We start from the raw sequence: 57,671 nt of genomic DNA on the forward strand, positions 1-57,671 counted from the left end.
CCCTGCCAGCTGGCAGGCGGATTGCCACGCAGCACCAGCACCGGACGCATACCGAACTTACGCGCGGCGGCAGCCACCATCCGCGCGTGGTTCGACTGATGACCGCCGGTGGTGATCACCACGTTGACGCCCGCCTGGCAGGCTTCCGCCATCAGAAACTCCAGCTTGCGGACCTTATTGCCGCCGCCGCCGAAGCCGCTGTAATCATCGCGTTTGATGGTCAGGGTAATCCCCAGCGCCTCCCCGAGCCGCGGTAGCGGCTCCAGCGGCGTCGGGAAAAACCCCAACGGAACGCGTTTGAACTCATCAACTGTTTTCATGTGATTTGCCTATATTGTTTTCTTTGGTACTGCTTTGGTGTTCCCCTGGTGAGGGCGCGACCCGGCCATTGACCGAGCCATTAAATGCGGTGAGCCACAGGCTCAGTGACTGCTGGAAACGCTCCAGGCCAGTCAGGGTGACGAATTCATTGCTGGCGTGGGCATTGCCGCCGTGGCCAAGGCCGCCAATCAAAAACGCAGGCGCGATAGCGGCAAACGCGTAGGCGGGGGCGCAACCTGGCGCCCAGGGCCAGATTTGCGGCTCTGCACCCAATGCCCGATAGCTGCTAATCAGCTGATCAACGCCGCTGGCGTGGCGGCTAAAGCGGATGCCAGGATAGCGATCCACCAGCTGCAAGGCGGTTCCTGCTAAATCAGGCGCGGCCAGACGCTGCTGCGCCGCGGCAATCATCGCATCCTGGTCGAAACCGGGTGGGATACGGAACGCTAACTCGGCGCTGGCGCGATAAGGAATGACGCCGCGTCCGCCGGGCGGATCGCTATGCAACTCTGCCAGCGTCAGTACCGCGCTGCCCAATAACGTCTGCAAACAGGTGACAGTGTCACCGCTGATCATCAGGCGCTGACTGCGGCGAAAACGTAATTCATCGTCGATGCTGAAGGATTCCGCCAGCGTTGTCAGCAACGCGTGGGCCTCGTCATCCGGGGTGATACGGCCCAGCACGCCGCTTTGTGCCGCCGGAGCGATGGCATCCAGCGCCTGAATCAGTCGCCAGGCCGGGTTGGCGATCCAGCCGGCATTGCTGGCGTGGATGGCGGAAGAAGGGCCGCCCCAGTCGCCGCCGTTGACGCTTAAGCTGCCGCTGGCAAGGCCGGTAAAGCCGAGGTAGACGCGGGGTGCGCCGCCGCCGTATTCACACAGCGACGGGAACAGCACCGCTTCGGCAGGCGCAACCGGACAAGGCTGCTGAGCGAGATAGCGACGCAGCGTACCGCTGCCCACTTCTTCTTCACCCTCCAGCAGAATTTCCAGGTTGAAATCCAGCTGACCGGCGTCGAGCAGCTCGCGCAGCAGGATCAGCATCGCCGCCACCGGCCCTTTGTTATTCTCGGCACCGCGTCCGACAAAGACCTCGCCTAAATCTTCCCAGTGACAGCAGCCACCGACGAAGGGCGGCACATCCCATCCGGCATCGTCGGCAGGCATCACGTCATACATGTTGTACAGCACCACGGTTTTGCTGCCGCCGGTCTCGATACGGACATGCACCAGCGGCGGCGATGTCTCTGGTTGCGCGGCGACGGGAAAAATCACCCTGGCGTTAAGATGCGCGATCATCCATTGCTCCAGCCACGCCGCCAGTCCGCGCTGCGCAGCAGGCTGGCTCGCCACGCTTGGCCAGCGCGTCAGCTCATGCAACAGTTGCAGGGTAGCGTCGAGTCGGTTCACAGGCGGATCCTCGGGTTCAGCACCATGTACAGCAGGTCGATAAGCAGATTAATTACAACAAACACTAACGCAGCCAGCAGCACCACCGCCTGCACCAGCGGGAAATCACGGTTCTGGATGGCCTGGATCGCCAGACGACCAATGCCGGGCCAGGCAAAGATGATTTCCGTCACCAGCGCGCCGCCGAGCAGCGAGGCAAAGTACATGCCCTGCACGGTAATCACCGGGATCAGTGCATTACGTAAGCCGTGGCGCACCACGATGCGCCAGGCGCTCAGCCCTTTAGCGCGCGCGGTGCGGATATAATCCTGTTGCAACACATCCAGCAGGCTGGCGCGCGTCAGGCGGGCCACCGCGCTCATATAAAAAGCGCCAAGGCTGAAGGCCGGCATAATCAGCGCGGCAAAGCTGCCGTAGCCGCTAGATGGCAGCCATTGCAGATGGAGACTAAACAGCAGGATCAGCAGCAGTCCCAGCCAGAATACCGGGACCGCCTGGCCGCTAAAGGCAACCAGGCGGCAGACCAGATCCCAGACGCTGTGCGGGCGCAGGGCGCTGATAATGCCCAGCAACAGGCCGAGCAGGGAACTCCACACCAGCGCGCTTACGGCCAGCAGCGCGGTGGCGGGCAGACGTTCGGCAATCAGGGAAATCACGGGCTGGCTGTAGCGCAGCGACTCGCCGAAATCCCCCTGCAACACGCCGATCAGGTAGTGACCGTATTGCCATAGCAGCGGGCGATCGAAACCCATGCTGTGACGAAAGTTAGCAATCTCCTGCTGGCTGGAGCCGGGCGGCATCATCAGCGCCGCCGGATCGCCGGTGAGGTGCAGGCTAAAGAAAATCAGCAGCGATACCCCGAATAACACCAGCACCGACTGGCCGAGGCGATTGATTAAAATGTTCAGCATTTTAGTCGAGCCTCGTATGGGTGCGACGCAGCAGCGCATCGCCCAGCAGGTTGCAGCCAATCACCAGCGCGGCAATCACCAGGCCGGGATACAACACCAGCCATTGCGCCAGCAGCATATAGGAGCGGCCTTCGCCAATCAGGTTGCCCAGCGTCGGCGTCGGCGGCTGAATGCCCATGCCGAGAAAGCCCACGGAGGCTTCCAGCACAATCAGACGCGGAATATCCAGCGTCAGCAGCACCACCAGGGGAGTCAGCAGATTGGGCAGGATATGGCGCAGCAGCACGCGCAGCGGGGAAAAGCCCATCGCTTTCACCGCCTGGATATACTCCAGTTCGCGGATCTCAAGGGTTTTGGCGCGCGCCACGCGGGCGTAAATCGCCCAGCTGGTCACGCCCATGATGACGATGATATTGGTGGTTGAGCTGCCCATCAGCGCAATCACCAGCAGGATCAGCAGAATAAAGGGTACCGCCAGCTGGATATCGATCAGACGCATGATCAACGCATCCACCCAGCCTCCGGCGTAACCGGCGATCATCCCCAGTGCCACGCCGAACACCGCGCCAATCGCGGCGGCCAGCAACACCACCAACAATGAAAGCCGCGTACCCGCCAGGATCCGCGCCAGCAGGTCGCGACCTAACTGGTCGGTACCCAGCCAGTGCATACCCTGTGCGCCGGGACTGCCCGGCGGCAGGAACATTTCTGTCAGGTTATTGGTTAAGGGATCGGGCAGCGGCAGCCACGGCGAGAGCAACGCAGCCCCAATCACCCCAATCAGCAGAATGCTGCCGATCAGGGCATCGCCGTAAAAGAAACGGCGTGGGCGACGTTGCAGGGCGGCCGCTGGATTGATCATTTCAGCCTCATATCGAACAGGGGGATACGGGCATCGACGCGGCCTTTAAAGGTCAGTGCATCGCTGTGCGCATACAGGGTGTCTTCACGATACAGCGGGATCAGCGGTTGTTGTTCCGCGACCCGTTGCTGAATCTGCGCCAGCAGTTTTTTGCGCTGATCGGCATTCACCGTCTGGCGGCTCTGGTCGAGCAGCTTATCCAGTTCGGCATCGTGCACCGTCGAATAGGGTTCGCCGCTGCGTAAAATCGGGAACAGCGCGGCATCGGCGTCCAGCGTCTGGGTGGAACCCCACGCCAGCATGTACATCGGCGCCTGTTTCTGCGCCGCAACCTGCTGGGTGTAAACCGACCACTCCGGCACTTCCAACTGGGCCTGCACGCCAATGGCGCTCAGATCCTGCACGATGGCCTGCGCCACATCGGCGCTGGCAATATAGCGCCGCGGCGCCTGGAAGCGCAGCGTAAAGCCATTCGGATAGCCCGCCGCCGTCAGCAGCGCCTTGGCTTTAGCCACATCCTGAACCGTGGCCGGGACGGCCAGATAACCGAAGTCATTGGCACCCGCCATGGTGCCGGTCGGCGTGCCGTAACCGTGCAGCAGTTGCTGGGTGTAGGCCTGACGGTTCAGCGCCAGCGACAGCGCCTGGCGGACGCGAACGTCGTTGAGCGGTTTTTCACTGTCTTTCAGGCCGAGATAGATAGTCAGCCCGCCGCCTTTAACCTGCTCCAGGGCAACGCCCTGACGATTTTTCAGCGCCGGTACCAGATCGGCGGGCACACTTTCCACCAGTTGCACTTCGCCGGTCAGCAACGAGGTAATGCGCGCGGTGGCTTCCGGGATAGGACGCCAGGTCACGCGTTCGATAGCGGGTTTGCCGCGCCAGTAATTATCGTTCGCCACCATCACCACTTTTTCATCCGGGATAAAGGTGTCGAGCTTATAGGCGCCGCTGCCAACTGGCTTGCGGGCAAACTCGCTGGCACCTACTTTTTTAACGTAGGCAGGCGGCACGATATAGGCCGGATAGCGGCTCATACGCGTCGGCAGCAGCGGGTCGGGGCCATTGGTATGGATCAGCAGCTGATAATCGTTAACCACCTCGACCGACTTAATGGTGCGGATATAGGAGATGGTTGGCGCGTGGCTGGCCGGGTCAAGAATACGATCGATGGAGAATTTCACCGCTGCGGCATTCACCGGTTCGCCATCGGTAAAATTCACCCCTTTGCGCAGGTTGAACTGCCAGGTGGTGTCATTGATGGCTTTCCAGTCGGTGGCGAGGCCAGGTTGCAGCGACATATCATCGGCGCGGCGGACGAGGGTATCGAAGATATTGTCGACCAGCGTGGCGGCTTCTTTGAGAAAGCCCGGATCCATCGCCGTGGCCGACGCGGGCTGGGCAATGGTGAGTTCGGCTGCCTGCAAAGCGGAAGGCAACAGAGCAAAAAGCAAGGCGGTGGTAGCAAACTTCACTGCAGGTCGTCTCATGAACTCCATCCCAAATGTTTTCGATAAAAGTGAAAAGAGGGGGACTGCTAAGAATCTGTGCTTCGTTTGTTTTGTAATACATGATATATCCTATAGCGAGCGCTTCTGGCAACAAAACATTTAAATATCTTACCATTTGCGAAATGCGGCAAAGGACGAAATCTATGATTGAAATGGGAAAAGCACAGCGAATGAGCCTTACCGCACAGGTCGAGTCCACGCTGCGCAGCGCCCTGATTGTCGGCAGGCTGAAACCTGGCGCTCGCCTTGTCACGCGGGATTTGGCCGAGCAACTGGGAACCAGCATTACCCCGGTGCGTGAAGCTTTGCTGCGTCTGGTTTCGTCCGGTGCGCTTCAGGCGACGCCCGCTGCGGCTTTTCTGGTGCCGGAGATGACGCTGGAACGTTATCAGGAGATCACCTTAATACGTAAGCAACTGGAAGGTTTAGCGGTCAGAATTGCAACGCCTCTGCTCACAAAAAAACACTTTTCGGTGCTGAAAAAACTGCGTGAACGCTTTAAAGAAGCCAAGCTGAGCGGCGATGCGGAAGCGGCGCTGGAAGCCAATCGCACCTTTCGTTTTACCCTGTACAGTTATGCGCAGATGCCAACGCTGGAATTGCTGATTGAGCAACTTTGGGTGCAAATCGGCCCGTGCTTTAACTACCTCTATCCGCAGTCAGCGGAGATGGCTAAGGGAACGCACAACTACGATTATCTGCTGGAGGCCTTGCAGGCAGGCGACATCGCCGCCAGCGAGCAGATGATTATGAAAGCGATTGATGATGGGACGGCGTTGCTGACTGAGCACTATTTCAAAAGATAAATCCCGCGGACCGGCTGTCCGCGGGCCTGTCACTTGTTACTTCAGGCGGTCCGCGGAACCGCATACCAGAATCTTATCGCGCACCACGGCTTTCATCGCATCCATCCCCACCCGCAGGTAGTAACGCGGGTCATTACCGTCCGGATTCTCGCCAAACCAGCTTTTCACCGCGCCCGCGAAGGCGATTTTCAGCTCGGTCGCGACATTGACTTTGCACACTCCCAGAGCGATGGCACGGCGGACATAGTCATCCGGCACGTCGCTGGCCCCGTGTAATACCAGCGGCAGGGTGACGCGCTGATGAATCTTTTCCAGGCGGGCAAAATCGATCTTTGGCCGCTGGGTATACAGCCCGTGGGCGGTGCCAATGGCAACGGCCAGGCTATCTACTCCGGTCTGGCTGGCAAATGCCAGCGCCTCATCGGGATCGGTGAGAAACGCGCTTTCATCGCTGACCGCCATATCATCTTCCACGCCGCCGAGACGACCGAGTTCGGCTTCGACGCTGCAATCGTGACGATGACAGAAGCTGACCACCTCACGCGTCAGGCGGACGTTGTCGGCAAAGGGGAAGTGGCTGCCATCAATCATCGCGCTGCGCACCCCGGCATGGACTTTGTTGCGGATGTCGTCGAGGGTTTCATGGTGGTCAAGATGCAGCGCCAGCGGCAGGCCGTAGCTGGCCGAATAGGCCTGGCACAGCGCGAAGATCTCGCTAAACGGAATATGTTTAAAGGTGCCGGGCGTGCCCGCCAGAATCACCGGCGATTGCATCTCTTTGCAGACGTCCAGAATCGCCTGGATGGTTTCGGCATTGTGGATATTAAACGCCGGTACGGCATAACCCTGCGCCTGGGCATCCAGCAGCAGGTATTTGGTGGAGATAATGCCCATTAGCGTACGTCCTTTTGTTCAGCCTGCCACGGATGGATCACCACGCCCTGAACCACACGGTTGACCGTGCCGCTGGCGGAAGGGGTATCCGGTGTAATGCCTGCTTTCAGCGAGGCCGTCAGCGCAAAGATCTGCGCATAAATCAGGAAGCAGAAGGCCAGCTCAATATCGCTAAAGGGACGCGACGGCGGCAGATAGAGGTGCGGACCGGCATCAACCACGGTGGACGGAATGTCGGTAATGGCGACGACGCGCAGGGCGATGTTTTCGCGATGCAGTTCCGCCAGCAGGTCGAGATCGTACTGACGGGTGTAAGGATGGCTGGAGGTAAACAGCACCACCAGGGTTTCATCATCGACCAGCGATTTCGGGCCGTGACGGAAGCCCACCGGCGATTCATAAAACGCCGCCAGCTGACCGGCGGTCAATTCCAGCACCTTCAGCGCCGATTCGCGCGCCACGCCCTGCAAGCCGCCGCTGCCAAGGTAGACCACGCGCTGCCAGTCGAGATCGCCAAAGGCAGACTGGCTGAAATCGCCGTGGCTGGCGATGATTTTCTCACAGCGTTCGGCGACGCTGGCGAAGCGCTGCGTGTTGAACTGCTGGGGCGCGAAGATCGCCAGACAGCTGAGCATCATGGTGCTGATGCTGCTGGTCATGGCGAAGCCACGATCGTGAGTTTCTGCGGGCATCAGGCGCGCTCGGGCATTGTCATGCTCGCTGGCAAAACGGTACAGATCGCCGGTGGCGTTGCAGGTGATGATCAGATGACGACAGTTGGCGACACACTGGTTTGCCAGTTCAACCGCCGCCACGCTCTCCGGGCTGTTGCCGGAGCGGGCGAAGGAGACCAGTAGCAATGGCTGATCGGCCGGGAAGTAATCCATCGGATTGGTGACCAGATCGGTGGTGGGGATAGCCACCACATTGGCCTTCAGCTGGCGCGCCAGGCAGGGGGCAATGATGTCACCGATAAAGGCAGACGAGCCTGCGCCGGTCAGGATGATTTTGCCATTGGGCTGCGCATAGAAGGTTGCCAGCCAGTCATCCAGCTCCGCCCGTTGTGTGTCGAGGTGTTGTAAGGCGGCCATCCAGCTTGCTGGCTGCTGGCGGATCTCTTCTTCTGTCCAGGTTTGGGTGCCCGACGCGCTGGCCGAAAGGGTTTCATTCATAACAATATCCTTAAGATTAAGCCGTTACAGAAAGCCAGTCCGATAGTTTCACTACCTTTCTTTTTGCAGCCATTTCGTTATTTCATCTGATAAGGCAATCTACAAGAAAGGAAATGAAAGTTCAACATGCGACCGACAGAAAAGCGAAAGATAGCAGAGGCCGTTGTTAGCGGTAGCTGAATCCTGTCAGGAAAAGGAAAGATAAAACGAAAGAAAAGGAAAGGGTGATTGGGGCGATGATGGGGCGGGTTAGGATGAAATATCCGCCCGGTCTTGCGCCGTATTGATTTTTCGACGTGGAATGGGCCAAATCGGCATCAATGCCAGCAGATTGTACCCGTAGGGTGCGCATTTATGCGCACCGTATTGATAGTCGCACGGTCGAGATGACGCCTTTATGCGCAGCGTATTGATAGCCGCGCGGCAGGGATGACGTCAGGTAGCTACGCCGTTAACCCACAGCCGTTGCGGATAGAGCTGCGTATCCAGCGCCAGCAGGTTGGCACGCTTACCCACCCGCAGCGAACCCAGCTGCGACGCGATCCCCAGCAGGCGCGCCGGATGCAGGCTGGCCATCTGAATCGCCTGCTCGCTGCTGATGCCGCCATAAGCCACCATATTACGCACCGCAGCATCCAGCGTCAGGGTGCTGCCCGCCAGACCGCCCTGCGGCGTACGCACCACGCCGGATCGCATCTCCATATCGTAACCACAAAGGGAATAGAGGCCATCCGGCATCCCGGCGGCGCGCATGGCGTCGGTGATCAAAATGATGCGATGCCCGGCGCACTGGCAGCTGAGACGCAGCACCGCCGGATGCACATGATGTCCATCGGCGATCAACTCCAGCCATGCGCGCGCATCGCTTAAACCTGCGCCCGCCATGCCCGGTTCTCGATGATGCAACCCGCGCATCCCATTGAAACAGTGCACCAGCCCGTCGGCACCGGCGTCCAGCGCGGCCTGAGTTTGCGCAAACCCGGCCGCGCTGTGGCCAAGCATCACGCGGATGCCGCGCGCTTTCAGATGGCGGATTGCCGCCAGCGCGTTGGGTTTCTCCGGTGCCAGCGCCACCATCCGCAGCGTGCCGTTCGCCACCTCGATCAGTTGATCGATCTCCGCCAGCGCCAGCTCGCGAAACCATTCCGGCAGATGGGCGCCGCGATTTTCGGCGGTGAACCACGGCCCCTCAAGGTAACTGCCGAGCAGCAGCGCGCCGCTGGGGTCATGGCGATAGTCAGCCACGCGGCGCAGCGCCTGAATAATCGCTGGCAGCGGGGCGGTCACCGTGGTTGCCAGCCAGGCGCCGACACCTTCACGCGCCTTATGCCGGGCCAGCGTCACCAGCGCGGCAGGATCGTCATCCATCACATCCACTCCCGCGCCGCCATGCACATGGGTATCGATATAGGCCGGACACAGCAGCTCGACATCGCGCCGGGTTTCACCGACGGGAATCGGCGCGATGGCCGTGATCAGCCCATCGGCGATATGCAGCTGCTGGTCGTCGCGCCAGCCGCTTTCGCTCAGCAGGCGCCGGGCGCGAATAATCTGCTCCATCAGCGGTTCTCCTTAAGCGGGCTGACAGGCTGCGTGATACTGCTGCAACACATCCTGAATATGGTCAATCAGCAGGGCATGGGGCGTGGCCGACAGCTGACCCTGACGCACTTTGGCATATTGCAGCGGCAGGTACTGGCTAATCAGCGGCAGCGGCAAGGTGGTGTCGCCGAGGTTACGGATCAGCTGGCTAAAGGCGTCGCTGATCTGCTTATCCGGCCAGTAGTACCGTACGCGGTCCGAATAGCTGTAACCGCGCGCCAGACGGCGGGTAAAACTATCGCCGTGGTAATGGCTTTGCCAGTAGTCGGGTTTGTCGAGCATCACCCCTTCCAGCACCGCGCGCAGATGAGAACCGGCTTTGGCGCTCAGCAATTCTTCTTCCATGCTGGCGAGGGAGAACAGCGCTTCGCGCAGCGCAAAAGTGAGGGCCGGACCCACTTTCAGAATGGCGAAATGATCAACCACCAGCTGACGCAGCGCCGCCGGGGTTTGATAGTCGGTGGAGTGCGCTTCAAACAAGGGGCGTCCTTCAGCTTCTGCCCACTGGCACAGCTGCTGCGCTTTTTCCGGCTGATAATCGATGATATGGGTATGGTCGAACTCCACGCCCGGCTGCACCACCAGGCCGATAATACGCGGCCACAGCTCGGAGAGACCCTGCTGTTCAAACGCGTGGTGATGGGCCAGCAGTGTCGCCTGCGCGGCTTCCGGCGTGGTCACCGCCAGCTCGGTCAGGGTTTCATGCGCGCCACCCGGCACCGGCACTTCAGTGCCGATAACGTACACCAGATCGCGGCAGCCAAAATGTTGCTGGCAGGTCGCTTCGGCAATCGCGGCAAGACGGGCAGCGCGCTGCGCGACGATGGCATCCGTCAGCGGCACCGGATCATCCGCACAGGACATGCTGCAATCGAGATGGATTTTCTTGAATCCCGCCTGCACGTAATGGGCAATCAACACTTCGGCGTGTTGCATTGCCACTTCGGCGCGCTCTTTCTGCCAGCGGTTGGGACCGAGATGGTCGCCGCCGAGAATCAGCTGGTCGCGCGGGAACTGGCAGCGATCGGCCAGCTGCCAGAGGAAATCACGAAAGTCTGCCGGGGTCATGCCGGTGTAACCGCCGGTCTGATCCACCTGGTTGGAGGTGGCTTCCACCAGCAGCGGTTGCTGGCGATCGCGGGCGAAGCACAGCGCGGCTTCCAGCACTAACGGGTGCGCTGAGCACACGGAAAAGATGCCGTTTTTTTCCCCTTGCCGATGGCGGGTGATGATTTCAGTCAGTAGTTTCACTTTACTCTCCACAGGACGAAATGCCACCCATCAGCCTTTCATAACCTTTTCTTTTGCGCGGGCAGCGAGAAATGAAAACACAATGAAAGCTAACAGAAGGCTTCAATGAAAGGCAAGGGAAAGATAACGTAAGATTGAGAAGCCTTCATCCGGTGGTTATCCGCCAGCAAGGGTTGCATTTGCCCGAAAGAAAGGTGTTAATAGCCCAATCGAAATAAAACGAAAGCTATGATTGGCAGGAACAGTGATGCAGCATTCCGATAATCCGATGGAAAAAAGCGTGGCGGCGACCAGTGAGCGACGCGAGCAGATTATTCAGCGCTTACGCCAGCAGGGCAGCGTTCAGGTCAATGATCTCTCGGCCCTTTATGGCGTCTCCACCGTTACCATCCGTAACGACCTGGCGTTTCTGGAGAAGCAGGGCATCGCGGTGCGCGTCTACGGCGGTGCGCTGATTTGCGACGGCAACAGCGGCACGGTTGAACCTTCGGTGAAAGACAAAAGTACCCTTAACGTCTCGGCGAAACGCAGCATCGCCAGCGTGGCCGCCGAGTTGATTAAACCCGGTCATCGCGTGATCCTCGATTCGGGTACCACCACCTTTGAGATCGCCCGCCATATGCGTCAGCATCAGAACGTTATCGCCATGACCAACGGCATGAACGTGGCTAACGCCCTGGTGGAAGCTGAAGGGGTTGAGGTATTGATGACCGGCGGCCATTTGCGCCGTCAGTCGCTCTCCTTTTATGGCGATCAGGCTGACCATTCGCTGCAAAACTACCATTTTGACCTGCTGTTCCTTGGCGTTGATGCCATTGATCTTGAACGCGGCATCAGCACCCACAATGAAGACGAAGCGCGGCTCAACCGTCGCATGTGCGAGGTGGCCGAACGCATCATTGTGGTCACCGACTCCAGCAAATTTAATCGTTCCAGCCTGCATAAAATCATCGATACCCAGCGCATCCATATGATCATCACCGACGACAGCATTCCGCAGAACAGCCTGGAAGGGCTGCGCAAGGCGGGCATCGAGGTGGTGCTGGTCAGCCAGTAACACGACGCGGGCGCGAACGCCCGCGTCAGCACTCAGGCAGGCTGCGCGGCTGTCAGCAGGCGATCGAGTTTTTCCCATACCGGCGCTAAATCCACCAGCTTACGCTGCTCGCGGGCTTCATCCATCGCCAGCGCCAGAATGCCAGCTTCGATGGCATCCTGCGGCGACACCGGCAGCGGCCCGCCATGCAGGACGTGATCAATCACCTCACGCGCCATCTGTTCATCGGCGCCGTAATGCTGCGACAGCGCGGTGCGGGTGGCGTACTGTTTATCCACGGTTTTTTTGCCGCTCAGCACATCGTGAACCCACAGGAAGCCGCGAATGAAATCTCCCTCGGCCTGGCCGCGTGACCCCATGATGCAGAAGCGGCGGAACTGATCCGGCGCGTTGATATTGGTATGAAAATTCAGCGCCACGCCGTTGGCGTATTCGACAATCGCCACCTGGTGGTCAACGATATCGCCGTCGCTGTCGAACACTTTGTCGTCACCCAGCCAGCCAGACGGTTTCTGGTGAAACAGCGTCATATCCTCCACGCCGTGCTGACGCGGATCATTTTCCGGCACAAAGTTGCGACGGCCGCCGAAGCTGGCGACGCGCATCGGGCGAGCGCCGATCAGGCTGTTGTAGAGATCGAGGTCATGGCAGCATTTTTCCAGCATAAAGCTGCCGGAGTAGCGTGAATAACGCCGCCAGTCACGCATAAAAAATGCGCCGTGGTACGGATAAATATGCTCCGAGGCTTCCACCGAAACGAGGGTGCCTAACGCGCCGGACTCGCGGGCCTGTAGCACGTCGCGGTACATCGGCGCATAGCGCAGCACCAGGCCAATCAGCAGCTGATCCTGCCCGTATAGCGCCAGCAGCTCCGCCAGCTGGTAGCTTTGTTCGACGCTGGCGACCACCGGTTTTTCGCAAAATACCTTCACGCCCGCCGCCAGCCCGACACGAATATGCTCAAGGTGCAGATGGTTGGGGGAGCCAATCATCAGCAGATCGATCTGATGCGCCGCCAGCAAATCTTCCGGGGTGGCGAAAACCTCGCCTGCATCGATGTCGTGTTGCTGCAACGTCGCCAGTCCGGCCGGGGCCGGATCAACGTAGCCAACGATTTCAAACTCCGGCAGCAGGCTGCTGAACACATGCCCGAGATAACCCAGGCGAAACCCTAATCCAATGATGCCAACTTTCATGAAATGACTCTCCCGCGGTATTAACGATCGGCGATGATGATTTCGACGCCCATTTTTTCCAGGGCGCGCACGTACTGTTCGGAGATGGCGCTGTCGGTAACCAGCCGGTGAATGCGTTCGACCTCGCGGATTAAGCAAAAACTGGTGCGGCCGAACTTGCTGGAGTCAGCCACCGCGATGATTTCCCGTGAAACATCACACATGGCGCGGTTGATTTGCGCCTCTCCCAACTGGGGCGTGGTAATGCCGGAGGCCAGATCAAAGCCATCCACGCCAAGAAACAATTTGTCGAAACGATACTGGCGGATATGCTGCTCCGCTGTTGGCCCGTCAATCGACCAGGAAGCGCTGCGCACGTTGCCGCCCAGCACCATCAGATGAATGTTTTCGCGACTCGCCAGTTCGTAAGCGATGTTGATGGCGTTGGTCATCACCACCAGATCCTTTTTCGCTTCCAGGTGCTTGGTCATCAGACTGGTGGTGGAGCCGGAGTCGATGATCACCGCCTCGCCGTCATTGATCAGCCCGGCGGCGGCTTTGGCGATGGCGAATTTGACGTCGCGATTGATTTTGCCTTTGTCTTCCAGCGGACGGTCAAAGACAAACTGACGATTAAGCTGTGCGCCGCCATAGCCGCGAATAGCGCAGCCGCTTCGCTCCAGCCAGCGCAGGTCGTTGCGGATGGTGACCGAACTGACGTTGTAGCGTTCACTGAGATCTTCCACCCGCACCACGCCTTCGCGCCGCAGCTGTTCAATGATCGATTCACGGCGTTGCTCGGTATTGATCATACGCACTCCCTCTGAACGTCGTTAAGTAGCGCCGCACCGCGCACGCCGCTGCTGTCGCCATACACCGGAGCGAGGATCGCCGCTGGCGGGCTGATGGCAAATAAGCCCTCGCGCATGGCAGTCGGCAGCAGCGGATAGATTTCAGGAATATTGGACAGGCCGCCGCCCAGTACAAAGGCGTCGATATCCAGCATCATTTGTAATCCGGCCAGCGCGCTGGCGAGGATGTCGATAAAGATGGCGAACAGCTGCTGCGCCAGCGGGTCCTGCTGACGATAGCTGGTCATCAGTTCAGGCAGATTGCGCGCCGGATGGCCAAAATGCTGGCTCAGCGCCAGCAGGCCGCGCCCGGAGACATAGCGTTCGTAGCATTCGCGCAGGCCGCAATTACAGGCGAATGAAGGCAGCTGATAACGCTGCATCAGACGAGCGGGCACCGGCAGATGGCCCCATTCGCCCGCCATGCCGTGCCTGCCACGGAACAGCTGCTTATCCACCACCAGGCCACCGCCCGCACCGGTGCCAATGATCACGCCAAACACCACCGAATACGCGCGGGTCTGCGGCGATTGCGCTTCCGATAACGCAAAGCAGTGGCAATCATTGCCGATCACCACCGGCCGGTTGAGCAGCGTTTCCAGATCGCGCTTCAGGTTGCGCCCGGTCAGGCAGGGCACATTGGCGGAGAGCTGTTGCTGCGTCTGCGGATCGGTGATGCCAGGCATCCCGATGCCCACTTTGCCTTTGCAGCCGAACTGCTGGTCGGCGTCATGGGTCAGCGCCACCAGGCAATTGAGAAAGGCGCTGTAGTCCTCGCCAGGCGTGGCTACGCGCTGGCGCAGCACCTGCTGCATTCTGTCGTCGTAGGCGGCGATCTCAATTTTCGTGCCGCCGATATCAAATCCGTAACGCATGCATTTTTTCCCGCTCTGGTCAGGCAACCGGACGCAGCACGCGCCCGTGGGTGATATCAAACAGGTGGGCGTAATCCATCGCCAGCCGCAGGCCGATACGCTCGCCGGGCTGCGCCGCCCAGTCAGGCGACGAGGGCAAACGCGCGACAAAGTGACGGCCCGCCACATCGCAATGCACGATCTCCTCATTACCCATATGCTCAACGGTTTGTACCGTGGCTGGCAGCGCATCAGGTGCATCGGCGGTGGTGATCAGCACCTGTTCCGGGCGAATGCCGAGACAGATTTGTTGTTCACCGTAACCGTGGAGACGCGCTGCCACCGCGGCAGGCAGCACCACATGCCCGGCATCGCCGAACGACAGCGCCAGCTGCTCGCCGGTGCGCACAATCGGCAGGTCGTGCAGGTTCATCGCCGGGCTGCCGATAAAGGCCGCCACGAATTTGTTGGCGGGCTGGTGATAAAGCGTCACCGGTTTATCCACCTGCTGGATCACGCCGCGATCCAGTACGCAGATGCGATCGCCCATCGTCATGGCTTCCACCTGATCGTGGGTGACGTAAACCATGGTAGAGGGCAGACCTTCCGCCTTAAGCTGCTGGTGCAGATTGATCAGGTGCAGACGCATCGACACGCGCAGTTTGGCGTCGAGATTCGATAAGGGTTCGTCAAACAGGAACACGCGCGGGCGGCGCACGATAGCGCGACCCAGCGCCACGCGTTGGCACTGTCCGCCCGACAGCTGGCCCGGCTTGCGCTCCAGCAGATGGCTGATCTCCAGGTTTTCGGCCGCTTCGCGCACCCGGCGATCGATCTCCTCGCGCGGCATTTTGCCGCTCAGGCTGAACGCCATATTTTTGTACACCGTCATATGCGGGTAGAGCGCGTAGTTCTGGAACACCATCGCCACTTCGCGATCTTTGGGTAACACCTGATTGACGCAGCGGTTCTGGATAACGATTTCACCTTCACTGACGCTCTCCAGCCCGGCGATCATGCGCAGCAGCGTCGATTTGGCACAGCCCGATGGCCCGACAAACACCATAAACTCGCCTTCCTGAATGGAAAGCTCGATACCGTGCAGCGCCTGGAAGCCGTTAGGATAAATTTTCTTCACATCATGCAATTGAATGCCAGACATAGCTGCTTCCTCGTAGTGGGGTGAATTACCCTTTGACTCCGGCGCTGGCGATCCCCTGGATGAAATAGCGCTGGAAAAAGATGAATAAAATCAGCATCGGCAGTACCGCCATCAGCGCGCCAGCCATCAGCATCGGATAGGGCACCCCGGCACGGCTGGCGAGCGACGCCAGCCCGACCGGCAGGGTCAGTTTGTCAACGCTGGTATTAACGATCAGCGGCCACATCAGGTTGTTCCAGCTCCACAGGCCGTTAATGATGATGCAGGCAATCAAACCCGGACGGATCAGCGGCAGCAGAATGCGCCAGAAGATGGCGAAGTGGTTATACCCATCCAGCAACGCCGCTTCTTCCAGCTCGCGCGGCACGCCCAGGAAGAACTGACGCAGCAGAAAGGTCGCGTAGATACTGAAGATGCCGGGCAGAATGAGGCCGCTCAGGGTGTTCACCAGACCCAGTTTCTGCACGATCAGAAACTGCGGGATAAGAAACGCCTGCGCCGGGACCATCAGGATCGATACGCACAACATAAACACCGTATCGCGACCGCGAAACGTCAGGCGCGAGAAGCCGTAGGCTGCCATCGCCGCAATCAGCATTTGCAGGGCAACGGTGAAGAAGGTGTAAAGAAACGAGTTGAGGTAAAAGGTGGTAAACGGGATCTCGGTCAGAATGCGATGGTAAGCCTGCAATGAGGGATGCTCAGGCAGGATCGCCAGCGGGATACGGATACTTTCCGGCTGCGTTTTCAGCGAGGTCAGCAGCATCCAGATAAAGGGCACCAGCGAGATCAGGCTGGCCAGCGTCATCAGCGCGTAAACGGTCAGACGGCGGATCTTTTCCTGATGCTGGCGGCTGTGCCACGCCAGTTCTTCTGAACGGGTAAATGTGCTCATCTCAGGTAACCTTAATTTTTTTACCAATAAACATTTGTACCAGGCTAATCACCAGCGTCACGGCAAAAAGAATCACCGCAATCGCCGAGGCGTAGCCTTTTTCCTGTAAATAAAACGCGTATTTATAAAACAGGAAGGTCACGGTCATCGCGTCGCTTTCGATCATCGAGCGATCAAACATTAAGAAGATCACATCAAAGATTTGCAGCACTTCGATAAAACTCATGATCGACACGAAAAACAGCGTCGGCAGCATCAGCGGTAAGGTAATAAAGAAGAAGCGGCGCAGCGTGCCAATGCCATCAATGTCGGCGGCTTCGTACACCTGACGCGGAATATTTTGCAATCCGGCCAGCAGAATAATGATTTTTAACGCCAGCGATGACCAGATGATAATAATCGACACGCTGATATGGACCACTTTGGGGTCGGAAAGCCAGTCAACCGAGCCGATACCGATAAATCCCAGCAGATGGTTTACCAGGCCGAAATCGCCGTTGAACAACCATTGCCACACCATCGCGACCGCTGCGGGCATGGTGATGGCGGGCAGGAACAGCAGGGTGCGGAACAGCGTCTTGCCGCGAATCGGCTGGTTCAGCCCGATAGCCAGCAGCAGCGACAGCGCCAGACTGACCGGCACGCACACCACCACATAAAATAGCGTGTTGAACGCGGCGGTATAAAAATCATCGTCGCTGAACAGATCGCGATAATTATCCAGGCTCACTTCGGTCCAGTTCATAAACTGGTTTAAATCGGTAAAGCTATAAAAAAAGGTCTGGAGAAACGGAATAAAATAAAAAACCAGCAGGCCGATAACCAGCGGAGCGATCATTATCCAGCCCCAGAAACGCTCGGCTCGTTCCAGACTACTGACATTCTTCAGCGTTTTAACCGCCGGGATATCCACGGTAACGGGTGAGATATTTTCCATCTTTATCGGCTCCGAAATCAGGAACAGGGCGGGGACACAAAATGCCCCCGCATGGCAGTATTACTTTTCCATCACCCGGCTGATTTTCTTCACCGATTTATCCATCTCTTCTTTGGCATCCGCGCCCATAAAGATTTTCTTCAGGCTGCTGATCCACATATTTTGCCACTTCGGCGTGTTGGTACCGGCGGTGGGATACGCGGTAGCGTGGTCCAGCGCGTGCAGATAGGCGGTGACATCCACCTGCTTGATGTTGGCGGCCCAGGCGGGCATCGCTTGTTTGTTCGCCGGGATAACCGCGGCGGCCAGTTCTTCCTGCGAGGATTTCTGCGCCATAAAGGAGATATAACGCCAGGCGGCATCTTTATGTTTGCCGTTGGCATACAGCGCGAAGCCGAGGCTGTGCGCCACACCGGCGGCTTTATCGATGACTGGCATCTCAATCACGCCAATGTGATCGTTAATCTGCGGGTTGCTGGCGAAGGGGGCGGCCTGCCAGGAACCGGCGTAGACCATCGCCGCACGGTTGGAGGTGAACACCGCATCGGTTTTCAGCTCGCTCATCTGGTTGGCGGAGGGCAGCAGACCGGATTTCATCATTTGCTGCAATTGCTGATAAACCCAGATGGCGTTATCGCTGGCGATATCGGTCGGCTGGCCGTTGCCTGGCACGATATGCACGCCTTTCTGATACAGCAGGTTCAGGTAGCTCTCCTGACCGTCGTTACTCAGGTCCATATACAGCGGGAAGGCATCACCTTTCAGTTTTGCTTTCAGCGCGCTGGCGGTGGTTTGCAGATCGTTCCAGTTCCAGCCTGCTTTCGGGTAGCTGACACCCGCCTGATCAAACAGTTTTTTGTTGTACCAGACGGCAATCGCATCCACATCACGCGGGATTGCCATCTGCTGGCCGTCAAACTGATAGGCCTTCACCGAGCTGGCAACGATATTGTTCAGATCGACAGATTTGTCGTTCAGGTAGCTGTTAAGCGGCGCCAGCACATGGTTCTGCGCGTACTGAATAAAGTAGGGCATGTTGACCCAGAAGATGTCCGGCGCAACGCCACCGGCGACCGCAGAATCGAGTTTGACGAAATATTGCGAGGCGGGGACCACTTCGATATCAATATTGATATCCGGATTGGCTTTTTCAAAAGATTGCGCAATTTTTTCTTCCGCAGGAAGTTGATTTCGATCCCAAATTGCATAACGCAGCGTTATTTTATCTGCGGCCTGGCTGAGTGCAGGAATTAAAAGAGCAACGGCTAATGCGATTCCGGTAATTACTGGCCTGACATGAGACTTATTGTTTTTTGCAGACAGCATGACACAACCCTCATCAAAAGAAGTATTTCGCTGGAAAGACCGGTGTTGGTGATTAAATTTGTAAACCATCCGTAATCTGGCTGTCAACAACGAAAAAGTGTAAGCGTGATCGGTAAATTTGCTTTCGATCTTTCGAAATCGAAAGGGTTTCAGGCGGAAATTTGTCAGCCTTTCGTGTCAGAAACAGTGAATCGAAAGACGGGGCGGAGGGTAATGATCTAATTAGCAAGGCTTTTTTTCTGACGACCCAGGAGGATTCATAAAGGATAAATCGCAGTAATTAAAAGGCATGTAATTACTTTATTTCCGGCTAACTTTCAGTGTTCGCAGGAAAATATTATGTTTTGCGAGCTGCGTCATCTTATTTTCTTATTACCTTTCTTTTCTATTTTTTCTTGCCAACTTGCGTGTTATTAAATTGCCAACTGATAACTGTGAAAGGGATGAACCATGACGTTACATCTGCGGCTGACTTCGTCGCTGGAAAAAATGTTCCAGCAAAAAACCATTTCAGAGGTAAAGCATCTGAACGATGCCAGCATCCTCGCCAATGAAACTTTCTCGTTTCAGGCGCAATATTTTCTCGCCTCCACGGAACGTAAAACCCGACGTACGCTGCAATGGTCAGTAACCAGCGATCTGTTGCCGTGGTTGCAGCTGTATCAGGTGACGTCAGTACCGGGCCATTTACCCTGTTACCAGACCGTCGATGACCATTATCTGACCACCGAACCGGGCCTGTTCCCCGACCTGCTGATGCCGCTCACCGGCGCGACGGTACAGATCACCTGTAACTATCAGGGCGCGCTGTGGTTGTGCCTGACGCCGCCGCCCGAAGGACTTCCCGCAGGCGATCACCGCATTACGCTGCGCCTGCACGATAGCCAGGATGAGAGCCTGACAAGCGAAGTCAGCCTGCAACTCCAGGTTTTGCCAGCCTCCTTACCTGCGCAGCAGCTTTATCACACCGAATGGATCCATACCGATTGTCTGGCCGATTATTACCGCGTGCCGGTGTTCAGCGAGAGCTACTGGGAAGCGGTGCGCAAATTTGTGCAAAGCGCGGTGGCGCATGGCGTCAATATGATGCTGACGCCGCTGTTTACGCCGCCGCTCGATACCGCGCCGGGCAGCGTGCGCACCGAGGTCCAGCTGGTCGATGTCTACGATGACGGCAAGGGCGGCTATCGCTTTGGTTTTGATCGTCTGGCGCGCTGGGTGGATTTATGCCGCGAAGAGGGGATTCGCGACTTTGAGATTGCCCACTTTTTTACCCAGTGGGGAGCGAAACACGCGCCGCATGTCGCCGTGCAGCTGGCGGATGGCAGTCGTGAAGCGCGCTTTGGCTGGCATACCGATGCCTTCGGTGACGGCTGGCGTCAGTTCCTTGGCGCGTTCCTGCCGCAGGTAACGGCGTGGTTTAAGCAGCAGGGATTGCAGGATCGCGTCTGGTTCCATATTTCTGATGAACCTAACGATCAGCATCTGGAAAACTACCGCAAAGCCAGCGAGTTGCTGCGTCCGCTGATTCCGGGCTACCGCACGCTGGATGCGCTGTCGGATTACGATTTTTATCGCCTTGGACTGGTGGAAAAACCGGTAACCGCGTCCGACCACCTTGAACCTTTCCTTGAGAATCAGGTGCCGGGACAATGGACCTACTACTGCTGCGCGCAATATCTCGATGTTGCCAACCGGTTTATGGCGCAGCCGTCGGTGCGTAACCGTATCCTCGGCGTGCAGCTCTATCTCTACCGCATCGAGGGCTTTTTGCACTGGGGCTTTAACTTCTACAACAGCGAGCTGTCGCGCGAAGCGATCGATCCGTTTGCGGTGACGGATGGCTTGCAGGCGTTTCCGGCTGGCGATCCTTTCCTGGTCTATCCCGGTAAAGCGTTTGAGCCGTTGCCATCCATTCGCCTGAAGGTCATGCATGAGGCGTTGCAGGATTTGCGCGCGTTACAGCTGCTGGAAACCTTGCAGGGGCGGGCCGCCGTGGAGGCGCTGATCGAGACGATGCTGGGGATGCATATTACCTTTAAAGCGTGGCCCGCGGAGGCGGAGAAATTATTGCAGCTGCGGGCCGAGGTGAATCGGCGCATCGCGGAGATGACGGCGTAAGCGGCTGACAGCCCAGGTCGGAAAACCTGGGCTGATTGCTTAATGGTGAATGATCTGATCGAGGAAATTTCTGGCGCGCGGCGATACCGGGGCGGTAAAGAAGGTTTCGGTGTCGGTGTCTTCGATGATTTCACCGCCGTCCATAAAGATGATACGGTCGGCGATCCTGCGCGCAAATCCCAGCTCATGAGTGACGCAGCACATGGTCATACCTTCCGCCGCCAGCTCTGCCATCACCGCCAGCACTTCAGCGACCATCTCCGGGTCGAGCGCGGAAGTGGGTTCATCAAACAGCATCACCCGTGGATTCATCGCCAGCGCCCTGGCGATCGCCACACGCTGCTGCTGCCCTCCCGACAGCTGCGCCGGGTATTTATGGCCATGCCGCTCCAGCCCGACGCGATGCAATAACTCCTGCGCCTTATGCAGCGCTTCGACGCGGTTGCGCCGGAGAATGCGCATCTGCGGCACCAGCAGGTTATCGATGACCGTCATATGGGGGAATAACTCGAACGACTGAAAAACCATGCCGACCTGCTGACGCAGGCTGGTCAGATTGGTTTTTTTGTCACTCAGCATCATGCCATCAACATCAATTTCGCCGCGCTGAAAGGGTTCCAGCGCGTTGATGCATTTGATTAAGGTGGATTTACCGGAACCGGAAGGGCCGCAAATCACCACCACTTCCCCTTTCTGAATGGTCAGCGAGCAGTTTTTCAGTACCGGCAGCTGACCATAATATTTCGACAGATTTTTAATGGCGATCATGCGTTTTTCTCCTGCAAAAGGGTTAACAGGCTATTCGCCACGATGCGGGTGGCGCGGCGTACATCATCAAGATGAACGCGCTCATCCGCACGGTGTCCATTCGCCTCAAGGAAACTGCGTGGCCCGGCGCCATACATAATGGTGGGAATGCCGGCGTCACTGTAAAGACGCGCATCGGTATATAACGGCAGTCCGACTAACGGGATCGGTTCCTGCATTACCTCTGCGGCTTGCTGGCTAAAGATATGGGCCAGCGCGATGCTGGCGGGCGACGAGGTAAAAGGGCGCGCCAGCAGGATGCGCTTCACGTTGCAGGTAATGCCGGTTAATTGCTGCTGCACCCTGTTAATCAGCGCGAGTAATTCCTGTTCAACCGCTTCCGGGTTCTCTTCCGGGATAATGCGGCGATCGAGGCGGATAACCATATTATCCGCGACCACATTGGTGTTAATGCCGCCCTCTACCAGACCAATCACCAGCGTCGGGGAATCAATGCCGTCGACCGAAGAGTGTGTCTCCGCCAGTGAATCGCGATATTGATATAGCGCGCTCATCAGGCGGTTCCCGGCTTCGATGGCATCGCATCCGCTGGCAGGAAACGCGGCATGGGCGGATTTGCCCTGAATCGTGACTTCCAGATGTAAACACCCGTTGTGGGCGGTGACGACAAAATAGCTGAGCGCAGCGCATACCACGTAATCCGGCCTGGTGATGCCGTTGGCCAGCAGCCAGCCGGGGCCGGTTGCGCCGCCGGTTTCTTCGTCGTACGTCATATGCAGCTCAACGGTGCCGTTCAGGGCGACGCCGCTGTGAATCAGGGCCAGCAGCGCGTAGGTGTAGGTGGTGATATCGGATTTCGATACCGCTGCGCCGCGTCCGTACAGCCAGCCATCTTCGATCTCCGCGCCATAAGGATCTTTGCTCCAGCCGCCGCCGGGCGGCACCACGTCACCATGCGCGTTGAGGGCGACGGTTGGACCCGGCCCGAAACGATGACGGACGATCACATTGGTGGCGCTGCGCATCCCGGCGGCCTGCACCACCTCATCCGGCACCGTATAGGTTTCCACTTCCAGCCCCAGCGCGCGCAGCAGCTGCGCCGTCATCAGCGCGTGGGGCGTGCAATCGCCGGGTGGATTATCCGACGGCATCTGCACCAGCTTCCTGAGCATCTCAACCTGTTCGGCGAAATGGTGCTCAATCCATGTGGCGACACGTTGTTTACTCATTGACTGCAATCCTGTGATGATTGAAACGGGAAATGTGGTAAGGCGACAGGTCGATATCACTGCTGCCGCGCAGAATTTGTTGTGCCAGGCTGTGCGCCACCACCGGCGACAGGGTGTAACCGTTGGAGGTCACGGCGTGGTAAAAACCGGGCACGCCGGGCAGTTCGCCAACGATCGGCGCGCCATCAATATTGATGTTCATACCGGCCCAGCTGCGCACCATATGCAGGCCACTCAGGGCGGGCAGCACCTGATTCGCCACCCATAAATTGCCCTCAATGCTCTCCCGCAGCGGCTGATTCATGCGCATCGCCGGGTTGAACTGCGCGCTCCAGCCGCCGCCAATTAATAAACTGCCGTGCGCAGTCTGCTTCAGGCTGAGGTGGCGTCCGGCATGGGCAATCAAATGATCGATAAGCGGCGTGGCGCGCTCGGTCACCACCATTTGTAATGGCGCACCTTTCACCGGCACGCTGGCGCCGACCATCTCACCAACTTTCGCCGCCCAGGCACCGGCAGCATTGATCACGCGCCGGGCCTCAATCACGCCACGGCTGGTTTGCACGCGAAAGCCACCGTGGGACAGGGCTTCAATCGCCATCACGTCGGTGCCGCGCTGAAAGCGCGCCCCCGCGTCACCTGCCAGCTGGTTAACCACATAGGTAGCGCGCAGCGGGTTGATTTTTCCCTCCATCGGGCAGAATTCTGCGCCGATTAACTGCGGGGAGAGATGTGGGGAAAGCCGGGCCAGCTCAGCGGCATCCAGCAGGGTGGCCTCGATACCGTAACGGCGTTCCAGCGCAATCTTTTGCTCCAGAAAGCGCATCTCCTGCGCGGTTTCCGCCACCATCAGGCCGCCGGTAATTTTGATCTCCAGCGACTGGCCGCTGGCGGCCTCCAGCTCCTGCCACAGCCGGACAGATGCCGGTCCCAGCGGCAGCGTTTGCGCGGCCGGGCCGCCGCCTTGTTCCGCCTTCGCGCCGAAATCAAACGACAACAGCTGTACATGCAGGCTGCCCGCATTGGCGCCGGACGCCTGTAAATTGATATCGTCGCGTTCCACCACCAGAACATCCGCGCCGCCGCGCGCGAGGTAGTAGCCGAGGCAGTTACCCATCACGCCACCACCGATAACCAGTACGTCGGTTTTCTGCCGTCCCAGCGGGGAGGATTCGACGGGACGCGCAAGGTTAGGGGTGATGGCCGGTTTGTGCCCGCCCCATTCCTGTTTTTCATAGGTCAGGGCGGCAATCGGCACCGGACGTACCGGAAAGCGCGGCGCATAAAATCCACCGGTATGCGCGGGCCGTCCGGTCATTTCGCTGACCAGTTGGGCCACCATCCCCGAACAGGTGCGTCCCTGACACAGCCCCATGCCGCTACGCAGGTTGCGTTTCAGCGCGGCGGGGGTATCCATGCCCTGGCTGATGGTGCTGCGTAAGCTGCCAAGGGTGATGTTTTCGCAGCGGCAAATCACGGTTTCATCCGCCAGCGATTGCAGGCTGACCGGCGGTGCCTGATACACCTGCCACAGCGCCTGCTGAAAGGTTTCTGCCTGAGCGAGACGCGACTGGATTTGGCTGATATCAATGTCCTCAACCTTTTTCCCCAGGGCGGTGAGCGCGCGGATGCCCGCCAGCTGACCGCGCGCCTGGGCCACCACTGCGCCGCCCAGTTTCGCGCCATCACCCACCACATACACGCCCGCCACGCTGGTTGCGCCGCTGGCATCGGTTTTTATCACCGGGGTGCTGAATGGCGTAGTAGCAAGCTGCTGTTCGCAACCCAGCGAACGCGCCAGATCGCTGGCGGGAATAAAGCCATGGCCGAGGCAGAGCACATCACACGAAATTTCCCGGCCCGAGCCGGGCACCCGCTGGCCATGCTCATCCACCTGCATCACGGTGATACGTTCTAAACGATCCTGACCATGTGCGGCGACGACTTCATAGCCCCAGCGTACCGGAACACGATTTTTCTTCAGAATTGAAAGATAGTGGCGGCCCTGCAACAACAAGGCGGGGGCGGTTTTCGCCATAGTGAGGATCTGCCGCAGCGATCGGAAGCCCGGTGCCGGTGCACGCTCCAGCACTTCCGTCACTTTGCCGTGACTGGCAACCAGCTCGGCCGCAAATTGCAAATTGAGTGGCCCGTTACCGCTGACCACCACGTTTTCGCCAGGGATCACACGATAGGCTTTCGCCAGGGTCTGACCGGCGCCGGTGGTCATAACGCCGGGCAGCGTCCAGCCGGGAAAAGGAACCGGACGCTCATAGGCGCCGGTGGCAATGATCAGTTGTTTGGGACGGACCAGCAGCAGGCGATCCTGGTGCAGCACCGCGATTTCCTGCGCAGAGAAGGCCGCCCATACCGTGGCCTGTTGCAGTATCTCTGCGCCAGCGGCACGCACTTCGGCCAGTAATTTGCTGCCTGCGCGCCATTGCTGCGGCGCTTTACCGTGCAGGATATGCGAGGGTGCCAGCGGCTTAAAAAACTGTCCGCCGCTTTGCGGGCGTTCATCCAGCACGATGACCTGCGCGCCCGCCGTTGCCGCAACCAGTGCGGCGGAGAGTCCGGCAGGACCGGCGCCAAGCACCAGCAGATCGCACTGACGGGTTTCAGGGGCCGGGGTCGCGGGGGAACGGGCCAGCGGTTGGGCGGGACGTTCGCTGGAACGCTGGCTATGCACCTGCATACCGTCCTGGACGAGGGTCATGCAACTGCGCTGCGATCCTTTGCCATCCACTTCCACCACGCATTCGTAGCACGCGCCCATGCCACACCATAAACCACGTTTTTCTCCCTGCGCATCCTCGCGCAGCGCGACGATATTTTGCCGCGCGAGGGCAGCCGCAATGGTTTCATCGGGCAGCGCCGACACCGCTTTACCATCAAACCAGATGGTCAGGCCGGGGGCGACAGAAGTGATGTTTGGTGATTTGAGTTCCATAACGCTTGTGATCCGTTAGTGCTTATGTATACATTAGGTATACGGTACACAAACGGTATACATCAAGCGTTTTCTTAAGGAACTCAACATGGCGAAGTTTCGCGGTACTTATACGGTGTTGATTACACCGTTCACTCAGGATGGTTTAGCAATTGACGTGCCAGCATTAGAAAAGCTGGTCGATTGGCAAATTGAGCAGGGAATTCATGGGCTTATTCCGCTAGGCAGTACCGGTGAATTTTTATCCATGAGCCGTGAGGAGCGACAACTGGTCACCGAAACGGTGATTCGCACCGCAAGAGGGCGCGTACCGGTATTGATGGGCACGGGTGCCGAATGGACGCCAGAGTGCGTTGAGCTGAGCAAAGAGGCTGAGGCGATGGGCGCCGATGGCGTGATGATCATCCCGCCGTTTTACAGCTGCCCGAACGAGGACGAGCTGTTTGCCCATTACCGCGCCGTAGGTGAAGCCATCTCGATTCCCATCATGATTTACAACAACCCGGCGACCGCTAATGTCGATTTGCTGCCCCGCACCGTGGCGCGTTTATCGGAGATCGACACCGTCAGCTACATCAAAGAGTCCACGCTCGAAGTGACGCGCGTCCGCGACATCATCGAATTATGCGGCGACCGAATGAATGTGTTTGCGGGCATCCTCGGTTACGAATCGTTCTGGCTGGGCGCCTGCGGCTGGGTGGCTGTGGCGTCTAACCTGCTGCCAGCGCAGTGCGCAGGCATGTTTGAAGCGGCATGTGACCGTCTTGATCGCAACGAGGCACTCGCGCTGTACCACAAAATTCTGCCGGTGGTGCGTGCCGTCGGTGGGCCACATTATGTCGCCGCCAGCAAAGCGGGTTTAGCCATGATGGGGCTGGAGGTGGGTATCCCACGCGCGCCGCGCCTGCCGCTGGCCAGCAATTTGCAGCAGGTGCTGCGTCATGAATTAGAAAAACTCAATGTGCTGAACAGCTTTCAGCATTAATCCCCGGTCCACCTGAGCATATTCGGAGAATGTTTATGAAGGCGAAATTAACGTTGATTGCGGCTTTGTGCCTGTTTGCGCAAACCAGTTTTGCAGCCTGTACACCGGTGCAGGGCGCGAGTTTAGTCACGTCTGGCGAATTAAAGATGTCCACCAATCCCACCTTGCCGCCGCTGCAATATGTTGACGGCGAGGGCAAGCTGAAAGGGATGCGTATTGAGTTAGGCGAGGAAATTGCCAAACGTCTGTGTCTGAAACCGGACTATACCCGTATTGAATTTTCCGCCATGGTGCCCGGCTTGCAGGGCGGCCGCTGGGACATGATCAATACCGGTATTTTCTTCACGCCGGCACGCGCCAAAATGATGTACATGATCCCCTATGAAAGCCAGGCGATTAGCGTCTCCACGCTGCCATCCGGAAGCAGCAAAATCCAGAAAATTGAAGATCTTGCTGGTAAAAGCGTGGGTGTCGAGATTGGCGGTTTTGAAGAGACCACCATCAGAAAGATCAGCAAAGAGCTGGAAGCTAAAAATCTCAAACCTATTGATATTCATACCTTTGATAACTTCACCGTCGCCTTCCAGGCGTTACGCGCCCAGCAGGTGAGCGCGGTGATCGCTATCGATGCCGTGGCGGCGGATTATCAGCATAAAGGGATGTTCCAGCAGGTGCTTTCTGGCCTGGAACCGACGCCTGTCGCAATCGCCTTCAAAGACCCGCATCTTGCCGATGCTACGGCGCAGGTGCTGAATCAAATGAATGCCGATGGCAGTTTACCGGCGCTGTTTAAAAAGTACGGCGCGAAGATGATCACCGGAACCTTTAGTGTTCAGGGTCCCAACTCTTAATCGAAGGAAATTTGGCTATGATTCAGGGCTGGAGCTGGGAAGGGTACTTCCACTATCTCACCAACTATTTCATTTTTATGGGGGCGGTTAACACCGTCCTGTTAACCCTGGCCGGTATGGCTGGCGGTCTGGTGTTGGGGATTTTACTCGCCTTCGCCAGGCTCTCGCCCTGGTCCTGGATTAATCAGATTGCACGCGCCTATATCTGGGTGTTTCGCGGCACGCCGTTGCTGGTGCAGCTGATTATTATTTATACCGGCCTGCCGCAGATTGGCATCCGTTTTGGCGTTATCGAAGCCGTGGTGATGGGGTTAGTCCTCAATGAGGCGGCTTATCTGGCCGAAATTATTCGTGGTGGCGTGCAGGCGTTGCCCAAAGGGCAAATCAATGCGGCGAAAGCACTGGGTTTTAACCATTTCAATGTGGCGCGTTATGTCATTTTTCCGCAGACCATGCGGCTGATCCTGCCGTCACTGGGCAACAGCTTTAACGGGCTGCTGAAAACCACCTCGATCGCCTCGGTTATCTCCATGGAGGAGTTATTGCGTCGTACGCAGATATTGATGCAGGAGCAGTTTATGGTGCTGGAGCTGTTTATGGTTGCCGCCACCTATTATCTGATCCTCACCACGCTGTGGGATTTTCTGCAACGCAAAATCGAGCGTCACTACGCGAAAGCCTATCAGAACGCCAGCCACACCAGCGAGCCGGCAACGCCCAGCCTGAAAGAAGTTTCCAGCGCTTACACCAGGGAGACTCAACCATGACATCCTTTGATCTGATTATAAAAAATGCCGATATCGTCACCGCCGCCGACCGCTATCATGGCGACATTGGCATCCGCAATGGCCGCATCAGCGTGATTGCCGCCACTCTGGATGCTGCGCAGGCGCAGCAGGTGATTGATGCCAAAGGCAGAATGGTGACGCCGGGCGGGGTGGATGCGCATTGCCATCTTGACCAGCCCTCCACCGATGGCTCGGTAGGGGCCGATGATTTTATCAGTGGCACCCGGTCGGCGGCCTGTGGCGGTACCACCACCGTGATCCCATTCGCCATGCAGTTTAAAGGGCAAAGCCTGCATGAGGCGATCGCCGCTTATCATCAGCGCGCCGAGGGAAAGGCCTGTATTGATTACGCGTTTCACGTAATTATCACCGACGCCAGCCCGGAAATAATTGAAGAAATTCCGCAGGTTATCCAGCAGGGTTACACGTCATTTAAGATCTACATGACCTATGACGCCCTAAAGCTTACCGATCACCATATTTTGCATGTCCTGGAGGCGGCGCGGGAGTCGGGGGCTATCTCGATGATTCACGCGGAGAATGATGACTGCATCAGCTGGTTAACGGAGCGGCTGAAAAAGCAGGGCAAAACTGCGCCGCGTTATCATGCGCTGGCCCACTCGGCGATTGGTGAGCGGGAAGCCACGCATCGCGCGATTTCGCTGGCGGAACTGGTGGATGTGCCGATTTTGCTGGTCCACGTTTCCAGCCGCGCGGCGATTGAGCAGATCTACTGGGCGCGGGGCCAGGGGATCAATATCTTCTCCGAGACCTGCCCGCAGTATCTGTTCCTGACCGCCGAAGATCTGGGTATCGATGATAGTTTTCACGGCGCGAAATGTATTTGCAGCCCGCCGCCCCGTGATACCGATAGCCAGAACGCAGTGTGGAATGCCTTAGCCAACGGCACCTTTACGATTTTTTCCTCCGACCATTGCCCGTTTAATTTCGATGATCCGCACGGCAAGAAATTGCATGGCGATAAGGCATCATTCGATCAGGTGCCGAACGGCATCGCAGGCCTGGAAACGCGTCTGCCGCTGTTAATGAGTGCCGGGGTACTGGAAAACCGCATTTCAGCGCAGCGTTTTGTCGACCTGACTGCCACCGCACCGGCAAAACTGTACGGACTTTATCCGCAAAAAGGCACCCTTGCGGTGGGTTCCGATGCTGACCTGGTGATATGGGAGACCGGCATCGAAAAAACCATTACCCACAGCGCGTTGCATACCAATGCCGATCACACGCCTTATGAAGGCAAACAGGTGCAGGCGTGGCCCGCGGTGACTTTATCGCGCGGGGAAACGGTATGGTCTGACGGCGAGTTTCGGGGCAGGACAGGCGACGGTCAGTTTCTTGCCTGCGCCGTGCCTTTCCCTGTGAGAGGATAATCCGGTAAACTTACCCCCAATTTTATTCTTGGAAACTGCGTGAAGATGACTGACTACCAGGATCACACTCTTGCTGCGATTATGGCCGCTAAGCCCTTGTATATGAAGTCGGCTAGCCTGTCTGAGCAGGTCTATGCCTTGCTGAAAGAGTTAATTCTGGAGCGCAAGATTCCTGGCAGCAGCGAAATGCTGGAGTCCAGGCTGGCGGAAGAGTTGCAGGTCTCACGCACGCCAATGCGCGAAGCGCTGGTCAGACTGGCGGGGGAAAATCTGCTGGAACGACGCGGCGCGCGTTCCTATATGGTGCGCACCGTCGATATCAAAGAATATCTGGATACCATGGCGCTCAGAGAAGTGCTGGAAGCGGAAGCCGTGGGTAAGGCGCTGGATAAAATCAGCGCAGCTACCCTGGACAGCCTGATCAAAGAACTTCATGAGCTGATTGAGACCGACCCGGAGCAGGAACATCTCTACTGGCGCTTTGATGAAAAACTGCATAACACCATTGCCGAAGCCAGCGGTAATCTGGTGCTGGCGCAGGTGTTAAAAGGGTTAAGGGTCAATGTTCGTCTATTCCGTTTGCATAGCCCGTTGCATCGCCAGCGCGAAAACCACGCCGAACATCTTGACCTGTTGAATGCCATGCGCGAAGGGAATCGGGAAAAAAGCCTGGCTTCAATTCGCAATCACATCATCAACTTGCGCAACGATGTGATCACCTCTCTCTGATAATTTCCTGATTTTACCGTGCCGCCATTGTGCGGCACGCAATCATACCGGCCCCCGCGCGCGGGCAAACGTTTCTGCCAAACCCAGGCTGATTTGCACGCAAATATGTTAATTCACCGCCGATAAATCCCCCTCATCTGTTTAGCACATCACTTAATCTGAACGTCAGCCTTCGGATAAAAATCAGGAATGACGCAATATGAAAGTGCAGAAATTAGAACAACCCGCATCGATTGCAGTGTTAGAGCCATGGGGAAGCGTTGATGGATTGCCGGATACACCCGGCATTACGTTATCCGGCATCCAGAAAGTGATACCCGGTAAGGAAGATATCGACACCGGTATTTTTGAATGCAGCGCGGGGAGCTATCGCCGCTCGGTGCAGCAGGCGGAAATTATGCATTTCCTCAGCGGCAGCGGATCATTTACCCCAGACGGCGAGGCGACGTTAACCTTTCAGGCTGGCGACACCTTCTTCTTTGCCGAAAATACGCAGGGCACCTGGCTGGTTGACGCGCCGATGCGCAAACTCTACGTCATTTTTGATGCCAGCTGAGCAGGTGGCGCTACGTGAATTCTGAGTAGAGAGCAGGGGATTTACCGGCAACTTTTCACGTAGCGTTGCCTGTCACGCACGCGTTTTAGCTCATCAACCCGGCACCGACGTTGATCGATAATCCCAGAATCGCCAGATTGAATAAAAAGGAGATCACTGACTGTAGCAGCGTAATTTTACGCATGTCAGTCGTGCCGGTTGCGACATCAGCGGTTTGTGAGGCCACCGCGATGGTAAAAGAGAAGTAGAGAAAATCCCAGTAGTCGGGGTCCGCAGGCTTTTCAGGGAAGATCATCGGCGTGACCTCTTCGCTGCGATTGAGATAATGATGATGCGCGTAGTGCATGGCGAAAGAACTTGGCAGCAAGGCCCATGACACAATCAATGTCGTCGCCGTGAGCAATAGATGCAGCACGCGCGGCGTTCCTGAAAGTTGCTTCAGGGTTGATAGCTCGATCAGGATCGCCAGGATACTGATCATACAAGCCAGAATGACCATGCCCAAAACCAGTGTGGCACTTTGGTCCTGTATTTTGGCGATACGCTGAATCTCATCCACGTTGGTGCGTAACATCCGAAACCAGAGAAAAATCAGATATAGCCACGCCAGTACATTCCAGCCAATTAACAACCGTTGCAAAATGCCCAGCTGCGCAGGAAGTAGCAAAAAGCAAATCGCGCCGGCGATGATGGAAATCAGCAGCCGAAGGCGGGCTTGCAGGTGAGTCATAAGAGAAAAACGCATGATGTAAGTTACTTAGCAAAAGAGTGATAGCCTAACTGTAGACGATAGTGGTTTGGATTGTCGGCGGGTCTGGGACGTTAATCCGCCTGTAATGCAGAGGTTGGCAGGTAATTCAGCGAGCAGGCCAGGAAGATAATCAATCCTTACGTACAGATGCCTGGGCATTAAATTAACGCTTCGCTTAAATCATTTTTCAGAATAATAGTGCCATTTATCATCAGAGTAAAATTTTTTTCAATTCGTGCTATCGACAACTATTTACAGCGACTATATTTACCCCTAGGCTGATTTTATATTGAGGTAGACATGTTTCTTAACTACTTCGCACTGGGTGTTCTTGTATTTGTGTTTATTGTCATTTTTTATGGCATTATCGTCCTGCACGATATTCCCTATCTTATAGCTAAATCACGCAACCATCCTCATGCAGATGCTATTCATGTTGCCGGTTGGGTTAGCCTTTTTACGCTCCATGCTATTTGGCCATTTCTATGGATATGGGCGACGTTGTATCGTCCGGAGCGAGGATGGGGAATGCAACACTCGTATGAAACGCTGGAAGAACTCAAAATTCGTGTTACGCAACTGGAAATAAAACAAGGCATATCCAACAAACCTCCGGCGGAGTAACCTTATGGATCTCCTCATTATTATGACCTATGTAGCAATTGCATGGGCAATATTTAAGATATTTAAAATACCGGTAAATAAATGGACAGTGCCAACTGCTGTATTGGGAGGCGTTTTTATCGTTGGCGCTCTTATTCTGTTTATGAATTATAACCATCCTTATACAGCACTGGCACAGAAAGCAGTAATATCCATACCCATTACACCTCAGGTTACGGGAGTTGTTACTGAAGTCACCGATAAACAGAACATGTTAATTAAAAAAGGCGACATGCTATTTCGGTTAGACAACACACGTTACCAGGCCAGGGTTGATAGATTACATGCCGATATGACCACGGCTATTCATAATATTCAAAGTATGAAAGGGCAACTGGAAGAAGCCATTGCCAATACTAAACATGTTACCGCCGATCGCGATCGTCTGTTTGAAGATTACCAACGTTATTTGGCAGGAAGCAGGGCGAAAGTGAATCCTTTTTCTGAAAAGGATATTGATAACGCCCGGCAAAACTTTCTCGCCCAGGATGCCTTAGTCAAAGGTTCTCTGGCTGAACAGGCGCAGATTGAAAGCCAGCTTAACAGTGTGGTTAATGGTGAGCAGTCACAGATTGTCAGTCTGCGAGCGCAGCTGGCCGAAGCGCAATACAATCTTGATCAGACCGTGGTGCGCGCGCCGAGCGATGGCTACGTCACGCAGGTTCTTATTCGTCCCGGAACCTATGCAGCGGCCTTGCCACTGCGCCCGGTGATGATTTTCATCCCCGATCAAAAGCGGCAGATTATCGCGCAATTCAGACAAAATTCATTGCTGCGTCTGAAATCAGGGGATGAAGCCGAAGTTGTCTTTACCGCGCTTCCCGGACAGGTCTTTCCCGGCAAATTAACCCGTATTCTTCCGGTCGTGCCGGGAGGAACCTATCAGGCGCAGGGTACACTTCAGTCGCTGACTATCACCCCCGGCAGCGATGGGGTACTGGCCGTGATTCAGCTGGAACCCAATGCGGATGTTGATGCGTTGCCCGATGGCATCTTTGCGCAGGTAGCCGTTTATTCCGATCACTTCACCCATGTTTCGGTTATGCGTAAGGTTCTGCTGCGTATGACCAGCTGGATGCATTACCTTTATCTAGACCATTAACTATTCGCGACCAGAACGAGCCAGCCAGAGCTGGCTCGGGTAACAAATCCCCCCCACAACGTCTTTTCTCTTCCTTGGTTAGTCACTGGCATTACTGATAATATCCCGGGATGACAACCGGCTGGCAGGTTCGATGTCAGCCTGCGGGCTTATAAAAATCAGGAAAGCCATGAACAACGTTACGGTCAGAAGTCAGATCGAAAGTTTTTACCGGACCCTACATTCCGCTGAAAAAAAGGTGGTGGATTACATTCTTCAGTACCCCGCTGATGTTGTTAATTTCAGCGTGACGGAGCTGGCGGAGAAAAGTAAAGCCAGCGAGGCAACCATTGTTCGTGCCTGCAAAAAGATTGGGTATCAGGGGTATTACCAGCTGAAAATCGCGCTGGCGAAAGATGTGGTGAACCCGGATAACAGCTACCCGGAAGAGCTGGACCGAGATAACATGTCCTCTCTCGCCGCCTACTTAATGAAGAAGCAAGCCGACGATCTGGCGAATTCGGCAAAATTTATTGACGAGGAAACCCTCAAGGTGGCGCTGAAACTGATAGAAAGCTGTGACACGCTGTTCTTCTATGGCGCGGGCAACTCTACGCCGCTGGCGTTGTACGGCGCGTACAAATTCAGTCAGCTTGGTATCAAAACCGTGGCCCATATTGGCCCGGAAATGCAGATCAATTCAGCCTACACCATGGGCAAAAAAGACGTCGCATTTGGCATATCGAATTCCGGCAGTACCAACCAGATGATAGATATTTTCAATATTGCGCGTAAGCGCGGCTGCCGCTCCATCAGCGTGACGAACTACGCTAAATCCCCGCTTTCCAAGTTGTCTACCTGTCAAATCACTACCGCCGTCAGCGATAAAATTTTCTTCGAGGCATTTGATTCAACGCGGGTTCCTGCCATGGGCGTAATTGACACTCTCGTACTGCTGTTCATGCATTTCAATAAAGAACGCTACGAGATGTACCGTGAGAGAGAAGAGTTTTTGGGGTCGAAATTCAAAGCCTGAAAAGGGGCGGATCCCCCTCGGGCATGTGCTGGATTTATCCGTTCTCGCTTAATTTTCTCCGCAATGAAAAACGGTGCGGAAGTCCGCACCGTGATAAATCAGGGATTATTTCGCCGCGGCCAGGTTGCCATCGACGGAGGGTTCTCTGCGCGGGGCGCGCATGGCGTCTTTTATCTCATCGCGAAGGATTTGTGATTTTCCGCCAAAGATGACCTGAACGCCGCCATCACCGAGTTTAACCAGACCGGCAGCACCCAGGGCTTTAAGGCGTTTATCATCAACCTTACTGTCATCAACCAGCGCCAGGCGCAGACGGGTGGCGCAGGCATCCACATCTTCAATGTTCTCAAAACCACCAATGGCACCGACGATGGCATAGGGACGCTCAGTACGTGCCAGTGGCGCCTCAACGACAACTTCCTCTTCTTCACGACCCGGCGTTTTAAGGTTCAGTTTGCGGATTAACACGCGGAAGAAGGTGTAGTAAATCACGGCATAACCGGCACCCGCCACAATCGCGAGATACCACGGCGTACGGTTAGGCAACACGCCGTTGAGGACGAAATCGATCAGGCCACCGGCAAACGGGTGACCGATATGCACGTTCAGCATATGCATCAATACGAAGGAAGAGGCATACACAAAAATGTGAATGATATAGAGCACTGGCGCCGCAAACAGGAAGGCATATTCCAGCGGTTCAGTGATACCAGTGACGAAGCTGGTGAGGGCAGCAGAGAGCAGCAGGCCCTTGATCATTTTACGACGTTCCGGACGTGCTTCCTGATACATAGCCAGTGCGGCGGCAGGCAGACCAAACATCATGATAGGGAAACGACCTGACATAAACAGCCCCGCGGTCAGCGGCACGCCATCGCGTAACTGGGCGAAGAAGACAGGAATGTCACCGGTCACAAGCTGTCCGCTTTTGGTCACATATTCACCAAAGTTATAGTAGAACGGTACGTTCCAGATATGGTGCAGGCCAAAGGGGATTAATGAGCGTTCGCCGACGGCATAAATGAAAGCCGCCAGGCTCGCATTGTGTCCGCTGGTCACGAAGGTGGAAAGCGATGTCAGACCATGCTGTACCGGGATCCACAGCCATGGCAGCACCCAGCCCACGGCGATCGCCACTGCTGCCGTGACGATGGGCACAAAACGCTTACCGCCGAAGAAGCCGAGAAACTGCGGCAGCTCGATGTTATGGAAACGCTTGTATAAAAAGTAAACGAAGATAGCAACCAGCAGCCCGCCGAATACCCCTGTCTGCAAGGTTGGGATGCCGAGAATACTGGCGTAAGCGCCTTTGCTGGCCGCAATGCTGGCGTCCGTAATGCCCAGCCGTGTGCCCATGGTGGCGTTGAGAATCATGTAACTTGTGATGGCAGACAGGGATGAAGAACCATCGCCGGTCAAACCGATAACAATACCGACGCAGAACAGCAGGGGAAGGTTTTGGAACACCAATCCACCACAGTTAGCAAGCAAGTCAATATTGAAAGAGGTGCCGATCGCCAGAATCAGGCCAGCAGCAGGAAGGATCGCGATGGGAAGCATCAGCGCGGATGAGAATTTCTGTAATGCTTTGAAATTTAATAGTTGTATGCGTTTGGTTGTCATTATATTCACCCGGGGTAAGGATAAGTGCTCTGGTGTCATAATCCCGCTCAAAGCGGTATCAGGGTTTACTCGAGATTGGCGTGGCGCTTAAAAAGCTTCTCTTCCGGTTCCTCTGATTCATCCACAGCCTGCATTATCAACGAGTCACCAATAACCAATAGTGCCTGTTCATAAAGTGAAGCCATGGGTTGAGCAGAGCTGAATCCTGAACCTTGATGATTTTTGGCAGGGGCGTTGATACCCACAACGACATCACAAAACTGCGTGATTTTTGACGATGTATTGGTTGTCAGAACGGCAACGGTACCCCCGAGGGAGTGGGCTTTTTCTGCCAGCGCAACCAGATGTGCCGTCTCGCCAGATGCAGAAGAAATAATAAACAGGTCACCACGCCCAAATCCTGGTGTTACGGTTTCAGTCAGAAAGTTGACTTCTTTTCCGAGATGCATCAGCCGCATGGTGAAGGCTTTCATCGAAAAACCAGCACGTCCGAGTCCATAGCAAAAAATGCGCTGGCAGCGGTAGATAGCCGACAACAGGGATGCGCAGTCTTTCTCGCTGACGGTTTCTCGTATGTGTTCCAGTTCCCCGATGATGATGTCGAAATATTTTTTCGTACCCATGATGCACCTCAAGAAATAATCTTTCATGGACGAAGATATTCTATGAAAGATTATTTCTCGACGGCTGGCTTACGATTTTGCCACATGCTTCACAAAAAATTTACACGTCAGGGCTGGACATGTTCAAAATGAACAAGCCAATCCTGCGTTTTTCTCAAGCGGAAAAATCTATTAAATTCAGTGGGTAACAACGTGCTTAGCAGAAGGCTAATGCCGGAGAAAGCTTCTACTGTCGCGATCAGCGGATGTCGAACCATGCTCCACTGAAATCGATCCAGCCGAGTTCACTGGTGAAACCGGTGGTCGTACCCGGAATCTGATCGCGATCGACAATGTGGTAAACCAGCGGAATAAACCAGCGCTGCGCCGTCCAGTGGCGGACAAGTTTCTCTAAAGACGCCGCACAGGGTAATTCGCCTGCATCGATAAGCCGGCCAGTCTCTGATCGTTCGATGATCCAGTCGCGACCGCAGCGTTCAAGAATGGGATCTGACTGAACCCAGGCGTTGGCGGTGTAATCACTGGCATCGTCAATCACCACATTGCTGAGCCAGAGATCGACCCCCGTGGGCGGGGCGGTGAAAAACGCCTGGTAGGATTTTACGATTAACCGGCAACGGATACCGTAACGTTCCAGGATGCTGATAATCCCTTCGGCATGTCTGGCCAGTTCAGGCTGCTCAAAGGTTGCCAGCGTTATTTCACGATGCATCTTCTGCCGGATAGGGGGCACGATATCCAGTATCCGGTGATACCAGCCCGGCAGCAGGCCCTGGGCGACCGAAAGAGAGAGATGCATTCTGCGGGTGTGGGAGGAATTTTTAAGAATATCAACCGGCTGGAGTACATGGTTGAGGAAAATACGATCCTCTTCAGAGCTGAAGCTGCCATTGCCGTCAACGACAAGAAAGCAGGAACCTTTCTCGATTCGTTCATCACGGCCGGGCTGCGCTGCCAGCTGCATACCCTGATAAAAAACCTGAATGCGCCCCATGTCCAGAATGTCAGATTCGATTTTCATGATACTGACTTCATCAATCACCGGCCGCACCCCGTAATACCAGGGATTAACCCGCATCACGAGGCTGAAATCATCATGGCTTTTTACCTGCCAGTGGCCGGTATAAAGCGTTTTGCCCCGGCTGCTGCCGTAAATCAGTGCCGGAGCGTGGGAAAGAAGATTTGCGAAATTCAGGTTGGGCTGGCTGAGCGTAAAACGAATGCGCTGTCTGTCCGTGACGGTAATTTTCGCCACGTTTTGAAACTGACGTGAGAATACCGGGGAACGGCGGAGTGCGCTGATACACCGCTCTACGTCGGAAGCGCCCAACGGAGAGCCGTCAGAAAACTTGAGTCCGCTTTTGAGATAGAAATCCCATGATGTGCCGGTGCCGTCGTGTTCCCAGTGGTGGGCAAGATCGGGGACCACCTGTTTCTGTGCCGCATCGAAGCGGGTCAGCCCTGAGAAACATTGGCGCAGCAGATGCCGCTCCGTTCTGCGCTGAGGCTTCCAGGGTTCGAGGGCGCTGATGCTGCGATACCAGGGCACCCGGATGATGCGGTTTTCTCCTTCAATGACGGCGCCAAGATGTTCACTGAGCTGCTTCTCCAGCGTTTCGCTGTCTCTGCCGCCCAGGCTGAGGATCTCTGCCAGCCTGCCACTTTGCAGCAGCCTGTTCAGTTCTTCCTGCGGCAAATGCTCGGCCGCGCGCAGAAAAACCAGCCTCGACGTCCGACCGCGTCCCCGTGCTGGTTCCCAGCGGATCCAACCCAGCGTATTCATTTCCCCGAGCAACAGCCGCACATTGCGTGACGTGCAGCCTAGCACCTCGGTCAGCTCAGAAACCATCACACTGATATCCCGCTCCGGATGAAAGCGCCGCTGGAGTCGGATGTACTGGTCATGCAGCCTTGAGAGTTTTACGGCCATTATTCTTCCGGTTTAATTCGCGCAGGGTCGAGTGTATGTGTGAGTTAAATCACATTTATCCGGCATTTCAGATTAAAACCGGAAGTAAACTGGCGTGATTTTTTCAGTTTTCCGTTTTTTCAGCAAGCCAATAATAGCGGCAGATGCATATTGCCAACGAGCGTTATGCCAAACAGAAATCAGGATAATTGAGGTACCGCCATGTTTGCTGAAGAAAAGAAACTGCGTGTTGGTGTGCTGGGATGCGGACCGATTTCGCAGGCTGGTCATTTCGAAGCCTGCACCAAAGCCTGCAACGCCGAACTCTACGCCATCTGCGATGCTGCTGATGATTTGCGCGAGCGGATGAAAGCAATCTGGCAGCCGACGGTGGCTTACGCGGATTACCAGCAGATGCTGGATGATGAAAATGTTGATGCCATTATCATCGCAACAGCTGATGCGTTCCACATTCCGCTGGCGATTATGGCGGTTAACGCCGGTAAACATGTTCTGTGCGAGAAGCCGTTAGGTATCACCATCGATGAGTGCGAAGAGCTGGTCAGTGTCGTAAGAAAAACTGACCGCCTGTTCCAGATTGGCCATATGAAACGTTTCGATGGCGGTATTGAAGCCGCGCGCGATTTTATCCAGACCGAAATGGGCCAGCTGGTTGCCTATAAAGGCTGGTACTGTGATAACAGCCAGCGCTACCTCACTATCAATGCGGTTCAGCCGCAGGTGATCCTGAGTGAAGCCAGGCGCAAACCGAAAATTGCACCGAAAGCCGACCTGCAACAATACAACCTGCTGTCCCACGGCAGCCATCTTATCGACACCGCAATGCACCTGGTGGGTGACATCACCGAAATCGAAGCCCATTACCTGAAACGCGCGGGCCATCAGAGCTGGTTTATGAACGTTGCCTTTGCCGATGGCACCATGGGCCATCTCGACCTGACTCTGGGTGTCCATATGGACTGGCATGAAGGCTTCCAGATTTATGGTGAGAATGGCAGCGTGGTAGCGAAAACCTATAACCCGTGGTTCTACAAATCCAGCGATGTGGATATCTTCAGCAAAGCCACCGGCAATTTCACCCGCCCACTGGCTGCGGATGGTCAGTTCTATCGCCGTCAGCTGGAAGCCTTTGCAGACTGCATTCTCAATGAGAAGCCGATTACACGCGCGGCAACGCTGGAAGAGGGGCTGCGTACGGTGAAAACCATGGTGGCGATTCAGGAATCAACCCGTACCGGTAAATCCGTACGCGTTGCTGATGCAAGAGGATCAGTCTGATGGATAAGGGTATTTTTTCCAAAACGTTCAGCACCGAGAACGTAGACCAGAACTTCGCGCTTATCGCCAGCCTCGGCTATCAGGCTACGCAGTTCAATTTTTCCAGTGCCGGACTGAAGGCCGTACCGGAAGCCATTCCCAAACGCGTGATTGAACAAATCCGTCAGGCGGCAAAAAAGCACAACGTTCGACTGGAAGCGATTTCAGCGACGTTCAATATGACCCATCCCGATGCCGTGGTGATTGATCATGGTATGGCATGTCTGGATGCCATTTGTGCGGCGGCAGAAATGCTGAATTGCCCTCTGGTGACGCTCTGCACCGGCAGTATGGACCCTGACGATCAGTGGCGTTTCCATCCGGAAAACGACAGTCAGCACGCATGGGATACGTTGGTCGTTTCGATGGGTAAAGCGCTGAGCATCGCAGAGAAATATGGTGTGGTATTGGGCATTGAGCCAGAGCTGGCCAATGTGGTTAACTCCGCGAGCAAGGCGCGTCGCCTGATTGACGAGATGGGCAGCCCGTTACTCAAAGTGATTTTCGACCCGGCAAACCTGTTTGAAGAAGCCACCCCTGAACAGCAGCATCATGTGGTGTTGCAGGCGCTTAATCTGCTTGGGCCGGATATCGTGATTGCCCATGCTAAAGACCGTGCCCCTGATGGTTCCTTCACCACGGCTGGCCGTGGCGTACTCGACTACGATTTTTATCTTACGCGTTTGCGGGAAACGGGCTTTGACGGCTGCGTGGTGACACATGGTCTGGCCGCTGAAGAGGCGGGAGAGGTTTCCCGTATGCTCGACAGATACCTTCACACGGCGTAAGGGGAAAATCATGCTGCATAACTTCCAGCATAAGGGGCTGAACTTCAGTTATTACGACAACCAGGTTGAAGGTCCGGTGATCCTCTTTCAGCACGGTCTTACCGGCGATTACAGACAGACCCATTCTACATTTATCGATGAGCGGCATCGTCTTATCACCCTGAATTGCCGTGGGCATGGTGGATCCGATCTTGGCCCCGTCTCTGACCTCAGCATCAGCACCTTCGCGGCTGACGTCATTGCCTTGCTTGATCACCTTAAGCTGGACACTGTTTCTGTAGCGGGTATTTCTCTGGGCGCGGCAATGTGTGCGGTTCTTGCCGCACGTCATCCGGAAAGGATCAGGTCCGCCACCCTGGTCCGGCCGGCTTTTCACGTCAAACCTATGCCGGAGAGCCAGCAGGTGCACAGCGTTATCGCCAACTATATCGACATATATGGCACGCGTGCAGGGCTGGAACATTTCAAAAATACCGAGATATTTCAGTCGCTTTCCCTTAAATCACCGGACAACGCCAGTTCGTTGATCGCGATGTTTTCCCTCAACCCGAATCTTGTGATTCCCTTACTGCGGATGATGACCTCAGGTGATCCCGGTTTTGACTCCGAACGGCTGAGAAATTCAGGCATCCCATTTCGGGTCATTGGAACGCTTTACGATGAGATCCATCCGTTGTCTAAAGCCGAGCGAATCTGTGAAGACCTGCGCCTGGAGCGGGTTGATATAGCCTATCCAAAAGGGCTGAACAGGGCACGTTACAACCGTGATATTACCGACGTAATCATCAGCAATATCCTTTGATTCAATCTCCCTGCGTACGGCCAGAAAGTGAATATTCTGGCCCCCTGACAACGCTCATAAGGTCCTTCATGAAAGACGAACACAACCCGGAAGCCCTGATGAAACGCATGTTTCTGGCCGCTATTGAGTCCGCCCAGCCGCAGCACACTATCCCCACATATCTTGCAAACATGACCAGTGGAAAACTTCTGGTTATTGGTGCGGGTAAGGCGTCGGCGGCGATGGCCAAAGCCGTTGAGGATCACTGGAAAGGCGAGCTGAGCGGGGTGGTAGTAACGCGTTACGGATATGCCGTTCCTTGCCAGCATATTGAGATCATTGAGGCAGCACATCCGGTTCCTGATGAAGCAGGCCTGCTGGCGGCAAAACGCATCCTGTCTGCCGTCAGCGACCTTTCTGAGAATGACACCGTGCTGTGCCTGATATCTGGCGGTGGTTCGGCGCTGTTGTCGCTGCCGCTGGAAGGTATATCGTTGGCGGAGAAGCAGGAAATTAACCGCAAATTGCTGCGATCGGGCGCGACTATCCGCGAAATGAACTGTGTCCGACGCCATCTCTCGGCGGTCAAGGGAGGCAGGCTTGCGGCAGCATGTTATCCGGCAAAGCTGGTGACGCTGATGATTTCCGATGTTCCGGGTGATGATCCCTGCGATATCGCGTCTGGTCTGACCGTCGCCGATCCGACGACTTGCCAGGACGCACTGGCCATTTTGCAGCGTTATCGAATTGCTATTGCACCGCATATTGAATCTCTGCTGGCATCCGGCGCTGCCGAGAGCATCAAACCCGGCGACATCCGCTTGCAGCGCACGGAAACCCATCTTATATCTACGCCGATGATGGCGCTAAAAGAGGCTGCCGGAATTGCGGAGCAAGAGGGGATCCCGGCTTTTATCCTGAGCGATCGTCTGGAGGGGGAGGCGCGTGATGTCGGTAAGGTCATGGCGGGCATTGCCTTGCAAGTCTCAGACAGTGGGCATCCGTTCCCGAAGCCCTGTGTGTTGCTGTCTGGCGGGGAAACCACCGTCACAGTCAGAGGACAAGGTCGCGGTGGACGCAACGTAGAATATCTCCTTTCGATGGCGATTCAGCTTGCCGGGCAGGCAGGTATCTGGGCACTTGCCGGTGATACCGACGGCGTTGACGGCCAGGAAGAGATTGCCGGAGCCAGCATTACACCGGACACTCTCCTCAGAGCGCAGGAAGCCAATATCAATGCCAGAGCGGCACTGGACAATAATGACGGGCACAGTTTTTTTGCAACCCTCGGCAGTTCCGTTATCACAGGGCCGACGCTGACCAACGTCAACGATTTCCGCTGTGTGGTGATTTACTAAATAGCGTGCGGTAAGCATCAGAAGGCGCACGGAGAAGTTAAGGGACAGTTTGTGCAGCGTTTGACTGGTCAGCATGGTTCAGACGCGGCAACGCCTCAGGCAGGCAGCCGTTAACATCAGTGGCGTGACAGGGTAACGCAACAGGCGCGATAAATCGCGCCGCTTTGTTGTTTATGGGCTGCGTAAGCAAAGGAAAGTGATGAGAGGAGCGGGACGTAGATTTAAGCGAATAGCTTATTTAACATAATATACATTATGCGTCATTGTTGATGCTGGCTACATTGGGCTGTCCACCTCGGTTTCAGTATGGGAAAAACGTCTGCGATTCGTATGTGGTCACATAACCCGATCTCTCTCATCACCCTGTTTAACCACTAATGAACCGCTTTGACGCCGCTACGTAAAAATTACGTCGTCTTCAGCTACACATCGTCGTAGAAAACGATAATCAGGTGGACACAATTCCTGTGCCACCCAGCCGGTGCGACCTCGGTTTACAAAACCTGTCAGCATAAAACCTGCTGTTGCCATTTCCGCGCAGTATTTTTTGCTGCTTCTGCGCCAACTCTTCCTCACTCAGATCGGTGATATCGGCGTAAGGTAAAATGAAGCATGTCTTCATCAGACCATTTGTCGCGAGTTATGGATCGCGATCAAAGATGAAAACCACCGGAGCGAAGCGCCGCGCCCGTCAAATGGCCGGAACCTTTGTCCATCTTTCTCAACGATGTGAAGCGTGCCAGCCAATAACTAACAATCAACCCCAGCCTGAAAAGATGCTGCCATCGCCCTGCTCTTTGGCATCGACTAAAGAAAGGAAAAAATCAGCACCGTTTAAATAGATCTTGTTCGAAAATGGCTTTTATTTATTTTGCGTATAAAAACATTTTCGCAGGCTAGAATTATCTTGCTCACCCCCCTCTGTTTCTCGGCTAAAGCCGTCTCTTTCCAATAGCTCATATATGCAAATAATTATAAATTCCCCCCGGAGTTAGCTGATAAAACCATTAATTAACGTTTGGGATGTTTTATATTTGTTATGAAAGATATTAATAAGTCGAGAAGAAAGTTAATTGTCGGCAGTGGTGCCGTTGCCGCCGGTACTATGCTTACCGGAGGTGTGTTTACTAAATCGGCCATTGCACAATCATTGGTCAATGGTGTGTCCTTCGAAGAATATGATATTCCAGGGGTGTCCAGCGCGGCTCCTTATCTGGCTCTTCCTAATACAGCCAAGGTTATACTTCGTCAACAGATTACTGATTTAATAAAGTTCCGTCTTGAAAAAAGTTTTGGCCCATTAATTGGCAAGGTATTTGGAAAAGCAACGCTGGGGGCTATCGCTCCTGTTGTAATGATATTGTTCGATCTTATGTTCCCCTCCGGAATAACGATGGAGGGTGTAAGAGAAGAGATCGATAAGCGCATAAAATCTGCTCTGGATGAGTATGAGTTCACGCAAATGCAGAAAAAATTCCTTGCATTAATTGATGCATATTCCTTGCGCATGGAATCAGTCAGGGCAAATAACTCTGGTAATACCGACGAATCCACATGGAGCTTAGGGTTGCCTTCTGAGTGGGAAGCATTAATTTTTTGCTGCCTGGAAATAAAAAACTATTTTTATAATAACGATTCCTTTACCAGGCATTATGAGGCCGCATCACTGGTAAATGACTTCAATAGTATCTATATGTTGGCACTTAACTCACGTTTGCAATGCTTCAAAGATGGCGATGACGTTGGAAAAACAGTAGAGCTGATTGAAGAGTTACTTCAGGGGCAATACAAATATCTTGAGAAGTTAACAAATATTGGTTATTTGGGAGTCCACTCATCAAGAGATATAGCGATAACTGATTGGGGTACTCCAATTGGTCAATGGCGCACAGCGAATACTTATCCTTCCGGTAATCCTAATACCAATTCAACATCACTGTCTGGCTATGATAAATATGATACTATTCGTTGGACACATGATGTAATCCGAGAACGTGCTCGGTTGTATAACCTCCTTAATACGGATGTCATCAACATGTGTGAAACACATTCGATAGTTGTTAATAGCTTTAATTCGCTATTTGGCAAGAACCTACCGGATGCAAAAAACATGATTAAGCTGTTTATTGAGAATAATTATGTTGGGCCGGTAAATGACGCGTTTCGTAAATCTCCATATGTGGACGGAGGTGGTTATGCAGGATTGACTTTGCCTACATTCAGTAAAGAGGTTGTCTCTGGGGATGCACCATTTACAGGGAATGATTGCTTCGCATTGATTTCGCATAAATCTTCAGCGTTATTGATGGCTCTAACACCTGGCGATTATCCTAATATTGTCACACCAGGTTCTACAGACAGCCTTGGTATTGATGTACTTTTTGCAAAAGTTCCGCGTGGCTTAAGGGTTATTTTTTATTCTGAGCCTAACTTTGGTGAATATTACAATGATGGCAGCGATGAGGTTCACTATAAAGGCAACACCTATTTGAAACCCTTAGAAGGCGTTACCGATTTTTCAGATAACGGTAAGGTCCCCAGCTTTAAAGTGAAAAGCATGAAAATCCGTGTTGACCCTGCACACTGGTTCAGCGAAATAAAAGAGAAAACGGTGGGTCGTGTTCCCCTGGTGGAATATGAATATAAGGGCGGCGATGTCTGGACAACCGGGCCGATGATGATGGCAGAAAAAAGCGTAACCACACGCACTGAACCATCAAATGATAAAACACGCGAAACCAGACGCTCCCGTATGCGGAGAGGTTAACGTCACTTAACCAGCGGCGTGCAATCCTGCACGCCCTAATTTAATTATCACCTGATACAGAGGAGTATATATGGGTGGCATCAGTATCTGGCAGTTATTAATTATCGCTGTCATTGTTGTTCTTCTTTTTGGCACAAAAAAATTGAGTTCATTGGGCGCTGACCTCGGGGCATCTATTAAAGGTTTTAAAAATGCCATGGGCAGCGAAACTGATAAACCGGAAAACAGTGCTGCATCCCAACAGGACGCAGATTTTCCTCCGCACTCACTGTCTGAAAAGCAGGATGCTACGGATAAAGGCGCAATTAAACGCCACGAAAAAGAGCAGGTGTAATCCGTGTTTAATACTGGCATCAGTGAACTGTTGCTGGTGAGCATCATTGGCCTTGTTGTGCTCGGGCCAAAACGCCTGCCGGTTGCAGTAAAAACGGTAACTGGCTGGATCCGGGCAGTACGTTCGCTGGCTTCATCAGTGCAAAACGAACTGGCTAAGGAGTTAAAAATACAGGAGTTTCAGGAAAGCCTGAGAAAAGTCGAACAGACAAGCCTGAACAGCCTTTCGCCAGCACTAAAAGAGTCAATTGATGAGCTACGCGATACGACAGAATCCGTGAAGCGCTCCTGTTTGCATACGCCAGAGCAGGTTGATGATGAACCTTATCCGCCGCATACAGAGAGTGAGACACAGCAGGAGGATGTCATCCCGCACCCTGTGGAAGCAGCGACGACGGACATGCCTGAGATAGCCGATACTACAGCGGTGCAGCCGGAAGAGAACATTATATTCAGGCCATGCTCAGAGACATCGGTTCTGAAATCCTCCCTGAAATCCGAATAAAATCATTATTATGAACACTGAAGACACTCAACCCCTGATTTCACATCTGACGGAGCTGCGCAAGCGGCTCCTCAACTGCCTTGTTGCAGTCCTGGTGATTTTTTTGTCTCTGGTCTTTTTTGCCAACGATATTTACCAGCTGGTCTCTGCCCCGCTGATAAAACATATGCCAGCCGGATCGACCATGATTGCCACGGACGTGGCTTCGCCCTTCTTCACGCCGATTAAGCTGACCTTAATGGTTTCGCTGGTCCTCGCTGTTCCGGTGATCCTTTATCAGGTGTGGGCATTTCTGGCACCGGCCCTCTATAAACATGAGCGGCGACTGGTGTTACCGCTGCTGATTTCCAGCTCCCTGCTGTTTTATATCGGTATGGCGTTTGCCTATTTTGTGGTGTTCCCGCTGGCGTTTGGTTTCCTGACTCACACGGCACCGGCAGGCGTACAGGTTTCAACCGATATTGGCAGCTATCTCGACTTTGTCATTAGCCTGTTTATCGCCTTTGGCGTGTCGTTTGAGGTTCCGGTGGCAATCGTCCTGCTGTGCTGGATTGGCGTCACCACGCCGGGGGATTTGTGCAGCAAGCGTCCGTATGTGTTAGTTGGGGCCTTTGTGGTTGGCATGGTACTGACGCCGCCGGATGTGTACTCTCAGACACTACTGGCTGTTTCCATGTACTGCCTGTTTGAAATGGGGATATTTTTCGCGCGGTTCTACAGCGGCAAACAGATGCACCCGGAATCAAACCAGGGCTAGTCAACCCGCAGCATTGTCGTTTCACCCTCCGTAATCGCCAGCTCAAATAACCTGAAATTCGTATGCTTACCGATGAGATGGGCAAGATCGGGGGAATGGCTGGTCAGCCATAACTGGGAGTAGCGGCTGGCTTCCGCGATCAGTTTTGCCAGGGCCGGCAGCATCTGCGGATGGAGACTATTCTCGGGTTCATTCAATGCAATAAACCCCGGCGGACGAGGACTTAGCAACGCCACGGTCAGACAAAGAAATCTGAGAGTGCCGTCTGACATTTCTCTCATTTCCAGCGGGCGCGCCAGACCTTTGCGATTCATATAGAGCTGGAATCTGGCTTTGTCATTAACGCAAAAGAAGGCGCAGTCGGGAAAAGCCTCCGCCAGAATTTCAGTGAGAAGTTCACTGTCTCCAATCTCGACAATGGTCTGAAAAGCAGCGGCCAGATTCGCTCCGTTCCCGGCCAGCACCGGCGAACGGTAGCCGGGTTGAGGCGATCGCAAAACCGAATGTTTTGAGATGCTGAAATCATGATAAAAACGCCAGTTGCGGAACGTTTCCCTGATAGTGGACACCTCAGGATAAAGATGAGGGTCGCTCAACTGGCTGAAAACGGATTCATTCTCGTAAATATGTTCGGTCAGAGTGACTTTATTGCCATTGATGTCCGTGAGATTAACTGCCTGATTCCGTCTTTTCATCACCTGTGAAGAGGGTCTCCGGCGCTGATCGGCCAGCCAGATGCCCTCTTCTTTCACCACCGGATCGAGTTCGAACTGGGTGGGATATGGCAGCTTGTCGGGATAACCGATCTGGATTTCATACTCAAAATGCTCCAGCTCGCAGCCAAGAATTAAGCGGTACGGATTTGCCATCAGAGATTTACTTCTGCGTGATCCTGACCACATCACATTTTCAATCCCGCCTTCATCAGAAAGCTCATAAGCAAGGGTGCCACTGGCACCACAAGATATCAGATTGATGGCTTTATAAATGTTTGATTTTCCGCAGCCGTTTGGTCCGAAGACCACATTCAGATTTCCCATTTCAAACGCTATCTCCTTCACTGAACGATAGTTTTGCATATGGAAGGATTTGATCATGGCCTGCTGCTCCGGAGAAAATGACGCGAAAGCCTTACCGTAACATCTCACGTCACCCGATGTTAAATGCCGCTATTTATTTTTGCTGTCAGAAAGGGTCTCAAACTGCTGAGTTAAATAGGTGCTGGTGTTATTTAGCGCGCTGAGCATCGTGTCGAGATGGGTAAACTGCGCTTTATATCGGGCAACCGTCGCATCGATCTTTTTGCTGGCGTTGTTGTACTGATCAGTTAACCCATTGAGTTTTTTACTGATGCTGTCCGTCGCGCCCTGTAGCACACCTTTACTGCTCAGGAATCCAGTGAGGCCTGTAGCCAGGCCAGTAGCAACACCGGTTTTTTTACTATCGCCAGCAAACACATCACGCACGGCTTCCGCATTAGCTGAAAGCGCCTTGCCAAGCTTGTCGTCGTCGACTTTGAGCTTGCCATTGGTCGGATCGGTGGTAATACCGGCGTGGGTCATCGTCTTATAGATAGAGGAGCCGGAGCCATTGGCAAGTATGCCTTTCAGCTGAGCCTGAATCAGACGCAGCGTTCCATCTCCCAGCAAAGCACCATTTTTTGTGTCCTGATCTTTGCCTGCGTCGACCGGGGTATAACGGGTCAGATTGCCCATCGTATCCTGTAACGAGTTATAGGCATTGACCCACTCGGTGATCGCCGTTTTGGCTTTCGAGCTGTCGCTGGTGACGGTAAGCGTCTGATTACCGGTAGTGACATCGTGAATCTTCAGCGTCACGCCTTCCATCGCTTCAGTGATGACATTGCTGCTGCTGTCGATGCTGACATTGTTTATCGACAAAATGGCATTCTGCGCCGCAACGTTTTGCGTCATAACATTGCTGGTACTGGTTGAATCAAAGCCAATAAATCCCTGCAATGCGTCGTCACCGGTCACTTCAATCGATTTAATGGCGTGACTGGTGCCCGTTTCAGTGGTTGTCAGGGAGAGACGATATTCAGAACCGGAAACACGAATAAGGCTGGCGCTGACGCCGGCATCCGCTTTGTTGATGGCATCACGTAATGCGGAAAGCGAAGTCTGCTCTTTGCTGAGTGTGATGCTTTTCTCTTTACCATCCGCCGCGACGAATTTCAGCGTCCTGCTTGCCCCATCTCCGCCAAGCGGTGCCTTGGTATCCCCCCTGGCTACGCTGGTGAGGGTTTGGGATTGCGCCAGCTGGGTGACGTTGATGTTGTATTTTCCGGGGAGCGCCCCGCCATTCGAATCGGCACTGAACGCCGTTGTGCTGCTTGTCACGCTGGTCTGGGTATAAAGCCCGGCGTCCTGCAACTTTGTGTTCGCCGTCTGGAAACTCTGGATCGCGGTTTTCAGCGTCCCATAGCCAGACAGCCTGGCGGTCGCAGCCGATTGTTGTTTTGAAATAGGGGCTAAAACCTGCTTCTCTGCGCTCGTCAGTTTATCGAGTATTTCACTCAGCTTTAATCCAGAGCCGATTCCTAATGTAGAAACACCAGCCATTTCTCATCCTCCTTGTAATGAAAATTTACATACGTTATCGGTATGATTACCACAAACTTAAGTGTAAATGTAAAAATCCATACGGAATCCTTACAAAAGGCGGGTGTTGTGTCGGCATTTTGCGGTTTACAAACGGGCGGGGTTCCCAAAGACAGTACCTCGCCATCATGCTAGAATTGACAGATTAATGGAGGGTAGCCTGATGCCAAAAACAGCTCACGTAAGCGTTGCCAGTAAAGTCCTTAATCTTGCCGCAGTTCATAATGTCTCTGCCATCCGGGATGACATTAGTCGTATGGCGCTGGCAATCACTGGCCTGGCGGGTGATGCGGTGGAACTTGATAAAATTGAGCAGGTACTGGTTAATCTTAAAAGAAAGGGCGTGCTTACAAAGTCTGAAACGCTAACCCTGCAGGCTGAATATTTGAAAGAAAAGCGTAATCTTAAGAAGAATTTCAGTGCATGAACTTCGATCCATTCGGCGATTTTGAAACGGCCGGTTATTTGCAGAATACCGCTGGCTTAAAAGATCCTGATGAGGTTAAAAGTTCAGAGCATATGGCTTTTGAATTAAGTATTGAAGACGCGCTCGCATTCCTGGCCGAACAATCATCTATTACTTACTCCACATTCTTAAAAGTCCATGAAATCCTTTTTTGCGAATTTTATCCGTGGGCTGGTAAAGACAGAAATGAGTTAGTCCCTCATTTGGCGGTTTTCAAAGGATCGGCTGAAAATCCACGGCATACCGCTTTTGAACAGCCACATTCAATTCGTTTGGCCGTTGACTATGCATTGCGTTTAGCCTCTGATCACCAAAGATTTAAGGACAAGCCTGGCGAAGTTATGGGGCTTCTGGCCTTTGCTCATCCTTTTCTCGATGGCAACGGCCGAACTATTTTGTTGGCTTTTATGGAGCTGTCATATCGTGCGGGCTTTACCATTGATTGGGCAAGAACCCAAAAAGAGGATTATCTGAATGCTCTAAGCGAGGAGATAAATACTCCCGCGAAAGGACATCTTGACAGATATCTGAAACCCTATGTTGTTAATATCTCAAGTCGTGAGGAATGGCCCGAGATGATTGGCAGACTAAAAGGGTTAGACGGTTTAGATAAAGAAGATATTTCATACGAAAGTTTAGATGATCCAGAAGTTCAGCAGCGCTATAAGTCGGATAGAACATATTATTCAGATTGACCCCATCACGCCCTCTCCCGCCCTCTCCCGCCAGCTGCCCGCTCTGCTGTTATTCAAATTCTCTGAACCACTTCGCCAGGTATCACGTATGTTGTTATGGCGAGCCGGAGCCTACAATTTGTGCAATCGAGGCGAACACCTCATCACTATTGAGCGAACCGGAAACCATCATGAAATACGTAACGATTATCAGCCTGGCGCTACTCTCCTTCAGTAGCTTTGCACAAAACCTCTCCGCCCATGCCACCATGCTGGATAACGCCGAAGCCAGAGTCGTGATGCAGGCTAAAGAGGCTGGCGCGTCATACCGTGTCGACAGCGCGCGTTACGTTAATCATATCGAAACCCCGGCTGAGTTAATCAGATAACACCCTCTATGGTAACAAACTTCTCTGGCTATACTGTTGCGGGGGGAAAGATTGCGTCACTTTTCCCCGGCAGCAACAGATCTGATTAAGAAAACCCTAAGTTGTTTTTCTATCACATGAGGAGTCTGTTCTATGGCATTTGTAACGACAAAAGATGGCGTAAATATCTTCTTTAAAGACTGGGGATCAAAAGATGCGCAGCCGATCGTCTTCCACCACGGTTGGCCGTTAAGCGCGGATGACTGGGACAATCAGATGTTGTTCTTTTTATCCAAAGGATTCCGGGTTGTCGCCTTTGACCGCCGTGGTCATGGGCGGTCAGATCAGGTGAGTGAAGGCCATGATATGGACCACTACGCCGCCGATGCTTCTGCGGTGGCTGAGCATCTCGACCTGCATAATGCCGTGCATATTGGCCACTCCACCGGCGGTGGGCAGGTGGCGCGCTATGTCGCCAAATTTGGACAGCCGCAGGGACGCGTGGCGAAAGCCGTGTTGATCAGTGCGGTTCCGCCGCTGATGCTGAAAACCGAAAACAATCCTGACGGCACGCCGCTGGAGGTTTTTGATGGTTTTCGTGCGGGCGTCGCCGGAAATCGTGCGCAGTTCTATCTCGATGTCGCCTCTGGCCCCTTCTATGGTTTTAACCGCGAAGGCGCGCAGATTTCCCAGGGCACCATTCAGAACTGGTGGCGACAGGGTATGATTGGCAGTGCCAAAGCCCATTACGACGGCATCACCGCCTTTTCGGAAACCGATCAGACGGAAGATTTGCAGGCAATAACGGTTCCGACGCTGGTGATGCAGGGTGATGACGATCAGGTGGTGCCTTACAAGCAGGCGGCGCTGTTACAGGATAAATTGCTGTCCAACAGCACGCTAAAAATTTATCCCGGTTATCCACATGGTATGCATACCACCCATGCTGATACGATCAACGCTGACCTGCTCGAATTTATTCGCGCCTGATGCGGTAATTTAAAAGAAAAAGGCAGAGGAGAACACAGGGATGATCCTCTGTCATTATGAAACGGCAAAAGATTTATTCTTCACCCTTAAGTATTCTTCCTGGCTTTCAATTAACAGTATCGGATGCAGATTTCTTACATAGAGTCGGTCAGCAAGATCATATCGTAGCCTGTCTGAAAAAAGGCCATTAAATCCGGCTCTCAGGCTGGTGATCATTGATGCAAACGCCTCGTTTTCCATTAAAAATGACAGACCATTTTTAATGTCATTATATCCCCCCTCTTCTGACCGTTCGCTTTTCAATTGCTCAGCCAGTTGGGTGTAGCGCTCATCGCCCAGGGTGTCTTTAATATATTTCTCGAAATTGTCGCAAACCATAAAGAAAATCGTAGGGGATATAATGCTGTCGTCATCAATATAGGTTTTTACCACCGGGCTTAACACGTAAAGCGGACAGGTTTTATCCACCAGCATATGATAAATCGCATTCTCCCGCTCCGGGTGAGTAAAATTTTCGAGCGTATTAATCAGATGATGCAGCACATCTTTCATCTCAGCACCTGCCATCTTATGTTGCAAAGCATGGGTCAATCTGTAGACAAGATTATAAGCACACAGGTTGACCGAGTTAACCAGACGCTCTTTAACGAGATGGTATTCAACTCTGGCTTCTTGTTCATCGGCCAACCCGGAATAAAAATATCTTATCGGCTGATCGTTGATAAGATAATGCCGATGCTTCAGCCAGAATGCGTCTTCAATTTCCATCATCAATGTCTTTGCTTCATGCCAGACTGCATTGATTTCATGCTTTAATTTTTCAACGCTATCGGCATTGGCAAGTTGCGTTGCTCGCGGTCTGATGATGCCGATCTTATCAATCAATTTATTAAGTTCGGCACTCAGAAATGGCATCTGTTTGTGTTTGTTTTCAAGGCAATTTCTTATGCAGGATTTTAACCCATCAAATGGAAAATATTCGCCATAACGATCGCTATGAATAAGCTCGGGCATTAAACAGGTCGCTTGCACCTCCGCCGCAACAAACTTAACTTTCCCCTGCGCTGCTTTGTGGGTTTGAGGAACCAGCAAAGCAGGCGAACGGTTATTAACACTCGATCGCTTCCTGAGCGATTTGAAGCATTGCAGGATCGAAGAGGGTTGCGCGATCGCGCTTATCGCTGGCGCGGATGAAACCGTTGCACAGACAGGCTGCGAGCGCATGGCGCGGTGCGGCGCTTGCAAGCTATTGTTCCCAGCGGCCTGAGAAGCCAGTGATGACACGCTGTTGTTCACACTGATCTTCACCTGGTTTAATGCACTTACGGCAGGTGGCGTTACCACCGTCTGCTGAACGACATTTTGCTGCGCTATTGTGCCGCTACCGCTGAGTCTTATCATTATTTCTTCCGCCTGGTTATTTCGGCTTCCCTCTTGCGTTCGGCTACTTCAATAGCATACTGCTTATCAAGTTCCTCTTTGAAAACGCCTATATCGGGGATTAACAGTGTCCTGTGCAGCTTAACGATATAGCCTGCTCTTGAATAACATCTTTTTAAATGACAATCAGCATTGTCAAGATAAGCCTTCATCACCCCAATAAAACGTTGTATATGCGTATCCTCTTTAAATTCTGTCAAAGCAGCCTGAATGCCTTTAAAATCACTCTTGTCAAATTTCTCGTATTTTTCTTTACCGATAAAATTAATAGCGTGTTTTTCTAACGCAGCGCTGAGTGCGGCAAAAATGGTATGCGGCCACTCAAACTTTTCATTAACATAGCGTTTCGCTATCTCAGTTAAAATTTCCGGTGAGGTAAGATAGTTACGATCCTCTGAAAGCATAAAATGGATAGCGCGGCAACGCATCTCACCCGACAAAAACTCAATGGCATTGACCAGGTCAAGCTGAATCATATTCAGGTCGGCCAGTGATATCTGGCCCTTTCGGTACTGGGCTATGGCGGTGCTGGTCAGAGCTTTAAAAGCCATCAAATCCGTTCTGGCGTGATAATGTAATTTATCCCTTTCCTGTTGATTCATCCCTTTTGGGTAATCAATTTGTATGGTTTCTGAATCATGGGTTCCTGGCGGAGAGAAAGACTTCTCGATTTGATGAATAAGATAGCCCTCTTTAAAGACGAGTGAATTTTCCATCTTTTTTATGGCTTCACTGGAATATTGAATGTTGCTGAGCGCAATATCCCCAATTTCTCCAATCATGGTTATCAGCCGGGGAACGATAATTGGGACATCTTCCGGTCTGGTTTTTTGCAGTGATTTTATATTGTCAATAAAGGTGTCCGGTGGCGTTTTGGCTTTTCCACTGAAGGGAATAACGGGTGGCTTAACACACGTTACTTCTTTGTGATGGGATTTAAACGCTGGCGGCCATGTGAAGCTTTTCGGTTTATTCGTCGTGTTAGCCTTGCCCTGCTTCGCCAGATTTGCCAGTGTTATTTCAGCCGCTGCGTTAAAGTACTCTTGAGGCGTACTCTTCACCAGAGTATAGCGTGGCGGGTGTGGCACTTCCCTGCTGGTGCCCGCCACAGCTGGGGCGGGCGGCGAGGCCGAAGCCCGGGAAGCCTGAACTACCGCGGTGTTTTTAATTGATGACGTGGACTGTGTCATTGCGCTTGTGGTCGCAACGGTCGGACTTACGGAAGGAGTTGCTACCGGTGAGGATGTTGTGCCGTCAGTGCGTCTGATCATTGTTTATTCCTCCATAAATGACTCTCCTGCTCCAGGCTCGCAATCACCAGACACAGAGCGAAGAAAACCTAGCACACCATGAAGAAGCCAGGGATGATATTTTCCTTAATTCACAGCCTTCGGTTGTGATAATCACCGCGCGTTTTTCAGGCCGCATCGTCTTCACACTGCAACATAACCTGATGATAATGATAATTATTGTGATAACATCCGGTTAAGACAACTACTCTGCATCCTGATGCAGGTTGAACCTGCCCTTTTTCGCACTATATTGACTGTTGCGCACAACTTTTAAACATCCGTGAAATTCAGGTTGAGAAGAGACCTTCTATGAATCACATAGTTTATGTCGTTGATGATGACGAATCGGTACGATCTGCGCTCAGTAACCTGCTCAGCTCAGAAGACTATGCCGTTATCGCTTTTTCCTCTGCTCAGGCATTTCTTGATCACCCCTTCGCCGCCGTTCCCAGCTGTCTGATTCTGGATATCAATATGCCGGATGCCGACGGTTTTACCGTTGCCAGCGCTCTGAACGCGCGCGGTTACGCGATCCCGACCATTTTCCTGACCGGCTTTGGCACCATCCCGGTGACCGTCAAGGCGATGAAAACCGGCGCCTGTGAGTTCTTAACCAAACCCGTCGACCCGGACCGGATGTTACAGGCCGTGGCGGAAGCGTTAGAGATTGCCGAAGCCAATCTCGCCTCCTCGCAGGAAAAGTACGATTTTACCGTGCGCCATCAGTCGCTGACGCCGCGTGAAAGCGAAGTCATGATGCTGGCGATCGGCGGTCTGCTGAACAAACAGATCGCCGCCGAGATGGGTATCAGCGAAATCACCGCCAAGGTGCATAAACGCCGGGTGATGGAAAAGATGAACGTCCGCTCGTTATCAGACCTGGTGCGTGCTGCTGAACGTCTGAATATCCTTAGCACGCGCCGTCGTTAGCCCGCCGCGCAGACGGGCGGCTCGGTCGGTAAGGTAAACCAAAACACGCTGCCGCACTCCGCCCGGTTCTCCCCGTGTAGCTCGCCACAGTGTTTTTTGATGATGCCCTTGCTGATGGTCAGTCCCATGCCCATCCCCTCTTTCTTGGTGGTGTAGAACGAATCGAAGATCTGATCGCGCACCTCGTCGCTGATGCCGCAACCGGTATCCTGCACCTCAAAGCGGATCGTCTCCGGCGTGGGATTGGCGGTGGCGAGCGTCAGGACAAGGGGACGATCGCCAATATCGGTCATCGCGTCGATGGCATTCACCACCAGATTTAACAGCACCTGCTGAATCTGAATTCTGTCACAATAGACCTCGGCACAGCTGGCGTGCAGTTGCAGCTCAAGAGAAATCCATTTTCGTTCAATCTCCGCGCGCGACAGAGCGAGGATATCGCGGGCGATCAGATGCAGGTTAGCTTTGGCAAACACCGAATCATGTTTCCGGGTCAGCGCCTGAAGTCCGCGAATAATATCCCCGGCGCGTTTTCCTTCCTGCAAAATTTCATCAAGGCTGAAACAGGCATTGTCGATATGCCGCTGTTCGCGCTTCAGCCAGCGCAGGCTGGCGCCGGCGTGGGCAACGATAGACATCAAAGGCTGATTGATTTCATGCGCAATCGACGCGGTCAGCTGCCCTACGGTGGTGGCGCGTGAGACGCGCGCCAAATCCGCCTGCGCCATGCGCACCGCATCCTCCGCCAGACGTTGCGCGGTGATATCGGAAATGGTGCCGAAATATTCTTTCACCTCAGGCCAGTTATCCACCGGATCGCCAATCCCTTTGATATAGCGAACCTCCCCGCCGTGGCGCACAATGCGAAACTCCGCCTGCATACTCCGGCCATTGTTCACGCTGTCGTGTACCAGCCCGTTGATGCAGGTGAAATCATCGGGATGCACAAAGGTCATAAAATCGGCCATCGACAGGGTTTTCTGCTGCTCGGGCAGGCCCAGAATGCGTCGATACTCATCGGATACCGACATCAGATCCTGCTCGATTTCCCAGCTCCAGGTCCCGGTGTGGCTGATTTTTTCCCCCAGCATCAGCGAGGTCTGGCTGGCGCGCAGCTGTTTTTCCACGCGGCGTCGGTGGATGTTCTCTTCCAGCAATTCGGCATATAAACGCGCGGTTTCGATCGATACCGCCGCCTGGGCGCTGAGGGTT

At 54.2% G+C, this 57,671-nt stretch carries 53 protein-coding genes (2 of these 53 cut by a window edge); 25 read left to right on the top strand and 28 right to left on the bottom strand.

Going from position 1 to position 57,671, the window contains the following annotated elements; translation table 11 throughout:
• The 5 genes in view from AC6I8V_RS09950 to AC6I8V_RS09970 are tightly spaced (at most 1 nt apart) and all read right to left on the bottom strand, a layout consistent with a single transcriptional unit that may run on beyond the window.
• A protein-coding gene (locus AC6I8V_RS09950) for a 1-aminocyclopropane-1-carboxylate deaminase/D-cysteine desulfhydrase (RefSeq protein WP_497845699.1) crosses the window boundary here: on the bottom strand, positions 1-320 show its 5' portion. The gene continues 673 nt to the left of window position 1, outside the view; only the first 320 of its 993 coding nucleotides appear in the window; it begins with the start codon at positions 318-320; its stop codon lies off the left edge, out of view.
• On the bottom strand, positions 307-1,731 hold the full coding sequence (locus AC6I8V_RS09955; RefSeq protein ID WP_497845700.1) for a M20 family metallopeptidase: 1,425 nt from the start codon (positions 1,729-1,731) through the stop codon (positions 307-309). Before AC6I8V_RS09955 ends, AC6I8V_RS09950 begins: the two co-directional genes overlap by 14 nt.
• Complete coding sequence (locus tag AC6I8V_RS09960) at positions 1,728-2,642, bottom strand: ABC transporter permease (RefSeq protein WP_497845701.1); 915 nt, start codon at positions 2,640-2,642, stop codon at positions 1,728-1,730. The genes AC6I8V_RS09955 and AC6I8V_RS09960 overlap by 4 nt, the downstream gene beginning before the upstream one ends.
• A 1-nt stretch (position 2,643) precedes the next feature.
• A complete protein-coding gene (locus AC6I8V_RS09965; protein WP_497845702.1) occupies positions 2,644-3,504 on the bottom strand; it encodes an ABC transporter permease in 861 nt (286 codons plus the stop codon).
• Entirely contained in the window at positions 3,501-4,994 is a 1,494-nt protein-coding gene (locus tag AC6I8V_RS09970) for an ABC transporter substrate-binding protein (protein WP_497845703.1), read from the bottom strand. The genes AC6I8V_RS09965 and AC6I8V_RS09970 overlap by 4 nt, the downstream gene beginning before the upstream one ends.
• 164 nt (positions 4,995-5,158) lie before the next feature.
• Here AC6I8V_RS09970 and AC6I8V_RS09975 point away from each other — a divergent pair, with 164 nt between their 5' ends.
• Positions 5,159-5,821 carry a GntR family transcriptional regulator gene (locus AC6I8V_RS09975; RefSeq protein WP_497845704.1) on the top strand — a complete coding sequence of 221 codons (663 nt, stop codon included), beginning with the start codon at positions 5,159-5,161 and terminating at the stop codon, positions 5,819-5,821.
• Positions 5,822-5,857: 36 nt separating this feature from the next.
• Here the strand turns inward: AC6I8V_RS09975 and kbaY are convergent, their stop codons facing one another.
• From kbaY to kbaZ, 4 genes are all read right to left on the bottom strand, one after another.
• The gene (gene kbaY, locus AC6I8V_RS09980; protein WP_497845705.1) at positions 5,858-6,715 is read right to left on the bottom strand and encodes a tagatose-bisphosphate aldolase subunit KbaY; all 858 of its coding nucleotides are present in this window, start codon (positions 6,713-6,715) and stop codon (positions 5,858-5,860) included.
• Positions 6,715-7,887: an SIS domain-containing protein gene (locus tag AC6I8V_RS09985; RefSeq protein ID WP_497845706.1), complete on the bottom strand. Its 1,173-nt coding sequence runs from the start codon at positions 7,885-7,887 to the stop codon at positions 6,715-6,717. Before AC6I8V_RS09985 ends, kbaY begins: the two co-directional genes overlap by 1 nt.
• Before the next feature lie 435 nt (positions 7,888-8,322).
• The gene (nagA, locus tag AC6I8V_RS09990; protein WP_497845707.1) at positions 8,323-9,447 is read right to left on the bottom strand and encodes an N-acetylglucosamine-6-phosphate deacetylase; all 1,125 of its coding nucleotides are present in this window, start codon (positions 9,445-9,447) and stop codon (positions 8,323-8,325) included.
• Positions 9,448-9,459: 12 nt separating this feature from the next.
• Positions 9,460-10,740, bottom strand: a complete 1,281-nt coding sequence (gene kbaZ / locus AC6I8V_RS09995; RefSeq protein WP_497845708.1) for a tagatose-bisphosphate aldolase subunit KbaZ — start codon at positions 10,738-10,740, stop codon at positions 9,460-9,462.
• 247 nt (positions 10,741-10,987) lie between these two features.
• On the opposite strand from kbaZ, the gene AC6I8V_RS10000 reads away from it, so the two are divergent.
• Positions 10,988-11,797, top strand: a complete 810-nt coding sequence (locus AC6I8V_RS10000) for a DeoR family transcriptional regulator (RefSeq protein ID WP_497845709.1) — start codon at positions 10,988-10,990, stop codon at positions 11,795-11,797.
• A 32-nt stretch (positions 11,798-11,829) separates the two neighbouring features.
• Here AC6I8V_RS10000 and AC6I8V_RS10005 read toward each other — a convergent pair whose 3' ends face one another.
• From AC6I8V_RS10005 to AC6I8V_RS10035, 7 genes are all read right to left on the bottom strand, one after another.
• Positions 11,830-12,993, bottom strand: a complete 1,164-nt coding sequence (locus AC6I8V_RS10005) for a Gfo/Idh/MocA family protein (RefSeq protein WP_497845710.1) — start codon at positions 12,991-12,993, stop codon at positions 11,830-11,832.
• Between the two features lie 20 nt (positions 12,994-13,013).
• The gene (gene agaR, locus AC6I8V_RS10010; RefSeq protein WP_497845711.1) at positions 13,014-13,784 is read right to left on the bottom strand and encodes a transcriptional repressor AgaR; all 771 of its coding nucleotides are present in this window, start codon (positions 13,782-13,784) and stop codon (positions 13,014-13,016) included.
• On the bottom strand, positions 13,781-14,698 hold the full coding sequence (locus tag AC6I8V_RS10015) for an ROK family protein (protein WP_497845713.1): 918 nt from the start codon (positions 14,696-14,698) through the stop codon (positions 13,781-13,783). Before AC6I8V_RS10015 ends, agaR begins: the two co-directional genes overlap by 4 nt.
• A 19-nt stretch (positions 14,699-14,717) precedes the next feature.
• Positions 14,718-15,839, bottom strand: a complete 1,122-nt coding sequence (locus AC6I8V_RS10020; protein ID WP_497845714.1) for an ABC transporter ATP-binding protein — start codon at positions 15,837-15,839, stop codon at positions 14,718-14,720.
• A 25-nt stretch (positions 15,840-15,864) separates the two neighbouring features.
• Positions 15,865-16,647, bottom strand: coding sequence for a carbohydrate ABC transporter permease (locus AC6I8V_RS10025; protein WP_497845810.1), 783 nt, complete (start codon positions 16,645-16,647; stop codon positions 15,865-15,867).
• Between the two features lie 88 nt (positions 16,648-16,735).
• Positions 16,736-17,671, bottom strand: a complete 936-nt coding sequence (locus AC6I8V_RS10030) for a carbohydrate ABC transporter permease (RefSeq protein ID WP_497845715.1) — start codon at positions 17,669-17,671, stop codon at positions 16,736-16,738.
• Positions 17,672-17,731: 60 nt separating this feature from the next.
• On the bottom strand, positions 17,732-18,997 hold the full coding sequence (locus AC6I8V_RS10035; protein WP_497845716.1) for an ABC transporter substrate-binding protein: 1,266 nt from the start codon (positions 18,995-18,997) through the stop codon (positions 17,732-17,734).
• Positions 18,998-19,447: 450 nt separating this feature from the next.
• On the opposite strand from AC6I8V_RS10035, the gene AC6I8V_RS10040 reads away from it, so the two are divergent.
• Positions 19,448-21,118 (top strand): DUF4091 domain-containing protein, encoded by a 1,671-nt coding sequence (locus AC6I8V_RS10040; RefSeq protein ID WP_497845717.1) that lies wholly within the window; start codon positions 19,448-19,450, stop codon positions 21,116-21,118.
• A gap of 39 nt (positions 21,119-21,157) precedes the next feature.
• On the opposite strand, the gene AC6I8V_RS10045 is transcribed toward AC6I8V_RS10040, so the two are convergent.
• The 3 genes from AC6I8V_RS10045 to AC6I8V_RS10055 are packed head-to-tail and all read right to left on the bottom strand — an operon-like array spanning position 21,158 to position 26,065.
• On the bottom strand, positions 21,158-21,886 hold the full coding sequence (locus tag AC6I8V_RS10045; protein WP_497845718.1) for an amino acid ABC transporter ATP-binding protein: 729 nt from the start codon (positions 21,884-21,886) through the stop codon (positions 21,158-21,160).
• Positions 21,883-23,115, bottom strand: coding sequence for a M20/M25/M40 family metallo-hydrolase (locus AC6I8V_RS10050; RefSeq protein ID WP_497845719.1), 1,233 nt, complete (start codon positions 23,113-23,115; stop codon positions 21,883-21,885). The genes AC6I8V_RS10045 and AC6I8V_RS10050 overlap by 4 nt, the downstream gene beginning before the upstream one ends.
• Positions 23,108-26,065: an FAD-dependent oxidoreductase gene (locus tag AC6I8V_RS10055; protein WP_497845720.1), complete on the bottom strand. Its 2,958-nt coding sequence runs from the start codon at positions 26,063-26,065 to the stop codon at positions 23,108-23,110. Before AC6I8V_RS10055 ends, AC6I8V_RS10050 begins: the two co-directional genes overlap by 8 nt.
• Before the next feature lie 88 nt (positions 26,066-26,153).
• On the opposite strand from AC6I8V_RS10055, the gene AC6I8V_RS10060 reads away from it, so the two are divergent.
• The 6 genes from AC6I8V_RS10060 (at position 26,154) to AC6I8V_RS10085 (ending at position 31,365) form a co-directional block, all read left to right on the top strand.
• Positions 26,154-27,050: a dihydrodipicolinate synthase family protein gene (locus tag AC6I8V_RS10060; RefSeq protein WP_497845721.1), complete on the top strand. Its 897-nt coding sequence runs from the start codon at positions 26,154-26,156 to the stop codon at positions 27,048-27,050.
• A gap of 35 nt (positions 27,051-27,085) precedes the next feature.
• Positions 27,086-27,901, top strand: a complete 816-nt coding sequence (locus AC6I8V_RS10065; RefSeq protein ID WP_497845722.1) for an ABC transporter substrate-binding protein — start codon at positions 27,086-27,088, stop codon at positions 27,899-27,901.
• 17 nt (positions 27,902-27,918) lie between these two features.
• The gene (locus tag AC6I8V_RS10070; RefSeq protein WP_497845723.1) at positions 27,919-28,668 is read left to right on the top strand and encodes an amino acid ABC transporter permease; all 750 of its coding nucleotides are present in this window, start codon (positions 27,919-27,921) and stop codon (positions 28,666-28,668) included.
• Positions 28,665-30,080 carry a dihydropyrimidinase gene (hydA, locus tag AC6I8V_RS10075; protein WP_497845724.1) on the top strand — a complete coding sequence of 472 codons (1,416 nt, stop codon included), beginning with the start codon at positions 28,665-28,667 and terminating at the stop codon, positions 30,078-30,080. Before AC6I8V_RS10070 ends, hydA begins: the two co-directional genes overlap by 4 nt.
• 45 nt (positions 30,081-30,125) lie before the next feature.
• A complete protein-coding gene (locus AC6I8V_RS10080) occupies positions 30,126-30,809 on the top strand; it encodes a GntR family transcriptional regulator (RefSeq protein ID WP_497845725.1) in 684 nt (227 codons plus the stop codon).
• A gap of 199 nt (positions 30,810-31,008) precedes the next feature.
• Positions 31,009-31,365: a cupin domain-containing protein gene (locus tag AC6I8V_RS10085; protein WP_497845726.1), complete on the top strand. Its 357-nt coding sequence runs from the start codon at positions 31,009-31,011 to the stop codon at positions 31,363-31,365.
• Positions 31,366-31,450: 85 nt separating this feature from the next.
• Here the strand turns inward: AC6I8V_RS10085 and AC6I8V_RS10090 are convergent, their stop codons facing one another.
• Positions 31,451-32,110 (bottom strand): DUF1345 domain-containing protein, encoded by a 660-nt coding sequence (locus tag AC6I8V_RS10090; RefSeq protein ID WP_497845727.1) that lies wholly within the window; start codon positions 32,108-32,110, stop codon positions 31,451-31,453.
• A gap of 306 nt (positions 32,111-32,416) precedes the next feature.
• Here AC6I8V_RS10090 and AC6I8V_RS10095 point away from each other — a divergent pair, with 306 nt between their 5' ends.
• From AC6I8V_RS10095 to AC6I8V_RS10105, 3 genes are all read left to right on the top strand, one after another.
• Positions 32,417-32,740, top strand: coding sequence for a DUF3302 domain-containing protein (locus AC6I8V_RS10095; protein WP_497845728.1), 324 nt, complete (start codon positions 32,417-32,419; stop codon positions 32,738-32,740).
• A gap of 4 nt (positions 32,741-32,744) precedes the next feature.
• A complete protein-coding gene (locus tag AC6I8V_RS10100) occupies positions 32,745-33,881 on the top strand; it encodes an HlyD family secretion protein (protein WP_497845729.1) in 1,137 nt (378 codons plus the stop codon).
• A gap of 169 nt (positions 33,882-34,050) precedes the next feature.
• Positions 34,051-34,896: a MurR/RpiR family transcriptional regulator gene (locus AC6I8V_RS10105; RefSeq protein WP_497845730.1), complete on the top strand. Its 846-nt coding sequence runs from the start codon at positions 34,051-34,053 to the stop codon at positions 34,894-34,896.
• 105 nt (positions 34,897-35,001) lie between these two features.
• Here the strand turns inward: AC6I8V_RS10105 and ptsG are convergent, their stop codons facing one another.
• The 3 genes from ptsG to AC6I8V_RS10120 form a co-directional block, all read right to left on the bottom strand.
• Positions 35,002-36,519: a glucose-specific PTS transporter subunit IIBC gene (gene ptsG / locus AC6I8V_RS10110; RefSeq protein WP_497845731.1), complete on the bottom strand. Its 1,518-nt coding sequence runs from the start codon at positions 36,517-36,519 to the stop codon at positions 35,002-35,004.
• Positions 36,520-36,584: 65 nt separating this feature from the next.
• Entirely contained in the window at positions 36,585-37,142 is a 558-nt protein-coding gene (hxlB, locus tag AC6I8V_RS10115; protein ID WP_497845732.1) for a 6-phospho-3-hexuloisomerase, read from the bottom strand.
• A 238-nt stretch (positions 37,143-37,380) separates the two neighbouring features.
• Positions 37,381-39,072, bottom strand: a complete 1,692-nt coding sequence (locus tag AC6I8V_RS10120; protein WP_497845733.1) for an SgrR family transcriptional regulator — start codon at positions 39,070-39,072, stop codon at positions 37,381-37,383.
• 201 nt (positions 39,073-39,273) lie between these two features.
• Between AC6I8V_RS10120 and AC6I8V_RS10125 the strand changes: the two genes are divergently transcribed.
• From AC6I8V_RS10125 to tatC, 8 genes are all read left to right on the top strand, one after another.
• The gene (locus AC6I8V_RS10125) at positions 39,274-40,350 is read left to right on the top strand and encodes a Gfo/Idh/MocA family protein (protein WP_497845734.1); all 1,077 of its coding nucleotides are present in this window, start codon (positions 39,274-39,276) and stop codon (positions 40,348-40,350) included.
• A complete protein-coding gene (locus AC6I8V_RS10130) occupies positions 40,350-41,177 on the top strand; it encodes a sugar phosphate isomerase/epimerase family protein (RefSeq protein WP_497845735.1) in 828 nt (275 codons plus the stop codon). The genes AC6I8V_RS10125 and AC6I8V_RS10130 overlap by 1 nt, the downstream gene beginning before the upstream one ends.
• 10 nt (positions 41,178-41,187) lie before the next feature.
• Positions 41,188-41,979 carry an alpha/beta fold hydrolase gene (locus tag AC6I8V_RS10135; protein ID WP_497842152.1) on the top strand — a complete coding sequence of 264 codons (792 nt, stop codon included), beginning with the start codon at positions 41,188-41,190 and terminating at the stop codon, positions 41,977-41,979.
• Between the two features lie 68 nt (positions 41,980-42,047).
• A complete protein-coding gene (locus AC6I8V_RS10140; protein ID WP_497842153.1) occupies positions 42,048-43,316 on the top strand; it encodes a glycerate kinase type-2 family protein in 1,269 nt (422 codons plus the stop codon).
• Positions 43,317-44,355: 1,039 nt separating this feature from the next.
• Positions 44,356-46,083 carry a hypothetical protein gene (locus tag AC6I8V_RS10145; protein ID WP_497842154.1) on the top strand — a complete coding sequence of 576 codons (1,728 nt, stop codon included), beginning with the start codon at positions 44,356-44,358 and terminating at the stop codon, positions 46,081-46,083.
• A 70-nt stretch (positions 46,084-46,153) separates the two neighbouring features.
• Complete coding sequence (locus AC6I8V_RS10150; protein WP_497842155.1) at positions 46,154-46,417, top strand: Sec-independent protein translocase subunit TatA; 264 nt, start codon at positions 46,154-46,156, stop codon at positions 46,415-46,417.
• Positions 46,418-46,420: 3 nt separating this feature from the next.
• A complete protein-coding gene (gene tatB / locus AC6I8V_RS10155) occupies positions 46,421-46,921 on the top strand; it encodes a Sec-independent protein translocase protein TatB (RefSeq protein ID WP_497842156.1) in 501 nt (166 codons plus the stop codon).
• A gap of 10 nt (positions 46,922-46,931) precedes the next feature.
• Positions 46,932-47,678 carry a Sec-independent protein translocase subunit TatC gene (tatC, locus tag AC6I8V_RS10160; RefSeq protein WP_497842157.1) on the top strand — a complete coding sequence of 249 codons (747 nt, stop codon included), beginning with the start codon at positions 46,932-46,934 and terminating at the stop codon, positions 47,676-47,678.
• On the opposite strand, the gene AC6I8V_RS10165 is transcribed toward tatC, so the two are convergent.
• Positions 47,675-48,775, bottom strand: coding sequence for an AAA family ATPase (locus AC6I8V_RS10165; RefSeq protein WP_497842158.1), 1,101 nt, complete (start codon positions 48,773-48,775; stop codon positions 47,675-47,677). The two genes, tatC and AC6I8V_RS10165, sit on opposite strands and share 4 nt — an antisense overlap.
• A gap of 72 nt (positions 48,776-48,847) precedes the next feature.
• Positions 48,848-50,260, bottom strand: coding sequence for a flagellar filament capping protein FliD (fliD, locus tag AC6I8V_RS10170; RefSeq protein ID WP_497842159.1), 1,413 nt, complete (start codon positions 50,258-50,260; stop codon positions 48,848-48,850).
• Between the two features lie 202 nt (positions 50,261-50,462).
• Between fliD and AC6I8V_RS10175 the strand changes: the two genes are divergently transcribed.
• From AC6I8V_RS10175 to AC6I8V_RS10190, 4 genes are all read left to right on the top strand, one after another.
• A complete protein-coding gene (locus AC6I8V_RS10175) occupies positions 50,463-50,726 on the top strand; it encodes a hypothetical protein (RefSeq protein ID WP_497842160.1) in 264 nt (87 codons plus the stop codon).
• Positions 50,723-51,460, top strand: a complete 738-nt coding sequence (locus AC6I8V_RS10180; RefSeq protein ID WP_497842161.1) for a Fic/DOC family protein — start codon at positions 50,723-50,725, stop codon at positions 51,458-51,460. Before AC6I8V_RS10175 ends, AC6I8V_RS10180 begins: the two co-directional genes overlap by 4 nt.
• Before the next feature lie 170 nt (positions 51,461-51,630).
• The gene (locus AC6I8V_RS10185; RefSeq protein ID WP_497842162.1) at positions 51,631-51,828 is read left to right on the top strand and encodes a DUF1471 domain-containing protein; all 198 of its coding nucleotides are present in this window, start codon (positions 51,631-51,633) and stop codon (positions 51,826-51,828) included.
• A 132-nt stretch (positions 51,829-51,960) separates the two neighbouring features.
• Positions 51,961-52,797 carry an alpha/beta fold hydrolase gene (locus AC6I8V_RS10190; RefSeq protein ID WP_497842163.1) on the top strand — a complete coding sequence of 279 codons (837 nt, stop codon included), beginning with the start codon at positions 51,961-51,963 and terminating at the stop codon, positions 52,795-52,797.
• A 54-nt stretch (positions 52,798-52,851) separates the two neighbouring features.
• Here AC6I8V_RS10190 and AC6I8V_RS10195 read toward each other — a convergent pair whose 3' ends face one another.
• Together AC6I8V_RS10195 and AC6I8V_RS10200 are read right to left on the bottom strand one after the other, a co-directional pair.
• Positions 52,852-54,198 carry a hypothetical protein gene (locus tag AC6I8V_RS10195; RefSeq protein ID WP_497842164.1) on the bottom strand — a complete coding sequence of 449 codons (1,347 nt, stop codon included), beginning with the start codon at positions 54,196-54,198 and terminating at the stop codon, positions 52,852-52,854.
• Positions 54,198-55,508, bottom strand: coding sequence for a hypothetical protein (locus AC6I8V_RS10200; RefSeq protein WP_497842165.1), 1,311 nt, complete (start codon positions 55,506-55,508; stop codon positions 54,198-54,200). Before AC6I8V_RS10200 ends, AC6I8V_RS10195 begins: the two co-directional genes overlap by 1 nt.
• A gap of 330 nt (positions 55,509-55,838) precedes the next feature.
• On the opposite strand from AC6I8V_RS10200, the gene AC6I8V_RS10205 reads away from it, so the two are divergent.
• The gene (locus tag AC6I8V_RS10205; RefSeq protein WP_497842166.1) at positions 55,839-56,459 is read left to right on the top strand and encodes a response regulator transcription factor; all 621 of its coding nucleotides are present in this window, start codon (positions 55,839-55,841) and stop codon (positions 56,457-56,459) included.
• Here the strand turns inward: AC6I8V_RS10205 and AC6I8V_RS10210 are convergent.
• A protein-coding gene (locus AC6I8V_RS10210) for an AAA family ATPase (RefSeq protein ID WP_497842167.1) crosses the window boundary here: on the bottom strand, positions 56,456-57,671 show its end. It continues 4,355 nt past the right edge of the window; only the last 1,216 of its 5,571 coding nucleotides appear in the window; its start codon lies off the right edge, out of view; the stop codon is at positions 56,456-56,458. The two genes, AC6I8V_RS10205 and AC6I8V_RS10210, sit on opposite strands and share 4 nt — an antisense overlap.

The organism is Pantoea sp. X-Soil-TKNS-1207 (genome assembly GCF_059730485.1).

Bases quoted from the DNA above. Each gene is read 5' to 3' on its own strand.
- AC6I8V_RS09960 (WP_497845701.1), bottom strand. From the start codon at position 2,642: ATGCTGAACATTTTAATCAATCGCCTCGGCCAGTCGGTGCTGGTGTTA.
- AC6I8V_RS09965 (WP_497845702.1), bottom strand. From the start codon at position 3,504: ATGATCAATCCAGCGGCCGCCCTGCAACGTCGCCCACGCCGTTTCTTT.
- AC6I8V_RS09970 (WP_497845703.1), bottom strand. From the start codon at position 4,994: ATGAGACGACCTGCAGTGAAGTTTGCTACCACCGCCTTGCTTTTTGCT.
- AC6I8V_RS09975 (WP_497845704.1), top strand. From the start codon at position 5,159: ATGATTGAAATGGGAAAAGCACAGCGAATGAGCCTTACCGCACAGGTC.
- kbaY (WP_497845705.1), bottom strand. From the start codon at position 6,715: ATGGGCATTATCTCCACCAAATACCTGCTGCTGGATGCCCAGGCGCAG.
- AC6I8V_RS09985 (WP_497845706.1), bottom strand. From the start codon at position 7,887: ATGAATGAAACCCTTTCGGCCAGCGCGTCGGGCACCCAAACCTGGACA.
- nagA (WP_497845707.1), bottom strand. From the start codon at position 9,447: ATGGAGCAGATTATTCGCGCCCGGCGCCTGCTGAGCGAAAGCGGCTGG.
- AC6I8V_RS10000 (WP_497845709.1), top strand. From the start codon at position 10,988: ATGCAGCATTCCGATAATCCGATGGAAAAAAGCGTGGCGGCGACCAGT.
- AC6I8V_RS10005 (WP_497845710.1), bottom strand. From the start codon at position 12,993: ATGAAAGTTGGCATCATTGGATTAGGGTTTCGCCTGGGTTATCTCGGG.
- agaR (WP_497845711.1), bottom strand. From the start codon at position 13,784: ATGATCAATACCGAGCAACGCCGTGAATCGATCATTGAACAGCTGCGG.
- AC6I8V_RS10015 (WP_497845713.1), bottom strand. From the start codon at position 14,698: ATGCGTTACGGATTTGATATCGGCGGCACGAAAATTGAGATCGCCGCC.
- AC6I8V_RS10020 (WP_497845714.1), bottom strand. From the start codon at position 15,839: ATGTCTGGCATTCAATTGCATGATGTGAAGAAAATTTATCCTAACGGC.
- AC6I8V_RS10025 (WP_497845810.1), bottom strand. From the start codon at position 16,647: ATGACGCTGGCCAGCCTGATCTCGCTGGTGCCCTTTATCTGGATGCTG.
- AC6I8V_RS10030 (WP_497845715.1), bottom strand. From the start codon at position 17,671: ATGGAAAATATCTCACCCGTTACCGTGGATATCCCGGCGGTTAAAACG.
- AC6I8V_RS10035 (WP_497845716.1), bottom strand. From the start codon at position 18,997: ATGCTGTCTGCAAAAAACAATAAGTCTCATGTCAGGCCAGTAATTACC.
- AC6I8V_RS10040 (WP_497845717.1), top strand. From the start codon at position 19,448: ATGACGTTACATCTGCGGCTGACTTCGTCGCTGGAAAAAATGTTCCAG.
- AC6I8V_RS10045 (WP_497845718.1), bottom strand. From the start codon at position 21,886: ATGATCGCCATTAAAAATCTGTCGAAATATTATGGTCAGCTGCCGGTA.
- AC6I8V_RS10050 (WP_497845719.1), bottom strand. From the start codon at position 23,115: ATGAGTAAACAACGTGTCGCCACATGGATTGAGCACCATTTCGCCGAA.
- AC6I8V_RS10055 (WP_497845720.1), bottom strand. From the start codon at position 26,065: ATGGAACTCAAATCACCAAACATCACTTCTGTCGCCCCCGGCCTGACC.
- AC6I8V_RS10060 (WP_497845721.1), top strand. From the start codon at position 26,154: ATGGCGAAGTTTCGCGGTACTTATACGGTGTTGATTACACCGTTCACT.
- AC6I8V_RS10065 (WP_497845722.1), top strand. From the start codon at position 27,086: ATGAAGGCGAAATTAACGTTGATTGCGGCTTTGTGCCTGTTTGCGCAA.
- AC6I8V_RS10070 (WP_497845723.1), top strand. From the start codon at position 27,919: ATGATTCAGGGCTGGAGCTGGGAAGGGTACTTCCACTATCTCACCAAC.
- hydA (WP_497845724.1), top strand. From the start codon at position 28,665: ATGACATCCTTTGATCTGATTATAAAAAATGCCGATATCGTCACCGCC.
- AC6I8V_RS10080 (WP_497845725.1), top strand. From the start codon at position 30,126: ATGACTGACTACCAGGATCACACTCTTGCTGCGATTATGGCCGCTAAG.
- AC6I8V_RS10085 (WP_497845726.1), top strand. From the start codon at position 31,009: ATGAAAGTGCAGAAATTAGAACAACCCGCATCGATTGCAGTGTTAGAG.
- AC6I8V_RS10090 (WP_497845727.1), bottom strand. From the start codon at position 32,110: ATGCGTTTTTCTCTTATGACTCACCTGCAAGCCCGCCTTCGGCTGCTG.
- AC6I8V_RS10095 (WP_497845728.1), top strand. From the start codon at position 32,417: ATGTTTCTTAACTACTTCGCACTGGGTGTTCTTGTATTTGTGTTTATT.
- AC6I8V_RS10100 (WP_497845729.1), top strand. From the start codon at position 32,745: ATGGATCTCCTCATTATTATGACCTATGTAGCAATTGCATGGGCAATA.
- AC6I8V_RS10105 (WP_497845730.1), top strand. From the start codon at position 34,051: ATGAACAACGTTACGGTCAGAAGTCAGATCGAAAGTTTTTACCGGACC.
- ptsG (WP_497845731.1), bottom strand. From the start codon at position 36,519: ATGACAACCAAACGCATACAACTATTAAATTTCAAAGCATTACAGAAA.
- hxlB (WP_497845732.1), bottom strand. From the start codon at position 37,142: ATGGGTACGAAAAAATATTTCGACATCATCATCGGGGAACTGGAACAC.
- AC6I8V_RS10120 (WP_497845733.1), bottom strand. From the start codon at position 39,072: ATGGCCGTAAAACTCTCAAGGCTGCATGACCAGTACATCCGACTCCAG.
- AC6I8V_RS10125 (WP_497845734.1), top strand. From the start codon at position 39,274: ATGTTTGCTGAAGAAAAGAAACTGCGTGTTGGTGTGCTGGGATGCGGA.
- AC6I8V_RS10130 (WP_497845735.1), top strand. From the start codon at position 40,350: ATGGATAAGGGTATTTTTTCCAAAACGTTCAGCACCGAGAACGTAGAC.
- AC6I8V_RS10135 (WP_497842152.1), top strand. From the start codon at position 41,188: ATGCTGCATAACTTCCAGCATAAGGGGCTGAACTTCAGTTATTACGAC.
- AC6I8V_RS10140 (WP_497842153.1), top strand. From the start codon at position 42,048: ATGAAAGACGAACACAACCCGGAAGCCCTGATGAAACGCATGTTTCTG.
- AC6I8V_RS10145 (WP_497842154.1), top strand. From the start codon at position 44,356: ATGAAAGATATTAATAAGTCGAGAAGAAAGTTAATTGTCGGCAGTGGT.
- AC6I8V_RS10150 (WP_497842155.1), top strand. From the start codon at position 46,154: ATGGGTGGCATCAGTATCTGGCAGTTATTAATTATCGCTGTCATTGTT.
- tatC (WP_497842157.1), top strand. From the start codon at position 46,932: ATGAACACTGAAGACACTCAACCCCTGATTTCACATCTGACGGAGCTG.
- AC6I8V_RS10165 (WP_497842158.1), bottom strand. From the start codon at position 48,775: ATGATCAAATCCTTCCATATGCAAAACTATCGTTCAGTGAAGGAGATA.
- fliD (WP_497842159.1), bottom strand. From the start codon at position 50,260: ATGGCTGGTGTTTCTACATTAGGAATCGGCTCTGGATTAAAGCTGAGT.
- AC6I8V_RS10175 (WP_497842160.1), top strand. From the start codon at position 50,463: ATGCCAAAAACAGCTCACGTAAGCGTTGCCAGTAAAGTCCTTAATCTT.
- AC6I8V_RS10180 (WP_497842161.1), top strand. From the start codon at position 50,723: ATGAACTTCGATCCATTCGGCGATTTTGAAACGGCCGGTTATTTGCAG.
- AC6I8V_RS10185 (WP_497842162.1), top strand. From the start codon at position 51,631: ATGAAATACGTAACGATTATCAGCCTGGCGCTACTCTCCTTCAGTAGC.
- AC6I8V_RS10190 (WP_497842163.1), top strand. From the start codon at position 51,961: ATGGCATTTGTAACGACAAAAGATGGCGTAAATATCTTCTTTAAAGAC.
- AC6I8V_RS10195 (WP_497842164.1), bottom strand. From the start codon at position 54,198: ATGATAAGACTCAGCGGTAGCGGCACAATAGCGCAGCAAAATGTCGTT.
- AC6I8V_RS10200 (WP_497842165.1), bottom strand. From the start codon at position 55,508: ATGATCAGACGCACTGACGGCACAACATCCTCACCGGTAGCAACTCCT.
- AC6I8V_RS10205 (WP_497842166.1), top strand. From the start codon at position 55,839: ATGAATCACATAGTTTATGTCGTTGATGATGACGAATCGGTACGATCT.